Here is a 53717-nt window from a genome sequence, read left to right on the forward strand (position 1 = left end):
CCCGGTGTTGTCACCGGGCGCCCCCACCTCGTTCGTGCGTGCCGATCGGCCGTCGTCGTCGACCCGCCGCGCATCGGCTGCCGTACCGCGTTTCAGCCGCTGTGCTTCAGCCGCCGTGGTTCAGCTCGAACCACACCACCTTGCCGGTGCTCAGCCGGGTCGCGCCCCAGCGGCGGGCCAGGCGGTTGACCAGGTAGAGGCCGCGGCCGCCCTCGTCCGTGGCGCGTGCCTGGCGCAGCCGCGGGAGCTGGGGCACGTCGTCACCGACCTCGCAGCGCAGGACGTCCGTACGCAGCAGCCGCAGGGTGACCGGGCGGGAGGCGTACCGGACCGCGTTGGTGACCACCTCGCTGACCAGCAGCTCCACCGAGTCGCTCAGGTCCTCCATGCCCCACCGGGACAGCGCCCGGCGGGCCAGCCGGCGGGCCCGGCCGGGAGCGGCGTCCTCCGGCTCGAGGAACCAGTACGCCACATCGCTCGGCGCGATCCCGTCGAAACGGGCGGCGAGCAGCGCGATGTCGTCGTCCCGGTCGCCCGGACCGAGCATGTCGAGCACCTCGTCGCACAGTGCCTCCAGCGGCGGCGGATGGTCCGGGCCGGTCAGCTGCGCGGTCGCGGTGAGCTTGTCGCGCAACTGGTCGATGCCGGTCCACACGTCCCGCAGCCGGGACTCGACCAGGCCGTCCGTGTAGAGCAGCAGCGTCGCCCCGGCGGGCGCGTCCAGCTCGACCGCCTCGAAGTCCACGCCGCCGACGCCGATCGGGGCGCCCGCGGGCACCCGCAGCACCTCGGCCCGTCCGCCGAGGGGCAGCAGAATGGGCGGCGGATGACCGGCGTTGGCGATGGTGATGCGGTGCGCGACCGGGTCGTACACCGCGTACAGGCAGGTCGCCATGCGGTCCGCGCCGAGCCGCTGCGCCTGCTCGTCCAGGTGGTGCAGCACCTCCTGCGGAGGCAGGTCGAGCCCGGCCAGGGTCTGGGCGGTGGTGCGCAGCTGGCCCATGATCGCGGCGGAGGTCATGGAGTGCCCCATGACGTCGCCGACGACGAGGGCGACCCTGCTGCCGGGCAGCGGGATGGCGTCGTACCAGTCACCGCCCACGCGCGCGGTCTCGGCGGCGGGCAGATAACGGGAGGCCAGCCGTACGCCGGTGCAGCGCGGCAGGTTCTCCGGCAGCATGGTCCGCTGCAACTCGTCCGCGATGTACGCCTCCCGCCCGTACAGCACCGCCTTGTCGATGCCGAGGGCGCTGTGCGTGGCGAGCTGGGCGGCGACCAGCAGGTCGTCGGCGTCGAACGCGGGGCGCTCCGGGCCGCGCAGGAACAGGGCCGCGCCGATCACCCGGCGCCGGCCGCGCAGCGGTGCGAGAATCGCCCGCTGACCGTCGGGGACGGCGGACTCGGCTCCCTCGCCGAGGAGTTCGGGCAGGGCGGCGCGCGCGGCGGGCGCGTCCGTGAACACCGGCCGTACGCCGCGCAGCACTTCGGCGAGCGCGCTGCCGGGCCGCACCGTGCACCGCTCCGAGCCGATGGAGTCCAGCTCGGACGGCGTGGGCGCGACGGCCGGCACGAATCCGCCGTCGGTGTCGCGCTCGGCCGGGATCCGGTCGCTGCGCCGCAGCCGCAGCACCAGCGGGCCGGTGGGCCGCTCGTCACCGACCGGCAGGGGCTCGCGCAGATAGACCAGGATGGTGTCGGCGAAGGTGGGCACGGTGGCCCGGCACAGACCCATCACGATCTCTTCGAGATCGATGCCGCGGGCGATCCGCCGGGTGGCGGCGCCGACGAACCTCAGCCGGTCCCCGTCCCGACGCATCGGCGTGGGCTTCCCGGGCGGGGTCACCTGACCGGTGCGCCGCTCGGAGCCGTCGGGGGCGGGTACGGGGCGGTCCTGGGACGCCTGCTCCTGGGACGCACCGCCGGGTGCCGGAGGGGCCACTGCCGGGTGGTCCGCTGTCAGGTGGTCCGATGCCGGGTGGTCGTGCACGTCGGGTTTCTGTCCTCCGGCCGGCTGGAGCGGTATGCCCGCGGGCGCGGGCCGAGGTCGGTGGGTGTCGGGTTCGGATTCCTGCCCGGCGTGCGGCTGGGAGTGCTCGGCGCCGGGCCCGGCGGTACCCGGCTCCGCCGGAGGCGGCGACGATGACGACGATGTCGGGGCAGGCAGGAACGCCTCGCGGGCATCCGCGGGGGTGACGCCCGGTTCCGGGCGCTCGTAGGAGGTCGGCTGCTCCGTCACGCGTGTCGAGTCCATCCGTCCGGGGCCAGGGCCCGTTCCTCACGTTCCCGCCTGCCCCGCGAACGTGAGGCCGGGGACGCACGCCGTGCACACCGTACGTCCTGCCGGAACTCCGATACCCGGAATGCCTGCCCCAGGAACGGAATTCCCGCGTGGTGAGCGCCTGCTTCTGTGCCGCCTGCCGACCGTCCCCGGCCCGCACCGGTGGTGCCGTACCCCTCGCTCACGTCCTGCCGCCCCTCGGTGACGTTCGGTCAAACCCAGCGCGTGCTCCGGAAGTTGCTGACGCCCGGTGCCTTGCGGAGGACGATCCTACGTTTCCTGACCCGGGGTGCATCAAGAGTCTCATGACGACAGATGCGCGGGCGTGCTGTCCCAGTCCGGTGGAAGTGAAGGTACCGCCCACGACGGATCCGGGCGCCAGTTCTGCCAGCCGTCCGAGAACGGGGCTCCCCACCGGGAGATCACGGCCACCGCGTCCCGGCCCGCCTCCCGCACCCGGCCGGCCAGCGCGGCGTCCACCAGTCCGTCCCGCTGGGCCTGCGCGAACTCGTCTTCGTCCCGCCAGTGCCAACTGCGGTCCGGGTGCACGGAGATGTCCAGAAAGTGATCCTCGGAGTCCACCCCGCCCACCCAACGGGCCAGCGGCTCCTCCAGGTTCACGTACCAGTTCTTGAACCGCCAGTCCCGGTCCCAGAACAGCCACACCGACCAGGGCTCACCGGGCCGGGCCAGCTTCAGCACACCGGTCCCGGTCCAGCGGCCGCGCTGGACCGTACGGGGCTTGGTGTACCGGGTGCGAAGGGGCTCCTGGTGCACGGGGGTGCCGTCGGCGAGCACCGGCTTCACGCACTCGGTGCCGGGCGCCATCCACACGGCGAGCAGTTCGGGGTCGTCGCGTACGACCGTGACGGGGCGCGCGATGTGGAAGCGCGCGCCCCCGTTCTCCCGGTAGCGCCACAGGATCTGCGTCCCTGGTGCCCAGTGGCCGTCCCCGCGTCCTGCCGCTCCGCCCTGTGCCATGGGCAGATATTAGGTGCCCCAGGCACAGGTCGCTGCGGTCCCCGTCACGCTTCACCCGTGCGGAACACCGGAGACACGGCGTGGACACGGCGGAGACGTGACGGGGGTGCGGCGGAGACGCGGCGGAGGGGCCCGCCTCAGCCGCGCCGCTTCACGGACGCGTCATCCGCAGGACGTCCAGCGCCTCGTCGAGCTGCTCCACGGTGAGGTCGCCGCGCTCGACGTACCCGCTCTCCAGGACCACCCGGCGGATGGTCTTCCGCTGTGCCAGCGCCTTCTTGGCGACCTTCGCGGCCTCCTCGTAGCCGATGTACCTGTTGAGCGGGGTGACCACGGACGGCGAGGACTCGGCGTACTCCCGGGCCCGCTCGCGGTCGGCGACGATCCCGTCGACCGTACGGTCGGCGAGCAGCCGGGAGACGTTCGCGAGCAGCCGGATCGACTCCAGGACGTTCTTCGCGATGACGGGCAGCATCACGTTGAGCTCGAAGTTGCCGGCGGCCCCCGCGGCGGCGACGGTCGCGTCGTTGCCGAAGACCTGCGCGCTCACCATGAGCACGGCCTCCGGGATGACCGGGTTGACCTTGCCGGGCATGATCGAGGAGCCGGGCTGGAGGTCGGGCAGGGCGATCTCGGCGAGGCCGGTGCGGGGACCCGAGGCCATCCACCGCAGATCGTTGGCGATCTTCGTCAGGCCGACCGCGATCGTCCGCAGCTGGCCGCTGGTCTCCACGATGCCGTCCCGCGCGCCCTGCGCCTCGAAGTGGTCGCGGGCCTCGGTCAGCGGCAGCCCGGTGACCCGGGCGACCTCCTCGATGACGGCGGCCGGGAACCCGGGCGGGGTGTTGATGCCGGTGCCGACGGCGGTCCCGCCGAGGGGCAGCTCGGCCAGCCGGGGGAGGGAGGCGTGCAGCCGCTCGACCCCGTACCGCACCTGGGCCGCGTACCCGCCGAACTCCTGCCCGAGGGTGACGGGCGTGGCGTCCATCAGGTGCGTGCGCCCCGACTTCACCACGTCGGCGAACTCCTCGGCCTTGCGCTCCAGCGAGGCCGCTAGGTGCTCGAGAGCCGGTACGAGGTCCCGGGTGACGGCGGCGGTGGCGGCGATGTGGATCGAGGACGGGAAGACGTCGTTGGACGACTGGGAGGCGTTGACGTGGTCGTTGGGGTGCACGGGGCGCCCGAGCCGCTCGGTCGCCAGGGTGGCGATGACCTCGTTGGTGTTCATGTTGGACGAGGTGCCCGAACCCGTCTGGAACACGTCGACGGGGAAGTGCTCGTCCCACTTCCCCCCGGCGACCTCCCCGGCCGCCGCGCCGATCGCCTCGGCGATGTCCTCGTCCAGCACACCGAGGCGCGCGTTCACCTTCGCCGCGGCGCCCTTGATCCGGGCGAGGGCCTCGATGTGGGCACGTTCGATGCGCTGCCCCGAGACCGGGAAGTTCTCCACGGCCCGCTGCGTCTGCGCCCGCCACTTGGCGCCGGCCGGTACCTTCACCTCCCCCATGGAATCGTGCTCGATGCGGTAGCGCCGGTCGTCGTCCGTGGTCGTCATCGTCGTACCTCCGAAGGTCCACAGCAGTGGTGCGGGCCGGGTGTATTCCTGCCGGTCCCTCGCCGGCATTCCGTACGGGTACCCGGAACGGACTCCGCCCCGCCGCGAGGGCGCGGCGGGGCGGAGTCCCGCGTGGAGACCGGTGCCGGCCGGGCGCTGCGCCCACCGGCCGCACGCACCGGCTTCAGGCGACGGCCTGCTGCCAGAGGGTGTAGGCGATGCCGTCGGCCGCGCGGTTCAGACCGGTGGTGTTGATGTTGGTGAGGGTGTCGCAGGACCGGTGGTAGCAGGGGTCGTAGGCGGAACCGGCCGTGCCGCCCCATTTGGCGGCCTGTGCGGACGTCTTGCGGGCGCCGGCGCCCATCGCGTAGCCGGAGGTGGGGATGCCGGCCTGCTGGAAGGGGTAGTCGTCGCTGCGCCCGGCGCCCTCGGTGTTCTCCTCGGGTCGCAGGCCCAGCGAGTCCCAGTACGCCTTCATCGGCGCGGCGGCCGACGTGGTGATGCGGTTGATGAAGTAGCCGCCGTTGGTCGAGGCGATCATGTCGAAGTTGTAGTACGCCCGGATTCTGGAGCGCTGGGTGGAGGACAGCGAACGCACGTAGAACTCCGAGCCGTTGAGGCCCTGCTCCTCATCGGTCCACCAGGCGAAGCGGACCCGGTTGCGCATGGCCGGGTTCTGCTGGGCCAGGGTCAGCGCGTTCTCCAGGAGCGCGGCCGAGCCGGAGCCGTTGTCGTTCATGCCGGGGCCCGCCGACACGCCGTCGAGGTGGGCGCCGAACACGTACACGTTGTTCGCGTCGCCCTGCGGCCACTCGGCGATCAGGTTGGGGCCCGCTCCGCCGGTGCAGCCGGAGGTGCAGGGCTGCTCGGTGACGGTGTAACCGGCCGCCTGCAGCTTGCCCTTCACGTAGGCGACCGAGTCGCGGTACCCCTGGGTGGTGGAGCGGCGGTTGCCGCCGTTGCGGCCGGCGATGGCACTGAGCTCGCTCAGGTGCGCCCGCACCTTCGTCACGTCGACGTCGGGCGCGGCGAGCGCGTTCACGGCGGTGGCGGACCGGTCCGCCACCACGGGAGCGGCGGCCGCGGCGGGGAGGGTTCCGCAGCCGAGCACGACGGCGAGGGAGAAGCTCGCCACGGCGAATCGTCGTCTCACACTGTCTCCTTCGGGAGGTGGCCGTGGGGTGGGCCACGGGGAGTCCGACATGGTGTGTGCATGTCAGAATGGCGAGAAGGGTCACAGGCGAGAGCGGGGGGAGTCAACGGAAACGGGGGCCGCGCGGGCAGGTTGTCCAAAAAGAGAACACGGCGTCCGCTATCCGGGCGCACGGGGGCCCGTGGCGGCGCCCGCGGGCGTTTCCGGGGTCTGCCGCGAGGGCGTGTCGGTGTCGAGCCGGCCCGGTCGGCCGAGGGGAACCGCGGGCGGTGGGTCGCCCCCGGACCGTCCGGCGTTCGAGGACGATTCCTGTTCAGGGCCGGAGGGGGGTCGGGGCGCGGTCCCGGGGGCGGCCCCGGGGAGGGGAGGAGGGGAGCGGCGGCGGGGGCCGAAAGCCCCGGCCGCCGCCCCCGTGGGCACTACACCAGCCCCGGCCCCCGCACCGGAATCGACGTGAACGTGGGCTGCTGCGGCGAAGGGTCCTGGAAGAAGTCGTTGCCCTTGTCGTCGACGACGACGAACGCCGGGAAGTCCTCGACCTCGATCTTCCAGACCGCCTCCATGCCGAGTTCCTCGTACTCCAGGACCTCGACCTTCTTGATGCAGTCCTGGGCGAGCCGGGCGGCCGGCCCGCCGATCGAGCCGAGGTAGAAGCCGCCGTGCGCGTCGCACGCGTCGGTGACCTGCTTGCTGCGGTTGCCCTTGGCGAGCATCACCTTGGAGCCGCCCGCCGCCTGGAACTGCTCGACGTAGGAGTCCATGCGGCCGGCGGTCGTCGGGCCGAAGGAGCCGGACGCGTAGCCCTCGGGGGTCTTGGCCGGACCGGCGTAGTACACCGGGTGGTCCTTGAGGTACTGCGGCATCCCCTCGCCCGCGTCCAGCCGCTCCTTGATCTTGGCGTGCGCGATGTCGCGGGCGACGACCAGCGGGCCGGTGAGGGAGAGGCGGGTCTTCACCGGGTACTTGGTGAGTTCCGCGAGGATGGCGTCCATCGGCTGGTTCAGGTCGATCCGGACGACGTCACTCTCGGTCTCGAGGTGCTCGTCCGTCGTCTCGGGAAGGAACCGTGCGGGGTCCCGCTCCAGCTGCTCGAGGAAGACGCCCTCGGCGGTGATCTTCGCGACGGCCTGGCGGTCGGCGGAGCAGGAGACGGCGATGGCGACCGGGCAGGACGCGCCGTGCCGCGGCAGGCGGACCACGCGGACGTCGTGGCAGAAGTACTTGCCGCCGAACTGCGCGCCGATGCCGATCTTCTGGGTCAGCTCGAAGACCTTGTCCTCCAGTTCCTTGTCGCGGAAGCCGTGGCCCAGCGGGGAGCCCTCGGAGGGGATCTCGTCGAGGTAGTGCGCGGAGGCGTACTTCGCGGTCTTCAGCGCGTACTCGGCGGACGTGCCGCCGACGACGATCGCCAGGTGGTACGGCGGACAGGCGGCCGTGCCGAGCGAACGGATCTTCTCCTCCAGGAACTTCATCATGGAGGACTCGTTCAGGACGGCCTTGGTCTCCTGGTAGAGGAAGCTCTTGTTGGCGGAGCCGCCGCCCTTGGCCATGAACAGGAACTTGTAGGCGCCGCCGTCGGTGGCGTACAGCTCGATCTGGGCGGGGAGGTTGGAGCCGGTGTTCTTCTCCTCCCACATGGTCAGGGGCGCCATCTGGGAGTAGCGCAGGTTGAGGTTGTGGTACGCGTCGTAGATGCCCCGGGACAGGGCCTCTTCGTCGCCGCCCTCGGTGAGGACGTTCTGGCCGCGCTTGCCCATGACGATCGCGGTGCCGGTGTCCTGGCACATGGGGAGCACGCCGGCCGCCGCGATGTTGGCGTTCTTCAGCAGGTCCAGGGCGACGAACTTGTCGTTGGGCGAGGCCTCGGGGTCGTCGATGATGCGGCGCAGCTGGGTGAGGTGGGCGGGGCGGAGGTAGTGCTGGATGTCGCGGATGGCCTCTTCGGCGAGCTTGCGCAGCGCCTCCGGCTCCACCTTGAGGAAGGTCCGTCCGTCGGCCTCGAAGGTGGAGACACCTTCGGAGGTCACCAGCCGGTAGGGGGTGGTGTCCTCTCCCATGGGGAGCAGATCGGCGTACTCGAACTCAGGCATCTCGCCCATTCCTCACTCGACAGGTGGCCGCCCGCCGACGTCGGCGAGCGCCCACCAGCGTAGGACCTGCCGCGGCGGGGGAGCTTGTGAGGTTGTCCTCAGTTGCTGTCGGCCGGGGCTCGGGCCGCGGGCTCCCACGCTTCCCGTTCCGGTGGTTCCCGTGGCGTTCGCGAGTATTTCGCGACAGGGGGTAGTCGCGATCTATCGCGTTTGGGTACGCTGCTGCCGTGGACCTTCAGAAGCACGCCCAACCGCAGGACAGCGCGCCGCGGGCCGCCGAGCTGCGTGTCTCGGACGCCGACCGCGACCGTGTCGCCGACTTTCTGCGCGATGCCCTCGCCGAAGGCAGGCTGACCCCCGAGGAGCACTCCGAGCGCGTCGAGGGCGTGCTGGCCGCCAAGACCGCCGGGGAGCTCGAGGTGTTCGTCCGGGACCTGCCGGGCGAACACCAGCGGCGCGCGGCCCCTGCCGCGGCGCCCGGCCGGCCCACCGCGGGCGCCATCCCGATGGACCCCGACGACAACGTGGTGGCGGTCTTCAGCGCCGCCACCCGCAAGGGCCGCTGGCGGGCGGGCCGCCGCATCCATGTGTACGCGGTCTTCGGCAATGTCGAGATAGACCTCAGTGAGGCGATCTTCGACCACCAGCAGGTCGTGATCAAGGCCTTCTCGGTCTTCGGCAACGTCGAGGTCCGCGTCCCGGAGAACGTGTCGCTGCGCGGCATGGGCGGGGGCGTCCTCGGCAACTTCGAGGTGGCCTCGCTGGACGCGGAGGACCCCGAGGCGCCGGTGGTCTACGTGGACGGCTGGGCGGTGCTGGGCAATGTCGAGGCGCGGCCCAAGCGGGGCAAGCTGGTGGCGGACATCCTCGACCGGGTGCAGCGCTCGGTGGACAAGAGTGCGCGGTGGCGCCAGGACCGTTGACGCCCGTGAAGCGGGGTGGACGGAGACGCTGAAGCGAAGGCGTCCCGTCGATGCGCCGGGGGGACGGTGCGGCGGCGGCAGGTGCCGAATTCCGGTGCCGGAAGCGGCGGTTCGGGACTCAGTGCATAGGCGTGCGCACAGCGGGTAGGCCTTGCTGCATCGTCTCTCGCTCGCGAAGCCGTCGTCAGGAGTAGACCCGTGCCGCAACCGCCGCATTCGTCCCTGCAGGTAGCTGCCGTTCCGGCCCAGCGGGTGCCGACGCGAGACAGGGACCAGGACGCGCCCTGGCACACCGAGGCGGTGTGCCGGCGCGACGAGGCAGGACTGTTCTTCGCCCCGTCGAAGGAGCCCACGGCCGCCAGGCTCTCCCGCGAGGAGGCCGCGAAGCGGGTCTGCGCACGCTGTCCGGTGATGGTGGAGTGCCGGGAACACGCCCTGCTCCAGCCCGAGCCCTACGGCGTCTGGGGCGGCCTGACCGCCGCCGAGCGCCGCGTGGTCCTGGCCCGACGCCGCCGCCGAGACCTGGAGCTCCAGAAGACGACCCGCACCGGCGGCCCCATAGCAGCAGCAGGCTGACCAGCCCCCGAAGCCCCCCGACACCGCGCACTCGGCCCACCCGGGGCCGCGGGGACCCGCGCGCCCTGCGCCGCACGAGGGCCGCGTTCCCGGCACCGGGTGACCCACCGGGGGCGTGGGGAGCCGCGCGACCTGTGCCGCACGAGGGGTGCGATTCCAGCACCGGGTGACCCGCCGGGGGCGTGGGGAGCTGTGCGACGCCCACTGCACGGGGCGCCCTTCCCGTACCGGTGGCCAAAAGGGGCGCGGGGAACTGCGCGCCCGGCCACAGCGGACCCGCACCATTCGGGACGAGACCGCCGGACGGTGCGAGGCGGGGGACCCACGGACCGCACACCCGTGGGCCACCCGCACAACCTCCGGCGAACCCCGCGGAGCTACTTCGCCCGGTCGAAATCCACCGCACTGTACGCACGCAGCTTGCTCAGCCGGTGCTCGGAGTCGATCCGCCGCACCGTCCCCGACTTGGACCGCATCACGATGGAGTCGGTCGTGGCGGTCTCGGACCGGTAGCGCACCCCGCGCAGCAGTTCGCCGTCGGTGATGCCGGTGGCCACGAAGAACACGTTGTCGCCGGTGACGAGGTCCGCGTCGGTCAGCACCCGGTCGAGGTCGTGCCCCGCGTCGAGCGCGCGCTGCCGCTCCGCGTCGTCCTGCGGCCACAGCTTGCCCTGAAGGGTGCCGCCGAGGCACCTCACGGCACAGGCCGAGATGATGCCCTCGGGGGTGCCGCCGATGCCGAGCAGCAGGTCGATACCGGTTCCCTCGCGCAGGGCGAGGATCGAGCCGGCCACGTCACCGTCGGAGATCAGCTTGATGCGCGCCCCGGTCTCCCGGATCTCCTTGATGATGCCGTCGTGCCGGGGCCGGTCGAGGATCACCACCGTGACGTCCTCGGGGGTGGCCCGCTTGGCCCTGGCGACCCGGCGGATGTTCACGGCCACGGGCGCGTCGATGTCGACGAAGTCGGCGGCCTCGGGCCCGGTGACCAGCTTGTCCATGTAGAACACGGCCGAGGGGTCGAACATCGAGCCGCGCTCGGCGGCGGCCAGTACGGCGATCGCGTTGGTCATGCCCTTGGCGGTCAGCGTGGTGCCGTCGATCGGGTCGACGGCGATGTCGCACTCGGGCCCGGTCCCGTCGCCCACGCGCTCCCCGTTGAAGAGCATCGGGGCCTCGTCCTTCTCCCCCTCGCCGATGACGACGACGCCGTTCATCGAGACGGTGGAGACGAGGGTGCGCATGGCGCGGACCGCGGCACCGTCGGCGCCGTTCTTGTCGCCGCGCCCGACCCAGCGCCCGGCGGCCATCGCGGCGGCCTCGGTGACCCGGACGAGTTCCATGGCGAGGTTGCGGTCGGGAGCTTCGGAGGGCACATCGAGTTCGGACGGCAATTGATGATTCTCGGTCATCGGAGCGCACCTTTCTGTACGACGACGGCCGGATGAGGGTGTTGAGCTCGACTCTAGCGTCGGGTGGACAGAATGAGCAGGGGGCCCCACGGATGAGCGGACCGGGCACCTGCGACGATAGGGGCGTGGCAGGAACGAACAGCACGCAGAAGTCGGCCCGGGACATGATCCTTTCCCTGGGGCTCATCTTGCTCGCCGCGGGAGTGATCTGGCTGTTCATCCCGCACGACGACAGTGAGCCCGACCTCAAGCGGGTCGACTACCGCGTCGACCTGCTCACCGCGCGCCGTGCCGCCGCCTACGCGGTGGCCGCGCCCGAGGGTCTGCCCGAGGCGTGGAAGCCCACCTCCGTCCGTTTCCAGGGCGAGGAGTTCGACGCCTGGCACCTCGGCTACCGAGCCCCCGACGGGGAGTACGTGGCGGTCGAGCAGTCGACTCGCAAGCCGGTGGTCTTCATCGAGGAGGAGACCCAGGGCGCGGAGAAGACCGGGAGGACGCAGCAGATCGCCGGCAGGACCTGGACCCGGTACGAGGGCGGTCAGTACGACGCGCTGGTGTTCGAGGACGAGGACTCGACCACGGTGGTGACGGGCACGGCGTCCTTCGCCCGGCTGACGGAGATGGCCGAGGCCCTGCGCACCGAATCCGACTGACCGGCATGCGGCAGGGCCCCCGACGGTGTGTCGGGGGCCCTGCCGCATGCGTGTGCTGTGCGGGCCGCGGCCCGGGCGGCGGTCAGACGGTGGTGACGACCTGGTCGTACTCCAGGCGCGGGTTGCGCGGGAACCAGGCGTCCTGGCCGGGGTGGCCGATGTTGACGACCATCAGCGGGGTGTGGTCGTCGTCGAGGAACTCCTTGCGGATGCCCTCGAAGTCGCAGCCGGTCATCGGGCCGGCGGCCAGACCCGCGGCGCGCACGCCGACGATGAAGTACGCGGCCTGGAGGGCGGCGTTCAGCGCGGCGTTCTTCTCCCGCACCGAGCGGTCGGCGGCGAACGCGTCCTTGGCCCCCGGGAAGTGCGGGAAGAGGTGCGGCAGCTCCTCGTGGAACTCGTTGTCCGCGGAGAGGATCGCGACCAGCGGGGCGGTGGCCGTCTTGGGCTTGTTGCCCTCGGACATGTGCTGGACGAGGCGCTCGCGGGCCTCGGGGGAGCGGACCAGGGTGACGCGCAGCGGCGACTGGTTCATGGAGGTCGGGCCGTACTTGACCAGGTCGTAGACGGCCTGCACCTGCTCGTCGGTCACCGGCTCGTCGGTGAACGTGTTGGCGGTGCGCGCCTCACGGAAGAGCAGGTCCTGGGCAGCGGCGTCAAGAACGAGAGACATGCGTGATCCTTCTGGGGAGGAGGGCGTCGGCTCCGCGCGGTCGGCGTGAAGTCCTTGACGGGAAGACGTTACGCCAAAGAAGTTCAAAGTTCAATCAAAGTGGGGGCCGGTCGAAGCGGGGTGTGGTGACCCGCCTCACCCTCCGCCTGCCGAGTGATGCGGGTCACGTCGATTCCCGATCACTTCCTCGCGCGCCCGCAGTCCTAACCAGCAGTACGCCACCACTCGGAGCAGAGGGGACCCGCCCGATATGACCACCACCGCCAAGGGACCGGCCAGTTACTTTCCGTCGATCGAGAAGAAGTACGGCCGTCCGATCGCGGAGTGGAAGGAACTGATCCGCTCCTCGCCGCTCGTCAAGCACATGGAGCTGGTCGCCTGGCTCAAGGCCGAGCACACCCTGGGCCACGGCCACGCGAACGCCCTCGTCGCCCACACCCTGGCCGAGGACAACGCCAAGTAGCCCCGCCCGCCCACCGGGACGGACCGGGCGGGCCGCGCGCGGCCTACAGGTCCCCGGACCCGTCCTCCGCGCGCCCCGCGCCGGCGGTCTCCTCCGCGAGCGCCGCGTCCAGCCGGGCCCGTGCCCCGGCCAGCCGGCTCCGGCACACCTTGGCGAGCTCCTCGCCCCGCTCCCAGAGCGCGAGCGACTCCTCCAGCGTCGTACCGCCCGTCTCCAGACGGCGTACGACCTCGATCAGCTCGTCCCGTGCCTGCTCGTATCCGAGCGCCTCGGCCGCGGCCTCCGCCTGCCCGGAGGTCCCCGCCACCTGCTCCGCCTGCCCGGAGGTCCCCGCCACCTGCTCCGCCTGCCCGGTCTGCTCCGTCTTGCTGGTCATCCGCCCACCCTACGCATCGACTCGGACACTGAACTCGCCCTCGGACACCCGTGCCCGCAACGCCTCACCGGCCTCCACCTCGCCCGGATCACGCACCGCGTGCCCGTCGGCCCGCTGCAGCACGGCGTACCCGCGCTTCAGCGTCGCGGCGGGGGACAGGGCCACCACGCGCGCGTGCGTGTGCGTCAGCTCGGAGTCGGTCCGGTCCAGCTGGTGCCGCAGACAGCGCCGGGCCCGGTCGAGCAGCGCGGTGACCTCCTCGGCCCGCCCGTCGATCATCCGGTGCGGGTCCTCCATCGAGGGCCGGGCCAGCGCATGGGCCAGCCCCCGCTCCTCCCGGTCGACGAACGCCTGGACACAGCGCCGCGCACGGTCGCGCAGCAGCCGCACCCGCTCGTACTCCTCGCCCACGTCCGGGACCACCCTCTTGGCGGCGTCCGTCGGAGTGGAGGCCCGTACGTCGGCGACATGGTCCAGGAGCGGGTTGTCCGGCTCGTGCCCGATCGCGGAGACGACCGGCGTACGGCAGGCCGCCACCGCCCGCACCAGCTGCTCGTCGGAGAACGGCAGCAGGTCCTCCACACTGCCCCCGCCCCGTGCCACGACGATCACGTCCACCTCGTCGGCCGCGTCCAGCTCCTTCACGGCCTGGACGACCTGCGGCACCGCGTGCACGCCCTGCACGGCGACATTGCGCACCTCGAAGCGGACGGCGGGCCAGCGGTGCCGGGCGTTCTCCAGCACGTCCCGCTCGGCGGCCGAGGCGCGTCCGCAGACCAGCCCGATCAGCCGCGGCAGGAACGGCAGCGTCTTCTTGCGCTCCGGCGCGAAAAGGCCCTCCCGCGCGAGGGACTTCTTCAGCTGCTCGAGCCGCGCGAGCAGTTCCCCGACCCCGACCGGTCTGATCTCGGCGGCCCGCAGCGACAGCTGCCCGCGCGGGGCGTACCACTCGGGCTTGCAGTGCACCACGACCCGCGCGCCCTCGCCGACGACGTCGGCGACGGCGTCGAACACCTGCCGGTAGCAGGTCACGCCGACGGAGATGTCGTACGAGGCGTCCCGCAGCGTCATGAACACCACGCCGGCACCCGGCCGCCGCGACAGCTGGGTGATCTGCCCCTCGACCCACACCGCGCCGAGCCGGTCGATCCACCCCCCGATGAGCCGCGACACCTCACCGACCGGGATGGGCGCTTCCGCAGACGTGTTGACAGCCATGCCGCGAGCGTAGTGCGAGCCACCGACATCGCAGGCCACCACCGGGCGGCGGCCTCCACGCCGTACACCGCCCGCCCATACCCGTACACCGCCCGCCCATGCGCCCGGTGCGCCCGTACGCCCTGCTCACCGCCCCCGTGCACCCGGAACCCGGGCCGGTCCGGTGCCTCCCGCCGGACGCGATCACCGGGCGGTCGGACGCGGCCCTTACGATGGGACGCATGACCGCTTCGCCTGGCCGCCGTGTCCTGCTCGCCGCCCCCCGGGGCTACTGCGCGGGCGTGGACCGCGCCGTGATCGCCGTCGAGAAGGCCCTGGAGCAGTACGGGGCCCCCGTCTACGTCCGGCACGAGATCGTGCACAACAAGTACGTCGTGCAGACCCTGGAGAAGAAGGGCGCCGTCTTCGTCGAACGGACGGAGGAGGTGCCGCCGGGCAACATCGTCATGTTCTCCGCGCACGGCGTGGCCCCCGTCGTCCACGAGGAGGCCGAGCGCGGCCGGCTCGCCACCATCGACGCGACCTGCCCGCTGGTCACCAAGGTGCACAAGGAAGCGGTCCGGTTCGCGGGCGAGGACTACGACATCCTCCTGATCGGGCACGAGGGCCACGAGGAGGTCATCGGCACCTCCGGCGAGGCCCCCGACCACATCCAGCTCGTCGACGGCCCCGGGGACGTCGCCAAGGTCGAGGTCCGTGACCCGTCGAAGGTGGTCTGGCTCTCCCAGACCACCCTCTCGGTGGACGAGACCATGGAGACCGTCGACGCCCTCAAGGACAAGTTCCCGCAGCTGATCTCCCCGCCCAGCGACGACATCTGCTACGCCACGCAGAACCGCCAGCTCGCGGTCAAGCAGATGGGCGCCGAGGCGGACCTGGTGATCGTGGTCGGCTCGCGGAACTCCTCGAACTCCAAGCGTCTCGTCGAGGTCGCCAAGATCGCGGGCGCCCGCGACGCCCACCTGGTCGACTTCGCCGACGAGATCGACGAGTCCTGGCTGGAGGGTGTCTCCACGGTCGGCGTCACCTCGGGCGCCTCGGTACCGGAGGTACTGGTCGAGCAGGTCCTGGAATGGCTCGCGCAGCGCGGCTTCGAGGACGTCGAGATCGTCAAGGCCGCGGAGGAGTCCATCATCTTCTCGCTGCCCAAGGAGCTGCGCCGCGACCTGCGCGAGGAGGCGGCGACGCTGGTGGCGGAGCGCGGCGGCACGGGGTCGGCCGGGGCCTCGGCGTAGCGCGGTGGGTGCGGCGCGGCCGGTGCGGCGCGCCGACGTGTGAGGGCGTCCGGGGATGTGACGGCACGAGGTCATCACGTCCCCATTCCTCACCTCGTGTCCGATCGGTGACGGGGTTCGATTCGGTGACCGTTCACCGTCCGGCTTAACGTGGTTCCATGCAGATCTTCGGTGTGGACATCGGCGGGTCCGGGATCAAGGGTGCCCCGGTCGACCTGGACAAGGGGGACCTGGCGCAGGAGCGCTGCAAGGTCCTCACCCCGCAACCGTCCACGCCGGAGGCGGTGGCCGACGGGGTCAAGCAGGTCATCGACCACTTCGGCTGGACCGGCCCGGTCGGGGCCACCTTCCCGGGCGTGGTCACCGACGGCACCACGATCCGTTCGGCGGCCAACGTCGACAAGGGCTGGATCGACACCGACGCTCGTGTCCTGCTCGGCGACCGCCTCGGCGGCCTGCCCGTGACCGTCGTCAACGACGCGGACGCGGCGGGCATCGCCGAGATGCATTTCGGCGCCGGCAGGGGCCGCCGGGGCACGGTCATCATGCTGACGTTCGGCACGGGCGTCGGCAGCGCCGTGTTCGTGGACGGCGTCCTGGTCCCCAACACGGAGCTCGGCCACCTGGAGCTGCACGGCCACGAGGCGGAGAAGCAGGCGTCCAGCAAGGCCAGGGAGGACCACGAGCTGACGTGGGAGCAGTGGGCGCACCGGGTGCAGAAGTACCTGGCTCACCTGGAGATGCTGTTCTCGCCGGAGCTGTTCGTGATCGGTGGCGGTGTCAGCCGCAAGTCCGAGAAGTTCCTGCCCCACATCCAGGGCATCAAGGCCGGCATCGTCCCGGCGCAGTTGCAGAACAACGCGGGCATCGTGGGAGCGGCGATGCGGGCGGCCACGGGTATGTAGGGCACCGGGCGCATCCGGGCATCCGGGCATCCGGGCATCCGGATGCGCGGATGCCCGGATGTCAGGCCTGGGCCCGGCTCCGGGCGGCGGCGGTCCGCCGGTTGATCGTGCGGACCGTGCGCATCCGCCGGCCGAGCACGATCACGCCGGCGACCAGGGTCCCCCCGTACAACCAGCCGGCCTGGGTGGCCAGGCCGGTCACCATGCCCATGAGCCGGCCGCCGATTCCTCCGTCGCCCTCGTCGGCGACCGGGATCAGACCCAGGGCGAAGGCGATCGGGACGACGACGGGCGCGGTGAGCAGGTCCCCCTCGCGCACCCACAGCGCGGTCAGCACGCACGCCGGCAGGAACAGCACGCCGTACACGGTCTGGGACGCCCCGAACAGCAGCGCGACGAGGGACCCGAGCGTCAGCATCACGAGCCCGCAGAAGAGGCCGCCGCCGAGGCCGGTGAGCCGGGGGTTCGGCAGCCGCTGGGCCGCGGTGGAGGGAGCGGGCCGGCGGACCGGCGCGGGCTCGCGCCGTGCCGGGCGGACGGGCCGGGCGGACCGCGCGACACCACCCCCGGGGGCCCGCCCCGCCTGCGGAGGCAGCGGCGGCTTGGACGGCCGGGCCGGCCGGGCCGGCCGGTCGGGGCGCGGTCCGTACTGAGCAGGTCGCGTGCTGTGTTGCTCCACTGGACCAACCTAGGTCTGTTTATGTGCCGAATAGGCCGTCAGACACGCCGGGAAGCGGGGACTGTCCAAGCGTTCGATTTGTAGGCGGGGTGGAGGCGGGGACGCCGTAGACTGGTGGATCGGCCCGCGCGCCCAGTCGGCCGGCCCTCGTCCCCCATCCTCACGTACGGGAAGTCGCAACGTGTCGCTCACGATCGGAATCGTCGGTCTGCCGAATGTCGGCAAGTCGACCCTGTTCAACGCCCTGACCAAGAACGACGTGCTGGCGGCCAACTACCCGTTCGCCACCATCGAGCCGAACGTCGGCGTCGTCGGCGTCCCCGACGCCCGGCTGACGAAGCTCGCGGAGATCTTCGGCTCCCAGCGGATCCTCCCGGCCACGGTCGACTTCGTCGACATCGCGGGCATCGTGCGCGGCGCCAGCGAGGGTGAGGGCCTCGGCAACAAGTTCCTGGCGAACATCCGCGAGTCCGACGCGATCTGCCAGGTCATCCGGGCCTTCCAGGACGAGAACGTCGTCCATGTCGACGGCAAGGTCTCGCCGAAGGACGACATCGAGACGATCAACACCGAGCTGATCCTCGCCGACCTGCAGACCATCGAGAAGGTCCTGCCGCGCCTGCAGAAGGAGTCGCGGATCAAGAAGGACATCGCACCCAAGGTCAAGGCGGTCGAGGAGGCCAAGGAGATCCTGGAGAAGGGCGACACGCTCTTCACGCACGGCATCGTCCAGGGCGGCGAGCGCAACGAACTCCTGCACGACCTGCACCTGCTCACCACCAAGCCCTTCCTCTATGTCTTCAACGTCGACGAGGACGAGCTGACCGACGAGGACTTCAAGAACGAGCAGCGTGCCCTGGTCGCCCCCGCCGAGGCGATCTTCCTCAACGCCAAGCTGGAGGCGGACCTCGCCGAGCTGGACGAGGAGGACGCCATGGAGCTGCTGGAGTCGGTCGGCGCCGAGGAGCCCGGCCTCGCCACCCTCGCCCGCGTCGGCTTCAACACCCTCGGCCTGCAGACCTACCTGACCGCGGGCCCGAAGGAGTCCCGCGCCTGGACCATCAAGCGCGGCGCCACCGCCCCCGAGGCCGCCGGAGTCATCCACACCGACTTCCAGAAGGGCTTCATCAAGGCCGAGGTCATCTCCTTCGACGACCTCGTCGAAACCGGCTCGGTCACCGAGGCCCGGGCCAAGGGCAGGGCCCGCATGGAAGGCAAGGACTACGTCATGCGCGACGGCGACGTGGTGGAGTTCCGCTTCAACGTCTGACGTCTCATCGAATACGGTGCCCGGCCCGCTTGTTGGTGGGTCGGGCGTAGACGTCTGTCCGCGGGAGGTCCTCGTCTGCGAAGTGTTGTGGCTGAGGGTCGACCTGGTTGGAGTGGTTGTGGCCGACGCTTCAGACCTTGACGACCTCTACGGAGGGGCCGCACAGAAGCGTCAGGTCCTCGGGGTCGGAAGTAAGGATCGTGGCCGGCTGGGGCGCGTTGCGGGCGATGACGGCGAAGGCTGCGTCGATGGCGTACTTGTGGCCGTGGAGATGATGGGCGCGAAGGAGGGCGGCGGCTTCGTCGGTGACCTCTCTGGTGACATCGTGAACGTCGACGCGGGAGAGGACCCACTTGATGCGGGCCGGGTGGATCCGCTCGTAATCGGCCTCCAGAGTGGTCATGGCGCTGGTGATCACGCGGATGCCCTCCTCCGAGGCCGCCTGGACCAGAGCCACGACGGTGCGGTCCTTGCGGTAGAGCTTGGAGAGTCCTTCGCTGTCGAGCAGCAGGGTGCCGGGCATCAGGCGGCGGCACCGCCTACCTGTCGGTGGTCATGGCGCAGCAGCGCGCGCGCGGCCTCGACCTCCTCGCGGGTGAGTTCGTCATTGTCGGTCTCGAAGTCGGCGACGATCTCCCGAAGCTTGTCCATGGCGACCCGTTGTTCGAGGGCTTCGGCGACGTAGGCGGAGAAGCCACCGGGGCCGACATGGGCGCGTACGGCCTCGGCAAGGTCCTCGGGCAGGCTGATGGAGTACTTTCTGCTACTGCTCATGGTGCCGATCCTACCGGCGGTCGTAACTCTGTGGGTGTGAACAGTCATGGCGGCGCCGGAGGCGGCTCGGCGCGTCCGGCGCCGCCATGCGGGAGGCTGCCCGGTCCGCAGACGGTCACGCCGGGGCTCGACGCGATTCGCGCCGTGAGACGGAGCGAGGCCGTGTCCGCTGAACGGAATATCCGCACCCATTTCGCCCTTATCCGCCCCAGGGTGACTGCGGAGCTTGGCGTGCCACAGCCGAGTACCTGAAGAGGGCTCCGAGAGAGATTTTTCCCGAGCCCACCGTGGACTATCGGATCTCGGGAATCCACGACCTCCCCGTCCTCGATTCTGAGATCGAGCTGGCGCCTGGCGTATGGATCGACGGGACGGCGTCGATGCCTGTGCCCGCCCATGCCTGCATCACTCTGACCGACGTGACCGACGTGACCGACGGCGAAGCCGCTGTCCTCGTGCGATGGCTCCGGGACTCCTTCGTGCCCGCACCCCACCGCGTCTGGTTCGCGAACAGCCTTGTTGTGGCGAACGGCGAGCGGGACCCCTGGCCACTTCCGGCCGGGGGTGGCGACGAAGGGATCGCGACAGAGCTGCGCAGGCACCTCGGCTCCGTCGAGACCCTCGTGGGCCAGTCCGCAGCCAGTCCGCAGGGCGCCCGCAAACAGTCATCGGGAGCCAACGCACGCCAACGGATAAATGGCTGGTCAGAGCCCTGGATGTGGCTCCGCCGCAGGTCAGGATCGGGTCGCAGGCATTCCGCTTCAACGTCTGATCGCATAACCACAGGCGGCCTGACCTGCGAGAAAGCGGGTCGGGCCGTTGTGCTGTCCGCAACAGTCCGCAGAACCGGGAGCAGCTACGTGTCGTGGACCGGTGTCCGGCGTGTCCGGCGTGTACGACCCACACCGTCAGTTCCCCGTCGTCGATCGTGTAGAGGGCACGGTGGTCGCCGATCCGTAGGCGGCGGCGTTCGGGCCGGGATACGAGTGCGGTGGTGTCGAAGCCGAAGGGGTCGCTCTCCAACTCTGTCATTTTGGCCAGGATCCGAGGCGCGATGTCACGCGGGATCTTGCGCAGCTCGGCCTGGCCTCGGGCCGGAACACCATGCGGTAGTCACTCACTGCGTGCCGGCGTCTCCCTCATCACGTCCTCGATGGGGACGCCGGCGGCCGGGCTCGCCATGCGCTCGTCGATGATGCGGTTGATCTCGCGCTCTTCCCACTCCTGGTACTTGCGCAGCACCTCGATCGAGACCACGGCGGCGACCTGCTTGCCGCGACGGGTGATGACAGTGGGCACGTCGTCGCGGTCGGCCCGTTCGACGACTTCGGCCAAGTGGGCGCGTACGTCGCGGATGGACTCCATGGAGGAGACCGAGCGGGGGCGGGGCGATCTGACCCTGGCGCGCATCCGGGAGAACTGGACCAGCTGGCGCGGCCGAGCCGTCGAGCCCCTTGTCCGCGAGGCCCTGGCGCGGATACTGCCCGATGACAGGCTGCCCGCGGCCCCCGCAGTGGGCGGCTACTGGACCCGCACCAACGACGTCGAGATCGGCATTGTCGGGGCGGACCGCGCCCCCATCGCCAAGGAACCGCTCTTCGTCGGCTCCGTCAAGTGGCTGGAGCAGTCGCTCTTCGACCGGCACGGCCTGGCAGCTCTCCATCGACACCGGGCCGCCCTCACTGGCGAACCTGTTCCAGTCGTGGCGGTCTCGCGCGGCGGAGTCGGCTGTCCGGGGCTCGATGCCGCCTGCGGCCCTGGCGATTTGCTGACCGCCTGGCCGCTGTGAGTGGCGATGACCGGCGAGGCAAGGGAGTTGGGGAGTGCGATCAGGCCGGAGTGGATCTCCGGCATCGACTTCGTTGTGTCCGGCTGGGCGGACTTCGGCAGAGCGTTCGTGGCATTCCGGGTTTCGTGGACGCCGGTCGGCCCATGTTTCGCGACCAACTGTGCGTACTTCGCGGTGTGCGTTGGTCTGCAGCGGCAGCTACGCAGGTGGACGCCCTGGAGACGGAGCGGAATCACCTTCGTTTCTGCCGCGTGCGCGGTACGTACCGGTGCGGAACTCCGTCGGGGTTTTGAGGTCCCAAGGTAAATGACCTTGGAAACCCAAGATCCTCGACGGAGTCGCTCAGTAGGTCAGCAGCTCGGTGAGTGTCCGGTACGTGTGAAGTTCCTCCTTCGTGAACCACAGCTGTACTTCGTACTCGGCTTCCTGCCGGTTCGCGGACGCGTGCACGATGTTGGCCATGCCCTTGCCGGTGGCATTGCTCGCCTTGCTGCTGAAATGGGAGAAGTCGCCACGTATGGTGCCCGGCGCGGCCTCGTTGGGGCAGGAGGCGCCGATCAGTTTTCGGGCAGTGGCCACGGCGTCATAACCCTCCAGCACGAAGGCCACTATCGGGCTCTGCTTCATGAAGGCAGCAGACCGCGCATAAACGGTTGAACCAAGTCGTTCCTCCAAGTCGAAGTAATGCTTCCGGATAAACGCGTCATCCATGGTCTGCATCTTCATCCCCACGATCTTGAGGGAGGCCTCCTCGAAGCGCGTTAGCACGCGGCCGGCCAGGCCGCGCAGCAGCGCGTCCGGTTTGATCAGTACGAGGGTGCGCTCCACCGGAGCGGCAGTCTCCTCGGTCGGAATGTGGGTCACGCTGGGCTCCTGGTTCAGCTGGGATCTTGGCTTAAAGGACCCGGGCAAGTCCCCGTAGGGTCACGTAGGTTGATTAGATCGGTGATGATTTCCCGTACATCAGCGGGGTGACCTGGCAGGGGGGCACTGTGAGGACCGACGGGACGGCAGTCGTTCTGGAATACGATGGCGTATCAGGGTGTACGGGGCAGGCGGAGGACGGCGAGGGGGAGGGGCGCGCGGGGGCAAGTGTCCTGTGGCTTGCGCACGACGAGGTGTCCTTCCATGGGCTTCCCGTCCTCTTGGACCGACTCTCCCTCGCACGCAGCTACCGGCTCTGCCGGACCGTGGAAGCGTTCCACAGGCTGCTCCAGGAGGAGCAGTTCGACATATGCGTGGTGTCGTCGCAGTCGTACACGGCCTCCGTGGCTTCGTGTGTGGGGCAGGCCGGTGCACAGCTGGTCATCACCAGCCCGCATGCCCGGCGGCCGTCGTTCGGACAGCCGGCTGACGGGATGAGGGGACCGGATGCCTGGCTCCAGGAACAGCGCATCGACTCCCACGTGCTCCAGCGGGTCTTCGATCAGCTGACCGCTGCGCGCCTGCATCCGGCTACCGGAGAGCCGTCGCCGCACTTCCCCGGGACGGGGGTGGAACGGGGCCTCGACAGGGTGACCCAGCGGGAGCGTGCGGTGCTGTCGCTGCTGGCGCAAGGGCAGAGCAACCAGCAGATAGCGCGGGCGCTCGGCATCTCCATCCACGGAGTCAAGCGGCACGTCTCGAACCTGCTGATCAAGCTCGACAGCACGAACCGCACTGAGGTTGCCCTGAAGGTCACCCAGCTCGGCCTGCTTCCCACCTATCGGGCCTGACACCATCTCAGGGTCTCTCCGGTGAGTGGTCCTTCCCGGTCGCCGCGCGGAGGATGACTGTGTAGTCCTCCTCCGAGTACCCCGCGGCTTGAGCCTCGGCGATCCAGGAACGCGTGGCGGCGCCCAGGCGCAGTTCGACACCGTGATCCGCAGCTGCTCCACGGATGAGGTCGGCGTCCTTGGCGGCAAGCCTCAGCGAGAACCGGGTGGGGAATGCGTCCGTTTCCAGCGAAGTGCGCCGGCGCTCGGCCTGGGCCGCGAGCGGGGTGGACGCGAGCACGTCCAGTGCCGTACGCCGGTCCAGGCCGAGACCCTCGGCGAGTGCGACGGATTCCCCGAGCAGGGCCACGATGCCGAAGAGCGCCGAGTTGGCGACGAGCTTCGCCGCGGAGGCCGCCCCCAGCTCCCCGACGTGCGAGACCTGTCCGATGTCCCGCAACAGGGGGGTCCACTGTCGAACCAGTTCGTCGGATCCGCCGACGTACACCGTTCCCTTGCCGGCCGCGAGCTTTCCGGGGCCCGCCATGACGGGGGCGTCCAGCACCCCGGAGCCCTCCGGCAGGGTGTCGGCGACCCAGGCCAAGGTGTGGGGTGCCACTGTGGACATCTGGATCAGTGTCACGGGCGAGTCCTCGGCTCCGGCCGCGACACCGTCCGGTCCCGAGACCACATCCTTCACGGCAGTCTCGTCGGTGACCATCAGAACCACGGCCTCGGCGCGGCGAGCCGCCTCGGCCGGGGTCCGGACCGCGACGGCCTTCCCGGCCGGTAGACGCTCCCGGGCCGAGGGGGTGCGGTTCCATACCAGCACCTCGTGCCCGGCGAGCAGCAGCCGCGCGACCACGGCCCGGCCCATGTTGCCGAGGCCCAGCACCGCCACGCAGCTCACTCCGGCGCTCCTTCCGAGCTGAGTACCTTGTTCGAGTACCTACTGTCCTGCGTCACTTCGCGCCCGAACCAGTCCGGTGGGGTGAAGGCCAGAGCGGTGTCGATGTCGTCGAACTCCACCTCCACGGTGGCCAGTCCTTCAAGGTGCCCGTCGAAGACATCGACATGGGCGAGCCAGTTCCCCGGGAGCTTCACTTCACGGCGGGTCTTGACGATGCGACTTCCTTCTGTCGCAGGCCAGATCGCGTCGAATTGCGGAGCGCTGATCAGGATCTCGAACTCGGACCGCTGAAGTCCGGTGCCCTTCTTCACGGTGAGGGTGTGCTCGCCGCCGATCTGGCGGACCCGCGCTTCCTCGTCGGTGCCACGTGCCAGGTATCCCTGACGTACAGTCACAGCCGGAATCCGCAGAACTGCACTGAGATCTTCCACGACGAATTTTCGCTCGATCTCGGTTGCCACGTTGCGCGCCCCCTGCGTCGTCAGTGCGTTCGAACCGCCGGCGTCCTGCCTGATCGCCGTTCACGTGCGGACACGGCCGCGACTGGGTGAACGGGTGACCATCGGTGTTTTTCCCTCGTCAACCCTCCCTTGGCTTGGCGCGTCGAGACAGGTGCACATGGGTGCGGATCGATGGAGGTGCTCGATCGGCTACCTCGAAAGGGGCGCACTTTAGGGTACTTGCTCTGCTTGTGAGGGCTCGATTAAAAAAGGACGACGACAGCGTCCGAACTCGGGTGAGATCTGCTGGTAGAGATTCCAAGCGAGCCGAAAAGACCAAGAAATGGGGACTTATGACTGCTGTTGCTACGCCGAGTGACAGCCTGACGGGCCTTGGACCAAAGGACCTGATAACCCTGCTCAACGGCCTTCCGCATGACGTGAACGAACGCCAGAGTGACTACAACCTGAACCTGGTGAGGCGTCTCGGAGAAGGTCGTTGCATTTCCGGCCTCCTCGGCCGTTTCCTTGAGGACGAAGACCTCCTGGACGAAATCGCCGGGCGTTCGTACCGTCATGTCAACCACTTTGACAAGATTGTCCTGGTCGATACGGGAGCCCAGCTCGGTTACCGGCTGACACTGCACGCGTGGTGCCCGCCGTACTCCGAGAAGGAACTCAACGACGAGTTGATCCACGACCACCGGTTCAGCTTCTGGTCCACCATCCTCACCGGACGCCTGGTGTCGCAGAACTTCTCCCGGTCCGAGGATGCCGACGCACCCTCCGGCAACCCGCGTGTCGGCTTCCAGCAGTACCGGTACAGCCCGGAGAAGCAGGGCGTCTCCACCACCTCGAACTTCTACGAGTTCGTCGGTGAGACCGAGCTGGAGGTGACGGGCGACAGTGTCGAGGAGCAGGGCAACGCCTACCACCTCAAGTACCACCGCATCCACCGCGTCGTACTCCCGTTGGAGTCGATGACCTGCACCCTGGTGCTGCGCGGACCGCGGGAGCGCAACTTCTCCAATGTCTACAACACCGCCTATCCCAGCACCGACACCACGTCCGGCAACGTGATGTTCAGCAGGGAGGAACTCACCGGGAAGCTGAGCAGCATCCTGGCGAACATCAACGGTGCCTGACAGCGGATCGAACCGTCGGCCGTCGGTCCGGGTGCGGGCCTCCGAGACGCTGAGCGAAGGCTGGTACACGCTGCGCCAATACAGCCTCGACGTCACCCGGACCGACGGCGCGACGCAGCGACTGTCCCGGATCGACCTTCGCCGCGGCGACCGGGCAGCCGTCCTCCTGTGCTCGCCGGTCGCCGGCACCGTGGTCCTCACCAGTCAGTTTCGCCTTCCGGCTTTCCTGCACGGAGACCCGCACGGCCAACTGATCGAAGCCCCTGGAGGGCTGCTTGACGAGGCCGGCGCCGAGGAAGCGGTTCGTCGCGAGGTCGAGGAGGAGACCGGATTCCAGGTCGCCGAGTTGCGCAAGGCGTTCACGACCTACCTGTCCCCGCAGCTGAGCACCGAGCGGACCCACCTCTTCACCGGTGAGTACGACCCCGAGGTCCGCTCGGGTCCGGGTGGCGGCGTACCTGACGAAGGCGAGGACATCCAGGTCCTCGAATTTCCCCTGCGCGAGGCACTGGAGAGGGTCCTGCGCGAGGAGGCCGCCGATGCCAAGACCTTGCTCCTCCTCCTGCACGCCCAGAGCCAAGGGCTCTGCGCTCAGTGACCCCAGGGGAAGAAGCCGGCCGAACGATCCACGGCCCCCTGTAGAACATCACCACGAAAGGCGCTGTTAATGGAAGACTCATCGTCGGCGGACCGTGCCGCGACTCTCGCCCTGAGCGACGCGGAACTGCTCGCCGTCCGCGACGCGGGCACGCCGGACATCGAAGGGCGCAGCAAGCGCATCTGGCTGCTCCCCGGAGCCCTGTGCGTGGTGGAGATGATCCCCAGCCTGCGCAGTTACACCTACAGCCGTGACGAACTCGTCGAGGACACCGGCCCGCTGCGTCTCGACTTCTACGAGCGCGCCGCCGCGCGGCTGGCCAAGGACGGGATCCGGACCGGCTTCATCCGCAGGCTGGCCCCGACGGTCTACCTGTCCGAGTTCCACGAGGCACCGCCCTTCGAAGTGATCGTCAAGAACCGGGCGATCGGCTCCACGCTGGTGAAGTACCCCGGGCTCTTCGCGGCGAACTCCGAACTTCCCAAGCCCGTCGTGAAGTTCGACTACCGGGTCGATCCCGAGGACCAGCCGATCGGCGAGGACTACCTGCGCGCCCTGGGCCTCCCCGTCGAGGAGTTCCAGCGGATCGCCCTCGCAGTCAACGACACACTGGTCACCTGGCTTGCCCCCCTGGCCGTCTGGGACTTCTGCCTCATCCTCGGGCTCGACCCGCAGGGGGAGCCGGTCCTGATCTCCGAGGTGTCGCCCGACTGCATGCGGCTGCGCCACCCCGACGGCTCCTCCTTGGACAAGGACCTCTTCCGCCATGGCGCCTCCCCGGAGGAACTGGTCACCGCATGGCAGAGACTGCTCGATGAGATCGACTGACCCCACCGGTGCACCGGTCGTCCTGGTCAGCGGGGCGAACAGGGGAACAGGGCTGGCCATCGCCCGGGAACTGCACCACCGCGGCTACCAGGTAGCCGGGCTCAACCGCACTCTCCTCGGTGAGAACTGGCTGTACGAGTTCCCGTGCGACCTCGCCGACCCGGCCGCCGTGGACGCCGCAGTCAGCCAGGTGCTCACCCGCTTCGGACGGCTCGATGTCTGCGTCACCAACGCGGTGGACCGCACGTTCGCGCCCCTCGCCGAGATGGATCCGGCGGACTGGGACCGGGCCGTGGCGGTCAACCTCACCTCGGTCTTCCGCATCGTGCGGGCCTCGCTCGCGGCGATCCGCGCCGCACGGGGAAGCTACGTGATCATCGGGAGCCATGCCGGAACCCGCTTCTTCGAGGGCGGAGCCTCCTACAGCGCCACCAAGGGGGCCCTCAAGGCGCTGGTGGAGACGCTGCTCCTGGAGGAACGGGCCCACGGGGTGCGAGCCACTCTGGTCAGCCCCGGTGCGATTGCCAACGAGGACGGCGACGAAACGCCCTACAAGATGGCCACCGAGTCCGTCGCCCGCTGTGTCGGCGCCCTCGTGCAGGACCAGCCGTCCGACCTGGTCATCGGCGACATCGAGATTCGCCCCGCACTGCTGCCGGATCCCGAGATCTCCGGCATAGCCCGTCTCCAGCACGTGTGAGATCCGCGATGGCGAACCACGCGCCCGGGAAACTGGGTACAGGACGAAGGACACCACAGTGATTCAAGGTCCGGCCTCCCAAACAGCCCTCTACCTGGGACGACCCGCCACCCCTGGGAAGCCCTCGCAGATGGCCCGGGCCACCCCCGTCGGTACCCGCTCCCGCGCGAATCCCGGTATGGGTACGCGCCAGCCGCAACTTCCCGCCCTGCGCAAGGTCGTCGAGGCCTTCCCGGCCGACGGGACGTGCCTGGTCGTCACAGGCGAAGTGGGCCCCGGCACGGTGGCCTACCTCCGGGTGCTTGCCGACGTCCTCGACGTCAGCGCCGTGATCACTACCCCTGGCCACGGCCAGTCGACGGTTTCCACCGCGCACATGGGGGACGTTCTGGTGCTCACGCCCGACCACCCCCAGGACCTCGTGCGCACTGCCGCCGAATACACGGGCAGGCTGACGCGCCGGGCCGCGGCGCCCGTCGTGATCCAGGGGCCGGGCCACCTTCTCTCCGAGGAGGGTGCCGGACTGCTTGCCGAGCAGGGGGCACGCGGCGCGGTGTGGAGCGCGCAGTGCGGCATCAGCCGGCAGGCCAAGGAGCCGGTCCAGCTGCGCCTGCCGGTCTTCACCACCGCCGGCAGCGCGCTGGACTCCCTGGTCAACGCCCCTGCGGGGTATGCCATCGCGCAGACCCTGGAGACCAGGCTGCGCCGGGACCTGGCCCGCTCGCTGTCCGACTGCACGGCGGTGATCCTGGGGTTCGGGGAGCGGCACACGGCCGTGGCCGCCGCCCTGCGTGCGCTCGGCGCCGAAGTGAGCGTGCGCGATCCAGACCCCATTTCCAACTGCGCCGCCGTCCTGGCCGGCTACCGGGTCACGGACCGCGTCGAACTGCTCAGCAGTGCGGACGTGGTGATCGACCTGTGCGGGGACCTGCCGGCGGACCCGGCGGCCCTGCGCCTGCTCAAGCCCGAGACGGTGGTGCTCACTGAGGGCTTCCACCCGTCGGACCGGCACCCGGACGGTAGCTTCGGACTGCTCACCTGCGTGGAGCGGTACGAGGGCACGGTCGTCTGTCGGTTCGAAGACAAAACGCTGTACCTGATGACCGGACTCGCCCCGAGCCACGTCGACGAGCGGATCGTGGGCCGGCTGCACGACCTCCTCTGCTGCGAGCTGTACCTGTGCATCCGGGAACTGGCGCGCCGGCCGCACCCGTCGGGTGTCCGCCAGCTCTCCCCCGAACAGTGCGAGGAGATCGCCTGGATCTGGTGCGAGACGTACGGGCGGCCAGCATGACCAAGTCAGGCCATACCCGCGCGCCCAAGGTCGACTGGGACGCGGCGCGATGCCACCTGCTGGTCGACTACGGAGCCACCGCACACCCCCCACGCCACGAAGAGGTCGCCGTGCCCGCCATCGTGGTGCTGGACAGGCACGGCAGCGCCATCGACGTGGACATCATGGCGCTGCCCGACCGGGTGGCCGGCGCCCTGGCCACGTACGCCGTGTCGGTCAGGAAGCCGCCAAGGAACGGCATCGCCTTCGACGTTGACGCTGCGTGGCTGTGGCTCCATCTCGTGGAGGGCATCCCCGCACGACAATTCGGCGGGACGGCACACGTCCGTATCGCCTTCGACGGCACCGAAATCGCCGAGGTCGAACTCACCCTGCACTCCATCACCGCGTCTACTCCCGGAGACAGTCGTTGACCATGCTGACCGCCTACCGGGACTGCCTCAGTCCTCAGCACGCCAAGTACCTGCTCACCTCCAACCTCCTGGGCCGTCTTCCCAACGGCATGGCCCCCTTGGGCGTCGCGTTGTTCCTGCGCTCCCAGGGGCTGGGATTCGGCACGGTGGGAACCGTCACCGCGCTCTACGGCTTGTCCATGGCTGTGGGCGGCCCGCTGCTGGGACGGGGAGTGGACCGCTTCGGGCAGGTCGTCGTCCTGTCCGTCAGCGCGCTGGTCTCAGGTATGGGCTTCATGGCGCTGGTGCGGTTCGGTGACAGAAGTGTGAGCACGGCCGCGGCGGCCGTCGTCGTCGCCGGGCTTTTCTCACCCCCTCTGGAGCCCTGCCTGCGAACGCTGTGGCCCAGTGTCCTCAAGGACCAGCGGGCCATCGGCGCCGCCTACGCGCTCGACGCCTCGCTCCAGGAGGTCGTCTTCGTCACCGGGCCACTCCTGGTGGTCCTGCTGACCTCGATCGCCGACCCGTCCGTCGCGCTCGTCGTCACCAGCGTCGCGATGATGGCCGGCACTCTGGCCTACATCGTCCCCGAGCCCGTGCGGCGCTGGCGGGCCGAGCCTCGTACACCGGACTGGGCCGGCCCCTTGCGCTCCATCCGGCTGCGGCAACTGCTCGTGAGCATGGCCTTCGTCGGCGTGAGCCTCGGCGCGCTCAACATCACGACCGTCGCCTACCAGGAGCACGTCGGCAGCGAAGGCCTGTCCGGCATCCTGCTGGGAGTCAACGCGGCCGGCGCCCTCGTCGGTGGTCTCTACTACGGAGCCCGCAACTGGCGTGCCGACACCTCGCGGCAGTTGACCTTCCTGCTGCTCGGCATGTTCCTGTGCTATCTGCCACTGGTTCTGGTCCCGCATCCGATTATCGTCGGCGTGCTCGTCTTCTGCGCCGGCCTCTTCCTGGCGCCGGTGCTGACCTGCGGGTTCTCCATCATCGGCGAGGTCGCACCCCCGGGTACCGCCACCGAGGCGTTCGCCTGGATGGTGACCGCCGTCCTCACGGGCAACGCCTTGGGCACCTCGACCGCAGGCGCCGCCGAGCAGCACATCGGAATCTGGGCCTCCTTCCTCGTCCTCGGCGTGGCCGGAGCGGTCGCGTACGCCACGGCCGCGCTGTTCCGGAGTGGCGCGAGCCGCCCAGGTGACCGAGCGCCCCTCAGCAGGGGGGCGGCATCACTGTGAAACCCCTGATGATCGTGTCCGATCTCGACGGCACACTGCTCGACTCCGGGGGCGGGATCTCCGAGCGCACCCGGGCCGCGGTGCGGGCGGTGCAAAAGGCCGGCCACACCTTCGTGATGGCCAGCGCACGGCCCGTACGTGACGTGCGGCCCATCGCAGAGGCCCTCGGCCACGCGGCCATCGCGGTCTGCAGCAACGGGGCCATTTCCTACGACTACGCCCGCGAAGCCGTCGTCAACCACCATCCCATGCCACGAGGCGTCGCCGCCGAGGTGATCGCGGTGCTCCGGCATCGATTCCCCGGTGTACGGCTCGGCTGCGAGCGATGGCCGGACCTGCTCCTGGAACACGGATTCGACCTCGATCCCGCACTCAGCGGCCAGGCCCACCGGGTCCGGTCGCTGGAGGAGGAACTCGACGAGCGCGGCCTGGGCAAGCTCATCGTCCAGACCGGGGGATCGGCCCACGACTACTACCGGGCCGTGGCCGACGCCCTGCCCGGCCGGTGCACGGTGACGGTGTCCACCTCAGCGTTCTGCGAGATCACCCGCAGCGGCGTTACCAAGGCGATGGCCCTGAACCTGCTGGCCGGCCAGCTGGAGATGTCCGTCGAACAGGTGGTCGCCTTCGGCGACATGCCCAACGACCTGCCCATGCTCCGCTGGGCGGGCCGGTCCGTGGCTATGGCCAACGCACACCCGGACGTACTCGCCGCAGCAGACGAAACGACCCTCTCCAACGACGAGGACGGCGTGGCCCGCTGGCTGGAGGACCTGCTGGAGCGGCCGCGCCACACCTTGCCCGAGCGCATACACGCACCACAGCGAACAGCACGCCGAAATGAGGAACACCCGTGGACATAGCGATTGTCGGGACCGGACGAGGCAGCGTCCACGCGCGGTGGATCGCCCAATGCCCCGAGTTCTCCGTGACGGCGGTGGCCTGCGCCCAGGACACCGAAGCCGCCGCCGAAATGGTTCGGACGCACCATCTGCACGCCGAAGTGACCACCGACGCCCTGTCCCTGATACGACATGGCCGGATCGACGCCGTGGCCATCACCACTCCGACGCACAGCCGCCACGAACTCGTGTCCGAGGCACTGACCCGCGGGCTTCTCGTGATGTGCGAAGCCCCACTGGCCGCCAGCCGGCAGTCAGCACTGAAGCTGGCCGAACTGGCCCGCGCCCAGGACGCCCGTGCCATCGTGGCCTTCCAGCTGCGAGAGAACCCGGCACTGCGACACGCCCGGCAGGCCATAGCCGAAGGCGCCGTCGGCGAACTCCTGGCCATCGACCTCGGCCTCCACGACGATGCCCACACGCGTACCGCCGGCCCCGGCGGCCGACGGGAGCGGCGGGACGACGACGGCGCCCTCACCGAACTGGGCACGCACGCCTTCGACCTGGTGCCGTGGCTGACCGGTATGGGTCTCTGGGAGGTGTCGTCCGCCTGGACCCACTGCCTCCAGGACGGCCGGTCGGGCCACGACGCGGTGCCGAGGAATGTCGATGACATCGCCCAGGCCGAACTGCGCACCCTCGGATGTCCGACCAGGGCCCGAGTCATGGTGTCGCGGACGGGCACGCCCCAGTCGCAGCTCCTTGTCACCGCCCACGGAGACCGCGGCGTCATCCACGTCAGGGTGAACACCGCAGACGGTTCCGGGCTGTTCACCCTCTACACGGGGTCACGCGACGCGCAGCAACTCTTCGGACCGCACCCTATGAACCCGTATCGCCGCCTCGCCGACGATCTGGACAGCGGCGTCCGCCCGGTGTCCGGCTTCGACGACGGACTCGCCGCCCTGACGCTGGTGGACGCGGCACTGGGAGTCGGCGGAACGGAAAGGCGGGAAGGCCGTGTCCCTTAAAACGGCTGAGGTCGCCCACGTTCTCCTCGCGCTCATCGCCCTTCTTCTCGCAGCGCACTTGGGCGGATATCTGTTCGCGCGCATGCGTCAACCCCAGGTCATCGGGGAGATCCTGGGAGGACTCCTGCTCGGTCCGACCGTGCTGGGCGAGATCGCCCCGGACGCCCAGCGCTGGCTGCTCCCGTCCGACGGGGCCACCGGCCATGTGCTGGGTGCCTTCTACCAGATCGGTCTGCTGCTGCTCGTCTACCTGACGGGCACTGAGCTGAGGGCGAGCCGCCACAACAAGGGGCAACGCACCATCGGGTTTGTCACTGTCTCCGGACTCGTCCTGCCCTTCGGATTCGGTCTGGCCATCGCCTCTGTCGCGGACGCGGACGACCTCATCGGCCCGAACGGCTCGCCCACGACCCTCGCCCTCATCTTCGGCATGGCCGTGGCGGTCACCAGTGTGCCCGTCATCTCCCGCATCATGATGGACCTGGGCATCCTCCAGTCGCTGTTCGCGAGGATCGTGCTCGCCGTGGCCGTGATCGAGGACATCTTCCTCTACGTCATCCTGGCCATCATCCTGGGCGTGGCCCAGGCCGACGCCGGCGACGCCTTCGGACTGTGGGCGTGGCTCGCCGTGGATTCGCTGCTGCTGGCCGTCGTCTACTTCACCGTCGTACCGCTGGTCTTCCTCGGTCTGCTGCTGTGGCTGGGCCCGCGGTCCTTCAACGGACTGACCAGGTCCCGGGGCAACGTCCTGGAACAGCGCAGCCCGTTGGCGTTTCGGCTGGTCGTGGTGTTTCTGTTGTGCGCCGCCTGCACCGGACTGGGCATCGACCCGATCTTCGGCGCCCTGGTCGCCGGCATGTGCACCACAGGCGACACGGGGGCCCGGGCCATGGAGTCCCAGGAAACCCTGCGCCACGTCTCGATGGGCTTATTCGTCCCGATCTACTTTGCCATCGTCGGCGTCAAGCTCGATCTGGTCCAGCACTTCGATCCGCTGTTCTTCCTCTGGTTCTTCGTACTGGCCTGCCTCGTCAAGTCCTTCAGCGTATGGCTCGGAGCCCGGGCTGCAGGGGAGTCCCACCCAGCGGCGACCAACCTCGCCGTTGCGATGAACGCACGCGGTGGTCCCGGCATCGTGCTCGCGTCTGTCGCCTACGGCGCCCACATCATCAACGAGAACTTCTTCACCTCGCTGGTCCTGCTTTCGATCGTCTCCTCACAGATCGCCGGTTATTGGCTGGGCCGAGTCGTCGCGCACGACAAGCCGCTCATGCCTCCCGTCTCCGAGCAGCCGGCGGAGGAACAGGAACACGAGTCCCGCGAAGCACCACACACGACTGCTCGAAACACGAGCCCATAGCCAAGGAGAGGCACACCATGACCCAGCTGTCCGACATCGAGATCGGTGTGATCGGCGGATCAGGCTTCTACTCATTCCTCGACGACATCACCGAGGTGTCCGTCGACACCCCGTACGGAAAGCCCAGCGACTCCCTCATGATCGGAGAAGTCGCCGGACGGAAGGTGGCGTTCCTGCCGCGCCACGGCCGAGAGCACTCGATGCCGCCGCACCGGATCAACTACCGCGCCAACCTGTGGGCCCTGCGGGCGGTCGGCGCCCGCCAGATCATCGCCCCGTGCGCGGTCGGCAGCCTCCGCCGGGAGCTGGGCCCCGGCACGCTCGTCGTACCCGACCAGTTCGTGGACCGGACCTACGGCCGTGACCAGACCTTCTTCGACGGGTACCAGCGCTCGGACGGCCAGACCCCGCAGGTCGTGCACACCCCCACGGCCGACCCATACTGCCCGACGGGCCGCGCGGTCGTACTGGGCGCCGCCCGTGAGGGAGGCTGGGAGGAGGCTCAGGACGGAGGAACCCTGGTCGTCATCCAGGGCCCCCGGTTCTCGACCCGCGCCGAGTCCCGCTGGTACTCCGCCCAGGGATGGTCGGTCGTCGGCATGACCGGCTTCCCAGAGGCACCGCTCGCGAGGGAACTCGGCCTCTGTTACACCTCCGTCGCGCTCGTCACCGACCACGACGCAGGTGTCGAGGTCGGCGAGGGGGTCACCCACGAGGACGTCCTCAAGGTCTTCGGCCAGAACATCGACCGCCTGCGCCCCGTCCTGACCAACGCCCTCAAGGCACTGCCCGTCGAGCGGGACTGCCTGTGCAGCCGTGTCCTCGACGGCGTCGACACCGGTATCGAACTGCCTTGACGTCCGACACCCACGCCTGACCACCGATCCCCCGGCCGCAGCCGGCCGCTCGACCGACCGAAGGACGCACATTCACATGATCAGCCCCAAGATGCCCGAGAACGAGACCGTCTACAGCCGCAGCGGCGACTCCGTGGTCTTCAACCAGCTCGCCCTGAAGATAGAGATGGACGAGGTCAGCAACGAGGACTACTACCGGTGGCTCGACGACATGATCGCCACCATCGGCGACCGCGTCCCCGGCGCGCAGATCGTGGAGAAGGAGAATGCCCGCCAGGGGCCTCCCCTGAACACCGCGATCTACTACGACACGGAGGACTACCGGATCCTGCACACCGGCGCGCTGCTGCGTACTTCCTGCAACAAGATCACGCATGCCTTCTGCGCCTTCAAAGCAGCCCAGGACGAGAACCACGTACGGCGTGACCACCGCTACGTCTTCGACGGCGAGGAGAAGGCCACCATCCAGGCCGCCCCGGACTCCCCGGAAGCGGTTGCGGTCGTCCAGCGGCTGCTCGCGCGCACGGACATCCAGCACCCGGGTCTGCACCTCGAGGAGACGTACGGGATTCCGCGTACCGAACTCATCCCGACCGTCAAGCTCGATGACCTCCGCTACACCTTCTTCGTCTGGCTGGACAAGCGGGACGCGCTGCGGTGCAGCATCGACCGGGCCACCGTGTCCAACCTGCGGCTGCCCGAAGCGGAGCGGGTGGAACGGCCCGTCTCGGAGGTCGAACTGGCCATCTACCCGCGCATCGAGCCGGAGATCGCCCAGGACCCCCGTGTGGTCGAGCTGTTCAAGGTGCTCTCCGAGGACCTGTGCGCACGCTTCGACACCAAGGTCACCTCCGACATCAAGTACCAGCGCTCAGCGACGGCCCTGGGCATGGGCGGCCGCTGAACCTGCGGGGATCGCAGAGGTAACGCGGGGATCGCAGAGGTAAAGCGGGGATCGCAGAGGTAACGCGGGGAGGGCATTTTGTGAAGATCTACCTTGTGCGCCACGGCCAGTCGCAGTGGCAAGTCAGTCCCAACAGGGACTGGGACACCAGCCTCAGCCCGTTGGGGCACAATCAGGCCAATCATCTGGGGCAGTGGCTTGCCGACGGGGCCCGCATCGACGGCAACACCTCGCTGTCCGTAGGCAGCGTGGTGACCAGCCCGCTGAAGCGGGCCCGCGAGACGGCCGAGTACCTCTGTGATCCCCTCGGGCTGACCGCACACGTGCAGCACACGCTTACCGAGGCCACCTTTCACGTCGTTTCCGAACTCCCCAAAGCGGCTTCACCGTTCGCGAAATGGCGCGGGCAACTGCTCTCCGACCGTTACCTCGACTTCCGTGCCCAGGCGCGGACCGCTCTCGAGGAACTCGCCCGGCGAGCCGAGGAGACCGGGCAGCCGGTGCTCGCGGTGACACACGGCGGGCTGATCAAAACAGTCATCCGCACTGTCGCGGAATCCGATAAGTTCTGCCTCAAGCTCTACAACTGCGGTATCAACGCGATCGAGTGGACCGATGGACGATGGCGGGTGGTGCACATCAATCTCTGGGACCATCTGCCGCCGGCGCTGCGCACCACATGACGACCACACCCACCCCCCAACACCCGGAAAGAGAGCTATGCCCGCACCCAGGCCTACGGTCGAGGACCTGATCACTCTCTACGGTCTCGACCCCATGCCGCTGGAGGGGGGCCTGTTCAGGCGCACCTGGGCCGGTCCGGCCCGCTCCGACGGGCGCCCCGTCGGCTCGGCGATCATCGTCCTGCTGTCTCCCGAGGGCGACCAGTTCTCGGCCATGCACCGGCTCCCCACCGACGAGGTCTGGCACTTCTACCTGGGTGACCCGATCGAACTGCTGCTGCTGGAGCCGGACGGCCGCAGCCGCGTCGCCGTGCTGGGCCAAGACGTGCTGGGCGGCCAGCACGTCCAGTTCACGGTCCACGCCGGCACGTGGATGGGCGGCCGGGTCGTCCCCGGCGGCCAGTGGGCGCTCTTCGGTTGCACCATGGCGCCGGGTTTCAGCTCCGAGGACTACGAGGGAGGGTGTGCGCGAGAGCTGAGCGCCCAGTACCCCGAGGCCGCCGATCTGATCAAGACGCTCTGTCGATCCGGAGTTCCGTTGCGTCATCCGGCCGGGTCGGAGGGTGCGATGCACCCGTCCGCCCACGCGGCCGCCACCTCGTGTATGGAGACCTGACATGGACCGATCCGGCCTGCCCGACCTGACCGGACACACCATCTTGGTCACCGGCGCCAGCGGTGGCATCGGCAGTGCCGTGGCCCGGCGTTTCGCACACGCCGGCGCGACCGTGGTCGCCCACGGCCACGGCGGCAAGGCCCGAGTCGACCAGCTCGCCACCGAGCTGACGGCCGCGGGACACCGGGCACTGGCCCTGACAGCCGATCTCACCGACGAGTCCGCCTGCCGACGTCTTGTGGCGGACAGCGCCGAGTGGTCGGGGAAACTCACCGGGCTCGTCAACTGCGCCGGCGTCCAGCCGGTGCGGCAGCTCGCCGAGATGACCGCCACCGAGTGGCGTCAGGTGCTCGACACCAATCTGGCGAGCGCTTTCGCCTGCACCCAGGCGGTGGTCCCGATCCTGGCCGCTGCCGGGGGCGGCGCCATCACCCACATCGCCTCGATCGAGGGCCGCCACCCGGCGGTCGGCCATGCGCACTACTGCTCCTCCAAGGCAGCCCTCATCATGCACGCGCGTACTGCGGCGCTCGAGTACGGGCGTCAGGGGATTCGCGTGAACACCGTCTCTCCCGGACTGATCGATCGGCCGGGGCTCCACGAAGAGTGGCCCGAGGGGGTCGGCCGCTGGCAGAAGGCCGCACCACTGGGCCGGCTGGGCCATGCCGAGGACGTGGGAAACGCCTGTGTCTTCCTCGCTTCCCCGATGGCGTCGTGGATCAGCGGTCATGATCTTGTTGTGGACGGTGGAGTCTCATCCGCACCCACGTGGTAGCTCCCCTTCACCCCGGGCCACGACAGGCCCGTCCGCAGACAAAGTCGAAAAGGAGGCATATCCATGAATGATTCTGTGGGCGATGTCGAGTCCTTTTCTGCACATGGGCAGGGGATCGAGTCGGTGCCCGAGGCGTTGGCCGGCATGGCGGGGCTGTCGAAGCTCGACCTCTCCTTCAACCACCTCGACGACCTGCCCGCGGAATTGGGAGAGCAGCTCCAACGGCTCACAGAGTTACGGCTGGACGGCAACGCGTTCCGGCATGTTCCGGGCGTTGTCTTCGAGTTCGCCGAGCTGAGTGTGCTGAGCCTCTACAAGAACAGCCTCTCGTCCGTGCCGTCCAGCCTCGGACGGCTCCGTGAGCTCCGCGTTCTCAATCTCGCCGACAACCGTCTGACGTCGGTCCCGTCCGACATCAGCGAGCTCAGCCACCTGCACACCCTCGACCTGGGGCACAACGAGCTGACGGAACTCCCCGAGTCGATCGGAGAGTTGGCAAGTCTCTCCAAATATCTTTATCTGAGCAACAACAAGCTCACGTCGGTGCCCGACTCGTTGTGCCGGCTGAGCGGCCTGCGCTATCTGAACATCACCGACAACCAGCTGATCGCGATTCCACAACGGTTCGGGAACCTCGTCTCCTTGCGTGAGCTGCGCCTCTACAACAACCGCCTGGCTGCACTGCCCCGGTCGGTCGGCGGACTTCGCGATCTGCGCGAAGCCCATTTCATGGGCAACGAACTGACAGGGCTCCCGGAGGAGATCGGCGCTCTCGGCGATCTGCGCGAGCTCCGGCTGATGAACAACCACGTGGCCGCGCTGCCCGAGTCGATCGGCCAGTTGTCCCGGCTGCGAGTCCTCGACCTGCGGAACAACGAGCTGCGCAGACTGCCCGACTCGATCGGAGAACTCGCCCGGCTGACCCACCTCGACCTTCGGAACAACGGTCTCGATGAGCTTCCGCCCTCCCTGGCCCGACTTCCCCACCTGGAGAAGCTCGACCTGCGGTGGAACAGTATCGATCCGCTGCCCGACTGGATCCCGAGTCTCGAACAGAGGGGTTGCGTTGTCTTGACCTGACAGGCGCGCGCCTCATTTGCGTTGATCACCCAGAAAGGAAGGCTCAGTCCTTGAACACCCTCGGCATGGCGGCTGATGAGAACCTCTCCCTGCGGGAGCGGCTCCTCAGCCGCATACGCGATGTGCCCGACTACCCCGAGCAGGGCGTGATGTTCAAGGACATCACCCCGCTGCTGGCCGATCCCATGGCCTTCTCGGACCTCGTCGACACGCTCTCGGACTTCGTGACACGGCACAAGGCCACCAAGGTCGTCGGTCTGGAGGCCCGCGGCTTCATCCTGGCCGCGCCGGTCGCCGTGAAGGCCGGAGTCGGTTTCATCCCCGTCCGCAAGTCCGGAAAGTTGCCGGGCCCGACGTTGGCGCGGTCGTACGATCTCGAATACGGCAGTGCCGAGATCGAGGTGCAGCGCGACGCCTTTGCCACCGCTGATCGCGTCCTGGTCATCGACGACGTCCTGGCGACGGGCGGCACAATGGAGGCGTCGATCCGGCTGATCCGCGACGTCGGTGCCGACGTCGTCGCGGTCGGCGTGCTGATGGAACTGGGCTTCCTGGGCGGCCGTGAACGTCTCGACGCCCTGCTCGGCGGAGCGCCGCTCGAGGCGGTGATCACGGTCTGACGGCAGACCGGCGTCGTAAGATCAAGATCGGGACTTGCGCAGGACATCGATCGGGACGACGGCGGCGACTTCGGCAAGGTGCGCGTGGACGTCACGGACGGACTCCATGGGCATCTGTGTCATGCGCTCGAAGGTGCCGGGTGTTCCACGTGGACACAATGGCGGTGGGGTGTTCCCTTCCCGGGCCGATGGTGCGGCGCAGTGGTGAGGTCACGTGTCCCATGCCCGGCGGGCGGGAGCTTCGGCTTCCCGGGTGGCGGCCCAGGAGGCGAGCAGGCGCAGACCCTCTTCGGAGGGCGAGCCGGGGCCGGCGGTGATCGCGTCGAGCCGGAGGGCGCGTGCGACGGCCTCGAGGACGGCGGGGGAGACGCCGGTGAGGTTGCCGCGTTCGAGTCTGGCGTAGTACTCCACGCTCATGTCGGCCGGCGCCGCGACCTCGCTGCGGCGCAGGCCGGGGACGCGGCGCCGGGTCCCGGAGGGCAGTCCGGCCTGCTCGGGGGTGATCTTGGCTCGCCGCGAGGTGAGGAACTCGCGGACCTCTTGCTGGTTGTCCACCCTTCGGCCGTGCGTGCGGCGGGCCGCGGGAGGGATGTACTGCCGGTACACCCATCGATGGTGACTGGCTGCCCGGAGCGAACAGCGGTTACCTGGAAGACGTGGCGCTCTTTCCGGCCGTCCGGCCGCGGGGAAGGGGCCGCCCCGGCTCCGGGCGCTCGGACTGTGGCACGGCTCCGTCCCCGGCCGGGTTGCACGCGGACCGTCCGAAGCGGCCCGACCTCCAGTACGTAAGGAACCCCTCATGCGCGGCGCAGTGATCCATGCCCCCGGCGATGTCCGCTTCGAGACGCTGGACGACCCGAAGATCCTCCACCCGACCGACGCGATCATCCGTACTGCCGTCTCCTGCGTGTGCGGCTCCGACCTGTGGCCCTGGCGCGGTCTGGAGCCGATCGGCGATCCGCACCCGATGGGGCACGAGTACGTGGGCTTCGTCGAGGAGGTCGGCAGCGAGGTCACCTCGGTCAGGCCGGGGCAGTTCGTGGTCGGCTCGTTCGCGACCTCGGACAACACCTGTGCGAACTGCCGCAACGGTTTTCAGTCGAACTGCCTGCACCGGGAGTTCATGAGCACCTGCCAGGCCGACTACGTACGCATCCCCAACGCCCAGGGCACCCTGGTCGCCACTGAGCAGGTACCGGCTGAGGAACTGTGGCCCGGCCTGCTGGCCGTCTCCGACGTCATGGGCACCGGCTGGTGGGCCGCCGACGCCGCCGAGGTGAAGCCCGGCTCGACCGCGGTCGTGGTCGGGGACGGCGCGGTCGGCCTGTCCGCCGTGATCGCGGCGAAGGAGATGGGCGCGGAGCGGATCATCGCGATGAGCCGTCACGAGTCCCGCCAGAAGCTTGCCCGTGAGTTCGGCGCCACCGACCTCGTCACCGAGCGCGGCGAGGAGGGCATCGCACGGGTCAAGGACCTCACCGGCGGTATCGGCGCCGACAGCGTGCTGGAGTGCGTGGGCACCGCGCAGTCCATGCAGCAGGCCCTGCATTCCGCGCGGCCCGGCGGCAATGTCGGTTTCGTCGGGGTTCCGCACGAGGTTTCCCTCGCCGGTGAGGAGCTGTTCCTCTCCCACGTCGGCCTGCGCGGTGGTCCGGCCCCGGTGCGCCGCTACCTGCCCGATCTCATCGACCGCGTCGTGACCGGCCGGATCGACCCGGGCAAGGTCTTCGACCTCACCCTGCCCCTGGACCAGGTCGCCGAGGGCTACAAGGCGATGGACGAGCGCCGCGCCATCAAGGCCCTGCTCAAGCCCTGACTCCGCACGTTCCCGTTTCCCGGGGCCGCACGCCCGCCGTCCGGTCCCGGCCCCTCATGGGAAGGATTCACCGTGACCACGTTCGCCCTCATCGGAGCCGGGCCCGGCCTGGGGTCGGCCACGGCTCGTCGTTTCGGCGCCGCTGCCGGGACGGCCCCGCACAGCGGGTGAACCTCACCATGCGCCACCCCCGCCTGCGCGCACGCCCGGGAACCCCGGCCGCGAGCGCCTGTGCCGCCGCACCCGACCACACCTTCGAGTTCGGGTTCCAGGCCCTTCTGGACGGTCTGGCGCAGCGCACCACCGCATGAACCCGCACACCCGTCCCGGACGAGTGCCGGCGGGCGGGCTTCGTAAGGATCCGCCGGCAGGCCGGCGTCAAGGCCCGCGGGACGGATTGCCGCACGGCCTCCGTGCCCCCGTGCCCCCGTGCCAAGGGCGTGGTGCCTACCGCCTCGACCTGCGGACACCCCTTCGAGAAGGCGCCGGTCGGCCGGGCTCGCCGGCGCGGCGGCCGGTGGGCGAGCTGATCGCGAAGCTGTACCGGGCGCGGCCGACCCGGCCCGAGGTGGGCAAGTGTCCGAAGCGGTGAGGGCTGTCCTTCCGGCGGCCGGACAGGCGGGCTGTCGAGCAGGGGTCGTGCCCTCGGCGCCGTCCGCCGGCCGGTTCGGGCCTCCAGTAGTGGACAGGCAGGTATTACGCCTGACGTCGAGGGGTACTCCTGTGCGGACAAAACGCCCACGACGCATCGGGAAGCGAGAAACACATGAAGGTGGGTTACAAGCTGGCCGCCGAGGCGTTCGGCCCGGCGGAGCTGGTACGGCAGGCGGTTCTCGCGGAGAAGGCGGGCTTCGACTTCGTCGAGATCAGCGACCACTACCACCCCTGGCTGGACAACCAGGGGCATTCCCCGTTCGCCTGGAGCGTCCTCGGAAGCATCGCGGCCAAGACCTCACGGATCGAGCTGGCGACGGGCGTGACGTGCCCCACCGTGCGTTACCACCCCGCGATCATCGCTCAGGCCGCGGCGACCCTCGCCCTCCTCTCGGAGGGACGTTTCGTCCTCGGCGTCGGCTCGGGCGAGCGGCTCAACGAGCACGTCGTCGGCCACGGCTTCCCCGACGCGGTCCGCACCCGGCACGACATGCTCAGGGAGGCTCTGGAGATCATCCGGCTGCTGTGGAGCGGGGGCTACCGGTCCTACGAGGGAAAGCACCTGCGGCTGGAGGACGCCCGGGTCTTCGACCTCCCCGAGGAACTCCCCCTGATCGCGGTGGCCGCCAGCGGCCAGGTGTCGACGCGCATCGCCGCCGAACTGGGCGACGGCCTGTTCGCCACCGAGGACAAGCCGGAGATCGTCCAGCACTACCGTGACGCCGGCGGCACCGGCCCGCGCTACGCGGAGGTTCCCATGGCCTGGGCACCCGACGCGCACACCGCGGCGAAAGCCGCCCTGGAGACCTCGCGATGGGCCGTGACCGGGTGGAAGGTCATGAGCGAGCTGCCCAATCCGGTCAACTTCGACGCGGCGACCGCCACCGTGCGCGAGGAGGACATCCTGGAGAAGTTCGCCTGCGGCGCGGACCCCGCCCGGTACCTCGAGGCGGCGCAGCGGTTCGTCGACGCGGGCTTCGACAGGCTGGTCATGCAGAACGCCGGCCCCGATCCCGACGGCTTCATCGACTTCTACCAGAGCGAACTCGACGGGCCCATGCGGCAGCTGAAGCCGAAGGGCACGCAAGCCTGAACCGTGTCGTGAACCAGACAGCACGTGGCGGACCCGCTTCCGCAGTGTCTTTGGACGGATGGCCCGGGCCCTGAGCGATGTCCGTGGGAGGGGGGCGGTCCTTCGAGGAATGCGGAACGGTCCTCCGAGGAACGCGCCGGATCCACCGGATTCTGTTCGAGCCCTTTTCCGGCTGAACCCTTATCGCTCCGCGAACGGGTAAAGTGGGAGTAAACCTTGAGGTCATTGCCTGCGGCAGGTGTCGCGTATGCCTTCGCCGCGTTCGGCAGAGTCCAGGGGGTATCGGGGCCGCCCTCTTTTGGGGTCCAATGGTGAGGTCCGGCCCTCCGCACCCGCGCCGTTCGGAAGAGGTGCGCAATGGATCCATGGCTGATGTGGTTGATCGTCGCAGCCGTGCTGGCAGTGGTGGAGATCTTCACCCTCACCGCCGCGCTCGGAATGCTGAGTGCCGCCGCGTTGGTCACGGCGGGGTCCGCCGCGATCGGGCTGCCGGTCCCTTTCCAGTTCCTGGTGTTCGCCGTCGTCGCCATCGCCACCGTGCTCTTCGTGCGACCCGTCGCGCTGCGCCGCGTGCGGCGGCCACAAGTGGCGCGATTCGGTGTGGACGCACTGGTCGGCAAGGCCGCCTCGGCTGTCACGGAGGTGACGGGCCTGGACGGCAGGGTGCGCATCGACGGTGAGGAGTGGACGGCCCGCGCATACGACGAGACTCTGGTGATTCCTCCCGGGGCGACCGTCGACGTCATTGAGATCAGTGGTGCCACCGCGTACGTCTACCCCCGGGACTGAAATCATGGAAACCTCGGCGTTTCTCATCGCAGGACTGATCATCGCGCTTTTCGCGATCTTCACCGTGATGCGGACGGTGCGTATCGTTCCCCAGGCGCGCGCCCGTAACGTCGAGCGGCTCGGCCGTTACCATCGCACCTTGAATCCCGGCCTCAATTTCGTCATTCCCTACATCGACCGCGTGCACCCGGTGATCGATCTGCGGGAGCAGGTCGTCTCCTTCAAGCCGCAGCCGGTCATCACCGAGGACAACCTGGTCGTCGAGATCGACACCGTCCTGTACTTCCAGGTCACCGACCCGCGGGCGGCCTTCTACGAGATCGCGAGTTTCCTCCAGGCCGTCGAGCAGTTGACCGTCACCACCTTGCGCAACGTCGTGGGCTCCATGGATCTGGAGAAGACGCTCACCTCACGGGACACCATCAACAGCCAGCTCCGTGGCGTGCTGGACGAGGCCACCGGTAAGTGGGGGCTGCGGGTCAACCGGGTGGAGATCAAGGCCATCGACCCGCCCCAGACCATCAAGGACGCGATGCAGAAGCAGATGCGGGCCGAGCGGGACAAGCGGGCCGCGATCCTCGGGGCCGAGGGACAGCGCCAGTCGCAGATCCTCACCGCCGAGGGCGACAAGCAGGCCGCCGTCCTGCGGGCGGAGGGCAACCGTACCGCTGCGATCCTCCAGGCGGAGGGCCAGTCCCGGGCCATCGACGAGGTGTTCCAGGCCGTGCACCGCAACGATCCCGACCCCAAGCTGCTCGCCTACCAGTACCTCCAGACGCTGCCGCAACTGGCCCAGGGCTCGGGCAACAACTTCTGGGTCATCCCCAGCGAGATCACCTCCGCGCTCCAAGGCGTGTCCCGAGCCTTCAGCGAGGAACTGCCCAAGTCGCCGGCCACCCGGGAGAGGCCGGTCGACGACATGGCCGCCCAGGCCGCCAACGACACGGCGCAGGCGGCAGAGGCGGCCGCCGAGGCCGTCGCCGACGCCGCCAAGGCCGACGGCACCGCCCCTGCCGCCCTGCCGTCCGATCCGCCTCCCCGGCCGTGAGGGGCCGGTGACGACAGCTCCTCGGCCGCCGCCTCGGAGGCGGCCGGCGGGGTCCGCCCGCTTGGGGTGAGTGGGGCCCGGCGCGCGCTCGGCGACGAGCCGGACCGGTCGCGGGCCGACGACGGACGCCGTGCCGTTCGGCACGGCGTCCGTGATGACGCGCTGATCCGTGGCGGGGGCGAGGGAGGGGAAGTCCACGATCCGTGCCGTCCGGCGTCGTCGTGTCCTGCCCGGCGGCGCGGTCCCGGGCCGGCGCCGCTGAATATGTCGGCTGCATGGCGGTGGTGTTTCGTTCGTGCGGGCCCTCTTGTGCAATTCCTGTGGAACCCTCAATCTTTCGGCTGACGCCCGCAGTTGCTCCGGCAGTGATCATTGACATGCTCACGCCACTAATGACTGGCTATGCCCCACCCGCGGCACGTGCGTCACCGGCACCACCCCCCACAGCAACGCACCCCGACTGAGGAGGAACCCTCACATGGCGTTGATGCGTCACCCCCACCGAAGACTGGCCACTCTCGGCGTCGCGACCAGCGCGGCACTCATGGCAGGCCTCGTCTCCGCGCTCCCCGCCGGCGCGGCCCCGGTCGCCGCCGAAGGCCCCATCCAGTACGAGGGCGCTGCGAACGCCGTCAGCGACAGCTTCATCGTGACCCTGAAGGCGGACGAGGCGAAGTCCGGCTCCGCCGAGGGCCGTGCGGTGGCCAAGAAGTACGGCGCCGAGATCGAGCGGACCTACACCAAGGCGATCAACGGCTACGAGGTCGAGGCCTCCGAGGCAGAGGCGAAACGTCTCGCCGCCGACCCGGCCGTCGCCTCGGTGGTCCAGAACCGCACGTTCCACACCACCGCCACCCAGACCAACCCGCCCTCCTGGGGACTGGACCGCATCGACCAGGCGAACCTGCCGCTGAACAACTCGTACACCTACCCGGACTCGGCCGGCGAGGGTGTGACGGCGTACATCATCGACACCGGTGTCCGCATCTCGCACAGCGACTTCGGCGGCCGCGCCTACAACGGCTACGACGCCGTCGACAACGACAACGTCGCCCAGGACGGCAACGGCCACGGCACCCACGTCGCGGGCACCGTCGCGGGCAACGCCCACGGTGTGGCCAAGAAGGCCGACATCGTCGGCGTCCGCGTGCTGAACAACGCGGGCTCCGGCACCACCGCCGGGGTCGTCGCCGGCATCGACTGGGTGGCGCAGAACGCGGTCAAGCCGGCCGTCGCCAACATGTCCCTCGGCGGCGGCGCCGACAGCGTCCTCGACGCGGCCGTGCGCAACGCGGTCAACGCCGGCATCACCTTCGTCGTCGCGGCGGGCAACGAGTCCACCAACGCCTCCACCAAGTCCCCGGCCCGGGTGACCGAGGCGATCACCGTCGGCGCCACCACCTCCACCGACGCCCGCGCCAGCTACTCCAACTACGGCTCGGTCCTGGACATCTTCGCCCCGGGCTCCTCCATCACCTCCAGCTGGCACACCGGTGACTCGGCCACCAACACCATCTCCGGTACGTCCATGGCGAGCCCGCACGTCGCCGGAGCGGCCGCCCTCCACCTGGCCGACAACCCCTCGGCCACCCCCGCCCAGGTCTCCTCCGCGCTGACCTCCGCCGCCACCAGCGGTGTCGTCGGCAACCCGGGCACCGGTTCGCCCAACCGCCTGCTGAACGTCGGGGACGGCACCACCACCCCGCCGCCCACCGGTGACCGCTTCGAGAACACCCAGGGCGTCAACATCGCCGACAACTCCACCGTCGAGACCTCGGTGACCGTCTCCGGCGTCTCCGGCAACGCGCCCTCCGACCTGGCCGTCGAGGTGGACATCACCCACACCTACATCGGCGACCTCCGGGTCCAGCTGATCGCCCCCGACGGCACGGCGTACACGCTGAAGGCGTACGGCACCGGCGGCAGCGCGGACAACATCGACACCACGTACACGGTCAACGCCTCCTCGGAGACCGCGAACGGCACCTGGAAGCTGCGCGTCAGCGACAACTACACGTACGACACGGGCCGGCTGAACGGCTGGGCCCTGCAGTTCTGAGCCGGCTCGGAGCCGGCTCGGAGCCGGATCCGACGCGGTTCTGATCCGACGCGGTTCTGATCTGACGGGACCGGGTCCGCGGGCAGGTGCCCGCGACGCCGCCCCTCGTCCTCGTCCCCGTGAGCGGGCTCCGGATCGCCGATCCGGTCGTCCGCCACGGGGACGAGGCGTGTGGACGGGGCACGGGGCGCTGTGCCCGGCGCGGGCGGCTCGCACAGGGCCACTCTCGACGGCCCTGTCCGACGGCACGCTTACGATGCGCGGAGCCATGTGCCCCGGGCGGTGGTCCGCGCCGGCGCACGCACCACTTCTCCGCAGCAGCACGGCAGAACCAGGAGCACGGCCTCGTGTCCATATCCCCGCCCTCCGGGCCCCAGCAGCCCGAGGGTGCCCCAGGGCAGCACCCGCAGGGGCGGTACCCCACTCCGCAGCCCCAAGGGCCGTACGCGCCAGCGCCGTTCCCCCGGAACCCGTACGGGCTCCGGCCTCCGCCCCGCTTCAACGGGCTCGCCATCGCCTCGCTCGTCCTCGGTCTGCTGTGGTTCGTGCCGGTCGTCGGGCTCGTGCTGGGGATCGTCGCGCTGGGGCAGATCCGGCGGCGGGGGGAGCAGGGCCGGGGCATGGCGATCGGCGGGATCGTGATGTCCGCCGTGTCGCTGGTGACGTGGGTCCTGCTCGCCGCGTTCCTCGCCGTCTTCTGGGACGAGCTCGACGAGGTCTCCGTGACGGACGGCACCGGGGTCCACGCCCTCGCCGACGGCGACTGCTTCGACTCGCCCGGAGGGCTGGTGGGCTGGGCGACCGAGGCCGACCGGGTGCCGTGCGAGGGGGAGCACGACGGGGAGGTCTTCGGCACCGTCCGTCTGCCCGACGGTCCCTACCCGGGCGACGACAGCCTCTTCGGCACCGCCGACGAACGGTGCTACGGCCTCGAGGACTCCTACGCCATGGACGGGTGGGCCCTGCCGGCCGACGTGGACGTGTACCACCTCACCCCCTCCAGGGACAGCTGGGACTACGGCGACCGCGTCATCACCTGCGTGTTCGGCAACCGGGACGAGAACGGCACCCTCACCGGTTCGCTGCGCCGGGACGGGACCACGCTCGACGCGGACCAGGTGATCTACCTGAAGAGCACGCACGTCATCAACGCGGCGCTGGATCGGGCCCCCGAGTCGGAGTTCGTCGAGGACGACCTGCCCGGCCACCGGGAATGGGCCCGGGAGGTCTCCGAGGCGCTCGCCGTGCAGAGCGGGATGCTGCGGGACCACGCGTGGCCGGCCGCCGCCGAACAGCCCGTGACGGATCTCGTCGGTGTCCTCGGGAAGGCCGGGGACACATGGGCGAAGGCCGCCGGGGCCGACGACGTGGACACCTTCTACGAGCACTACGACAAGGGCTGGGAGCTCATCGACCCCGAGCAGTCGGTCCCCGCGCGCGAAGCCCTGGACCTGGCCACCACCCCGCCCACGTTCGACGAGGACGACGGCGAGGACGACGGCGAGGGCGGGACCGGGGGCGGCGGGGCCGACGAGGACCGCATCGAGGTGTGAGGGCCGCCATAGCGGAGAGAAAGTGCCTGCGTAAAGACCCCCACCGGGGTACGTCATCACATCGAGTGATTCTTTGGCCTTCGCTTGCCTGGCGCAACATACGGTTGCCACGCTGTCGCCGTCTGTACAAGCTGATGGGAGCGGCCAGTGACAATCGGTGAGCAGCCGGCGTATCTGCGCGTCGCGGGTGATCTCCGTAAGAAGATCGTCGACGGTCGGCTGCCCCCGCACACCCGCCTCCCGTCCCAGGCGCGGATCCGCGAGGAGTACGGCGTCTCCGACACGGTCGCGCTGGAGGCGCGCAAGGTGCTCATGGCGGAGGGCCTCGTCGAGGGCCGCTCCGGTTCGGGGACGTACGTCCGTGAGCGGCCCGTGCCCCGGCGCGTGGCCCGTTCCGGGTTCCGTCCGGAGCGTGGCGCCACCCCGTTCCGGCAGGAGCAGGCGGACGAGGGCATGCGCGGCACCTGGGAGTCGAGCAGCGAGCAGGCCGATGCCTGCGAGGACGTCGCCGAGCGGCTCGAGGTCGAGCCGGGGGACCGGGTGATGCGCACCCGGTACCTCTTCCGGGAGGGCGGCGAGCCGATGATGCTCTCCACCTCCTGGGAGCCGCTCGCCCTGACCGGCCGGACACCCGTGATGCTGCCCGAGGAGGGCCCCCTCGGCGGCATGGGCGTGGTCGAGCGCATGCGTGCCATCGACGTGATCGTGGACAACGTGACCGAGGAGGTCGGAGCCCGCCCCGGCCTCGCCGAGGAGCTGGTGCCGCTCGGCGGTGTCCCCGGCCATGTCGTCCTGGTCGTCCGGCGCACGTACTACGCCTCGGGCCGTCCGGTCGAGACGGCCGACGTGGTGATCCCCGCCGACCGGTACCGGGTCGCGTACCACCTCCCGGTGAAGTAGCCGGACCGGCGGCCGTCACGGACCGCGACCCCGAGCCGTCGCCACCCCCGGAACACTCCCTCTGCGCCCCCGTCCGGGCACGCACTCGCCTCGAAGGGCAGCGGCGTGACCGTTCGGGCGCCGTACGAATCTGGCCGTTCTCGCAGGTGACCCCCGAGCGGCGGGCGTCGGGGCGGCATGCCGCTGACCGGATACATCGAACGCGCCTACGGCGCATTCGTCGCGATGCGCCCCCCGCGTACTGGCCGGTTGCGTACCTCTTTGTGCAAACCCATGTTCGCTGCGTGAAGGTAAGGCGTAGGGTCGGGCATATGCGGACTGGGGATTCCTTACCGGGCGGGGCGCGGCACGGGCCGCGGACGGGAAGCGGAGGGGCGCGATGAACGACAGCACGGCCACGCTTCCCTGGCTCGTGGTGCGACAGGACGACAACGGCAACCGCTATCGCGTGGGCCGGTACGCGACCCGCGCCGAGGCGCAGAAGATCGCGGACAGTCTCGACGGCCGCGGGCACAAGCAGCTGTACTGGGTCGAGCGCGTAGGGCGGACCGCGACGCCCTCCGACTGATCTCCCGCGGGCCCCACCGCATCGTGGCCCGGCACCGTCCGTTCCGTCCCGTCATGTTCAGGGCAGGCTCCTGAGTCTCCCGTAGGCTCCGACGCATGAGTGAGCGGATCGTGGTGGTCGGTGCGGCCCTGTGGCACGAGGGCAGGCTGCTCGCCGCCCGCCGCAGCGCCCCCGCCGACCTGGCCGGGCGTTGGGAGCTCCCGGGTGGCAAGGTCGAGCCGGGTGAGACCGAAGGTGCTGCCGTCGTACGGGAGTTGCGAGAGGAACTCGGCGTGGACGCCGAGGCCGAAGAGCGCGTCCCGGGGGAGTGGGTGCTGAGGACGCCGTATGTGATGCGGGTGTGGACCGCCCGCCTGCGCCCCGGATCCGCCGCTCCCGAGCCCCTCGAGGACCATGACCGGCTGCGCTGGCTGACTCCCGCGCAGATCTGGGACGTCGACTGGCTCGACCACGACGTGCCGGCCGTCCGCGACATGCTCGCCCATCTGGACCGCGCCGCGCGGGGCGTGTGACGTACGCGCCGCGGCGGGCGGGGGTGCGCGCCGCACTCCGCATCACCGTCCCGCGCGTCATGACGTGGTGTCGCGGACGGTATTCGACCACCAATGCGGGGTATGTGCCTATTGGTCCCGTGAGGTCGAGGGGCCGTGGAACGGAGCGCGGCCGGTGGACCGGCCGCCGGTGAGGGACGGAGGTGCTTCCGTGGCCGACACCGAGAGCGACCGCGTCACGTGGACCTTCCCGGCGGTCCCGGGCGCCGTGGGCGCCGCGCGCTCCACGGTCCGGGCCCAGTTGCACGGCTGGGGCCTCGACAGCGTCGACGACCAAGCGGCCCTGCTGGTCAGTGAACTGGTCACCAACGCCCTCCGGCACGCCACCGGCCCCATCGACGTCTGCCTGCTGCGGCCCTCCGGCCTCGACCGGGTCCTGCGGGTGGAGGTCTCCGACCCGCTGCCGGACCTTCCGCACGAGCGGGTCACCCGGCCCGAGGACGAGGGCGGGCGCGGACTGCAGCTCCTCGCCCGTACCGCCCGCCGCTGGGGCACCCGGCCCGGCGACGTCGGCAAGACCGTGTGGTTCGAACTCACCGTGCCGAAATGAGCGTTCGCCCCCGGCTGAAAAGAGGCGCTGTACCGCTCCTCGCCGGTGTACGCACGGGCCCCTCCTGTCGAGCGACCGGTCCGGGCCCTTGATGGTTGTCGAAGAAGGGGGTTCGATGACGTGTCCGCTGGTTAGAAGACTGGGAGTGTTCTCACAGACCGGACCGAAAAGCATCGGGACCGTGCTGTGATCGTGAACACCGTGTTGTGCGGCGCCGTAGTGCTGGATACTGCGGGCAGCCGCCCCCGGCGACCGGTGCCGGACGCGGTGAGCTGGAGGGGACGGTTCGCGTGAGCGAGATACCAGCGAAGGCCACGGAGTCCGAGGACCCGTCGGGCGGCGCAAGGGCCGAGGCCAAGGACGGCCTCTCCTCCGGCGATGCCTCCTCCGCCGCCGCTCCTCTCGGAGATCTCCTGCCCGCCGGCGACGTCCCGTCCGCGGACGGGACATGGCAGGTCAGCCCTCCCGGCTCCATGTACGACTACATCAAGGTCGCGTCCTTCTCCATCGGCCCCGACGGACTGGTCGACCAGTGGAGCCTGCGCGCCGAGCAGATCTTCGGCATCCCGGCACGGCGGGCGGTCGGGATGGACCCCATCGCGGCCTTCATCGACCCGGACCGGCGCGAGCGGGGCCAGCGCAAGATGGCCGAGATCCTCGACGGCCGGGAGTGGACCGGGGTCGTGCCCTTCCGGCTCCCCGACACGGGGGCGGACGGCGAGCCCGGCGGGGAGGCCCTCGCCGAGGTCTATGTCATGCCGACGCGCACGGAGGAGGGTGAGAAGGCGGCCGTCTGCATCGTCGTCGACGTGCGCACTCTGCGCAGGATCGAAACCGATCTCGCCGCTTCGCAGGCCATTTTCGGCCAATCCCCCTTCGGGTTCCTGCTGATCGATCCCGACCTGCGGGTTCGCCGCGCCAACGAGCGGTTCGCGTCCATCTTCGGCGGTACGCCCGACGACCACCGGGGCAGGGACGTCCACAGCTATCTGCCGCGCGGTGAGGCCGAGCGGGTCGACGCGACCATGCGCAGGGTGCTGGACACCGGCCAGTCCATCACGGACATGCACGTCACGGGCTTCGTACCGGGCTCCGCCGGGCGCCGTCACTGGTCCATCAACCTGTACCGCGTGCACAGCGGCAGCGGCCGCCCCATCGGCATCGCATGGCTGGGAACGGACATCACCGCCCGCCGCGCCGCCGCCCGCGAGGCCGCCGCCGCACGGCGCAACCTCGCCCTGCTCAACGAGGCAGGCGCCCGGATCGGCAACTCCCTCGACCTGGAGACCACGGCCCGCGAACTCCTCGACGTCGTCGTCCCCGGCTTCTGCGACCTGGCCACCGTCGACCTCTACCAGGGGCTGCTGGCCGGTGACGAAACCCCGCCGGGTCTCGCCGACGGCAGCGCGGAGGTGCGCCGCGTCGCCTTCGCCAGCGCTGTCTCCGACGCGCCGTTCAGCGTCACCGGCGAGCCCGTCAAACTCGGCGCCGTCCACCACTACGCGTTCAACTCGCCGTGCGCGGACGCCCTGCGCACCGCCCGCCCGCGGACCGTGCCGGGCGAGGACGGCGGGCTGGTGCGGTCCACGCTCGCCGTGCCGATGGTCGCCCACGACACGGTGGTCGGTCTCGCCCAGTTCGCCCGGACCAAGGGCAGTGAGCCGTTCGGGGACCGCGACCGGGACCTCGCCGTGGAGCTGGCCGCGCGCGCCGCAGTCTGCATCGACAACGCCCGCCTCTACCGGCGCGAGCACGAACGCGCTCTGATACTGCAGCGGTCCCTGCTCCCGCCCGGCGACCCGGAGGCGTCCGGTCTCGACATCGCCTGTCGGTACCTGCCCGGCAGTCCGGCCACCAGCCGTCCCAGCGAGGTCGGCGGCGACTGGTTCGACGTCATCGAACTGCCCGGCCACCGCACCGCGCTGGTCGTCGGGGACGTGATGGGGCGGGGCCTGCGCGCCGCGGTGGCGATGGGTGAACTGCGCACCGCCGTCCGTACCCTGGCCCAGCTCGACCTCGAACCCGCAGAAGTTCTCGGCCAGTTGGACGAGATCGCCCGGGGCCTGGGCGCCCCCGGAGGCGTCCGGCAGGCGACCCGGGCCGCCCGCCGCCCCCAGGAGGCCGACCTCTCCGAGGTCTACCTGGCGACCTGTGTCTACGCCGTGTACGACTCGGTGACCAGGAGGTGCACCTTCGCCAACGCGGGCCACCTGCCGCCCGTCCTGGTCGAGCCCGGCGAGCCCGCGCTGATGCTGGACGTGCCGCCGGGCCTGCCGCTCGGCGTCGGAGGGGAACCCTTCGAGGAGGTCGAGGTCGAACTGCCCGAGGGCGCCCTGCTCGCGCTCTACACGGACGGGCTGGTCGAGAGCCGCGACCATCCCCTCGACGAGGGGCTCCAGGCCTTCGTGGGCGCGCTCACCGACCCCGACCGGCCGTCGGGCGACGACCGGCACGACGGCTCGGCGCCGCCGCGCGCCGACACCCGGAACCTGGAGGACGTCTGCGACCACGTCCTCAACACCCTCGACACCCACCACGGCGAGGACGACATCGCGCTGCTGATGGCACGTGTCCAGGGACTGCCCGCCGACTCCGTGGGCGACTGGGCGCTGCCGCGCGAGCCCCGCAGCGTGGGCCGGGCCCGCGAGTACGCCCGTACCCAACTGCTCGCCTGGGACCTGGAACCCCTCGTCGACACCACGGAACTCCTGGTCAGCGAGCTGGTCACCAACGCCCTGCGGTACGGCGAGGGCGAGATCAGGCTCCGTCTCCTCCTCGACCGCACCCTGGTCTGCGAGGTCTGGGACGCCGGTCTGGTCCAGCCGCGCCGCCGCCGTGCCCGCGACACCGACGAGGGCGGCCGCGGCCTCCAGCTCGTCGGCCTGCTCAGCGCGGCCTGGGGCTCCCGCCGCACCCCCCGCGGCAAGACCGTCTGGTTCGAACTCCCCCTCCCCGGCGCCGGCACCACCCTCACCGACCCCGCAGAGGCGCTCCTGAGCCTCTTCTGACACCCGGCCGGCCTTTCTCGGCCGGTGGGCACTCCGGCTCTCCGCGGACGGCGTGACCCCGTGCCCCCGTGCCCGGCGCCTCCGGGCCTCCGGGCCTCCGGGCCTCCGGGCCCCCGGC

General features: G+C 69.9%; 53 protein-coding genes and 3 pseudogenes. 38 read left to right on the forward strand and 18 right to left on the reverse strand.

The annotated features are described in order from the left end of the window. Positions 1-106: 106 nt before the first annotated feature. From ACFWVE_RS21330 to ACFWVE_RS21350, 5 genes are all read right to left on the reverse strand, one after another. Entirely contained in the window at positions 107-2251 is a 2145-nt protein-coding gene (locus ACFWVE_RS21330; RefSeq protein WP_384016204.1) for a SpoIIE family protein phosphatase, read from the reverse strand. A 330-nt stretch (positions 2252-2581) separates the two neighbouring features. Further along, a complete protein-coding gene (locus tag ACFWVE_RS21335) occupies positions 2582-3259 on the reverse strand; it encodes a DUF402 domain-containing protein (RefSeq protein ID WP_384016206.1) in 678 nt (225 codons plus the stop codon). Between the two features lie 151 nt (positions 3260-3410). Further along, positions 3411-4814 carry a class II fumarate hydratase gene (locus ACFWVE_RS21340; protein ID WP_384016208.1) on the reverse strand — a complete coding sequence of 468 codons (1404 nt, stop codon included), beginning with the start codon at positions 4812-4814 and terminating at the stop codon, positions 3411-3413. A 184-nt stretch (positions 4815-4998) separates the two neighbouring features. Continuing rightward, positions 4999-5967, reverse strand: coding sequence for a M28 family metallopeptidase (locus ACFWVE_RS21345; protein WP_384016210.1), 969 nt, complete (start codon positions 5965-5967; stop codon positions 4999-5001). A 419-nt stretch (positions 5968-6386) separates the two neighbouring features. Next, positions 6387-8066, reverse strand: a complete 1680-nt coding sequence (locus tag ACFWVE_RS21350; protein ID WP_384016211.1) for a fumarate hydratase — start codon at positions 8064-8066, stop codon at positions 6387-6389. Positions 8067-8284: 218 nt separating this feature from the next. Here ACFWVE_RS21350 and ACFWVE_RS21355 point away from each other — a divergent pair, with 218 nt between their 5' ends. Next, positions 8285-8980 (forward strand): DUF1707 domain-containing protein, encoded by a 696-nt coding sequence (locus ACFWVE_RS21355; protein WP_384016213.1) that lies wholly within the window; start codon positions 8285-8287, stop codon positions 8978-8980. Between the two features lie 198 nt (positions 8981-9178). Beyond that, positions 9179-9556, forward strand: a complete 378-nt coding sequence (locus ACFWVE_RS21360) for a WhiB family transcriptional regulator (protein ID WP_384016215.1) — start codon at positions 9179-9181, stop codon at positions 9554-9556. Positions 9557-9933: 377 nt separating this feature from the next. Here ACFWVE_RS21360 and glpX read toward each other — a convergent pair whose 3' ends face one another. Continuing rightward, entirely contained in the window at positions 9934-10968 is a 1035-nt protein-coding gene (glpX, locus tag ACFWVE_RS21365; protein ID WP_384016217.1) for a class II fructose-bisphosphatase, read from the reverse strand. Between the two features lie 125 nt (positions 10969-11093). Between glpX and ACFWVE_RS21370 the strand changes: the two genes are divergently transcribed. Then, positions 11094-11621 carry a DUF4245 domain-containing protein gene (locus ACFWVE_RS21370; RefSeq protein WP_384016219.1) on the forward strand — a complete coding sequence of 176 codons (528 nt, stop codon included), beginning with the start codon at positions 11094-11096 and terminating at the stop codon, positions 11619-11621. 82 nt (positions 11622-11703) lie between these two features. On the opposite strand, the gene ACFWVE_RS21375 is transcribed toward ACFWVE_RS21370, so the two are convergent. Then, the gene (locus ACFWVE_RS21375) at positions 11704-12294 is read right to left on the reverse strand and encodes a malonic semialdehyde reductase (protein WP_384016221.1); all 591 of its coding nucleotides are present in this window, start codon (positions 12292-12294) and stop codon (positions 11704-11706) included. Between the two features lie 250 nt (positions 12295-12544). Here ACFWVE_RS21375 and ACFWVE_RS21380 point away from each other — a divergent pair, with 250 nt between their 5' ends. After that, entirely contained in the window at positions 12545-12757 is a 213-nt protein-coding gene (locus ACFWVE_RS21380; RefSeq protein WP_384016222.1) for a DUF4287 domain-containing protein, read from the forward strand. A gap of 43 nt (positions 12758-12800) precedes the next feature. On the opposite strand, the gene ACFWVE_RS21385 is transcribed toward ACFWVE_RS21380, so the two are convergent. Together ACFWVE_RS21385 and xseA are read right to left on the reverse strand one after the other, a co-directional pair. Next, positions 12801-13133 carry an exodeoxyribonuclease VII small subunit gene (locus tag ACFWVE_RS21385; RefSeq protein WP_384016224.1) on the reverse strand — a complete coding sequence of 111 codons (333 nt, stop codon included), beginning with the start codon at positions 13131-13133 and terminating at the stop codon, positions 12801-12803. Between the two features lie 9 nt (positions 13134-13142). Further along, complete coding sequence (xseA, locus tag ACFWVE_RS21390) at positions 13143-14351, reverse strand: exodeoxyribonuclease VII large subunit (protein WP_384016226.1); 1209 nt, start codon at positions 14349-14351, stop codon at positions 13143-13145. Between the two features lie 212 nt (positions 14352-14563). Between xseA and ACFWVE_RS21395 the strand changes: the two genes are divergently transcribed. Both ACFWVE_RS21395 and ppgK read left to right on the forward strand, forming a co-directional pair. Further along, positions 14564-15586 carry a 4-hydroxy-3-methylbut-2-enyl diphosphate reductase gene (locus tag ACFWVE_RS21395; protein ID WP_384016228.1) on the forward strand — a complete coding sequence of 341 codons (1023 nt, stop codon included), beginning with the start codon at positions 14564-14566 and terminating at the stop codon, positions 15584-15586. 158 nt (positions 15587-15744) lie between these two features. Further along, complete coding sequence (ppgK, locus tag ACFWVE_RS21400; protein ID WP_384016230.1) at positions 15745-16491, forward strand: polyphosphate--glucose phosphotransferase; 747 nt, start codon at positions 15745-15747, stop codon at positions 16489-16491. Between the two features lie 61 nt (positions 16492-16552). On the opposite strand, the gene ACFWVE_RS21405 is transcribed toward ppgK, so the two are convergent. Further along, positions 16553-17170, reverse strand: coding sequence for a DUF6542 domain-containing protein (locus ACFWVE_RS21405; protein WP_384016232.1), 618 nt, complete (start codon positions 17168-17170; stop codon positions 16553-16555). A gap of 181 nt (positions 17171-17351) precedes the next feature. Here ACFWVE_RS21405 and ychF point away from each other — a divergent pair, with 181 nt between their 5' ends. Beyond that, complete coding sequence (gene ychF / locus ACFWVE_RS21410; RefSeq protein WP_384016234.1) at positions 17352-18440, forward strand: redox-regulated ATPase YchF; 1089 nt, start codon at positions 17352-17354, stop codon at positions 18438-18440. Positions 18441-18570: 130 nt separating this feature from the next. Here the strand turns inward: ychF and ACFWVE_RS21415 are convergent, their stop codons facing one another. The 4 genes and pseudogenes from ACFWVE_RS21415 to ACFWVE_RS21430 all read right to left on the reverse strand — a co-directional run bounded on the left by ACFWVE_RS21415 (position 18571) and on the right by ACFWVE_RS21430 (position 20579). Then, positions 18571-18963 (reverse strand): DNA-binding protein, encoded by a 393-nt coding sequence (locus tag ACFWVE_RS21415; protein WP_384016235.1) that lies wholly within the window; start codon positions 18961-18963, stop codon positions 18571-18573. Then, entirely contained in the window at positions 18963-19214 is a 252-nt protein-coding gene (locus ACFWVE_RS21420) for a hypothetical protein (protein WP_073946283.1), read from the reverse strand. Before ACFWVE_RS21420 ends, ACFWVE_RS21415 begins: the two co-directional genes overlap by 1 nt. A gap of 856 nt (positions 19215-20070) precedes the next feature. Then, positions 20071-20335: pseudogene (locus tag ACFWVE_RS21425) on the reverse strand (type II toxin-antitoxin system RelE/ParE family toxin). Beyond that, positions 20328-20579, reverse strand: coding sequence for a type II toxin-antitoxin system Phd/YefM family antitoxin (locus ACFWVE_RS21430; RefSeq protein ID WP_384016238.1), 252 nt, complete (start codon positions 20577-20579; stop codon positions 20328-20330). The pseudogene ACFWVE_RS21425 and the gene ACFWVE_RS21430 overlap by 8 nt, the downstream one beginning before the upstream one ends. Here ACFWVE_RS21430 and ACFWVE_RS21435 point away from each other — a divergent pair. After that, positions 20575-21003 (forward strand): annotated as a pseudogene (locus ACFWVE_RS21435) (DUF234 domain-containing protein); the annotation flags it as partial. The gene ACFWVE_RS21430 and the pseudogene ACFWVE_RS21435 sit on opposite strands and share 5 nt — an antisense overlap. Before the next feature lie 342 nt (positions 21004-21345). Here the strand turns inward: ACFWVE_RS21435 and ACFWVE_RS21440 are convergent. After that, positions 21346-21867, reverse strand: a complete 522-nt coding sequence (locus ACFWVE_RS21440) for a nucleoside-diphosphate kinase (protein WP_384016240.1) — start codon at positions 21865-21867, stop codon at positions 21346-21348. A 281-nt stretch (positions 21868-22148) separates the two neighbouring features. Here ACFWVE_RS21440 and ACFWVE_RS21445 point away from each other — a divergent pair, with 281 nt between their 5' ends. Further along, positions 22149-22718: a response regulator transcription factor gene (locus ACFWVE_RS21445; protein ID WP_384016241.1), complete on the forward strand. Its 570-nt coding sequence runs from the start codon at positions 22149-22151 to the stop codon at positions 22716-22718. A 7-nt stretch (positions 22719-22725) separates the two neighbouring features. On the opposite strand, the gene ACFWVE_RS21450 is transcribed toward ACFWVE_RS21445, so the two are convergent. Continuing rightward, the gene (locus tag ACFWVE_RS21450) at positions 22726-23607 is read right to left on the reverse strand and encodes an NAD(P)-dependent oxidoreductase (protein WP_384016242.1); all 882 of its coding nucleotides are present in this window, start codon (positions 23605-23607) and stop codon (positions 22726-22728) included. Next, on the reverse strand, positions 23604-24068 hold the full coding sequence (locus tag ACFWVE_RS21455) for a CYTH domain-containing protein (RefSeq protein ID WP_384016244.1): 465 nt from the start codon (positions 24066-24068) through the stop codon (positions 23604-23606). Before ACFWVE_RS21455 ends, ACFWVE_RS21450 begins: the two co-directional genes overlap by 4 nt. Positions 24069-24487: 419 nt before the next feature. On the opposite strand from ACFWVE_RS21455, the gene ACFWVE_RS21460 reads away from it, so the two are divergent. The 17 genes from ACFWVE_RS21460 to ACFWVE_RS21540 all read left to right on the forward strand — a co-directional run bounded on the left by ACFWVE_RS21460 (position 24488) and on the right by ACFWVE_RS21540 (position 39010). Further along, on the forward strand, positions 24488-25192 hold the full coding sequence (locus ACFWVE_RS21460; RefSeq protein WP_384016246.1) for a hypothetical protein: 705 nt from the start codon (positions 24488-24490) through the stop codon (positions 25190-25192). Further along, positions 25185-25790 (forward strand): NUDIX domain-containing protein, encoded by a 606-nt coding sequence (locus tag ACFWVE_RS21465; protein WP_384016248.1) that lies wholly within the window; start codon positions 25185-25187, stop codon positions 25788-25790. Before ACFWVE_RS21460 ends, ACFWVE_RS21465 begins: the two co-directional genes overlap by 8 nt. Before the next feature lie 69 nt (positions 25791-25859). After that, positions 25860-26618 (forward strand): phosphoribosylaminoimidazolesuccinocarboxamide synthase, encoded by a 759-nt coding sequence (locus ACFWVE_RS21470; protein WP_384016250.1) that lies wholly within the window; start codon positions 25860-25862, stop codon positions 26616-26618. Beyond that, positions 26605-27318: an SDR family oxidoreductase gene (locus ACFWVE_RS21475; protein ID WP_384016252.1), complete on the forward strand. Its 714-nt coding sequence runs from the start codon at positions 26605-26607 to the stop codon at positions 27316-27318. The genes ACFWVE_RS21470 and ACFWVE_RS21475 overlap by 14 nt, the downstream gene beginning before the upstream one ends. Before the next feature lie 178 nt (positions 27319-27496). After that, positions 27497-28612 carry a hypothetical protein gene (locus ACFWVE_RS21480; protein WP_384016254.1) on the forward strand — a complete coding sequence of 372 codons (1116 nt, stop codon included), beginning with the start codon at positions 27497-27499 and terminating at the stop codon, positions 28610-28612. Further along, entirely contained in the window at positions 28609-29025 is a 417-nt protein-coding gene (locus ACFWVE_RS21485) for a hypothetical protein (RefSeq protein ID WP_384016256.1), read from the forward strand. The genes ACFWVE_RS21480 and ACFWVE_RS21485 overlap by 4 nt, the downstream gene beginning before the upstream one ends. Before the next feature lie 2 nt (positions 29026-29027). After that, the gene (locus ACFWVE_RS21490) at positions 29028-30242 is read left to right on the forward strand and encodes an MFS transporter (protein ID WP_384016300.1); all 1215 of its coding nucleotides are present in this window, start codon (positions 29028-29030) and stop codon (positions 30240-30242) included. An 8-nt stretch (positions 30243-30250) separates the two neighbouring features. Next, positions 30251-31105: an HAD family hydrolase gene (locus tag ACFWVE_RS21495; protein ID WP_384016258.1), complete on the forward strand. Its 855-nt coding sequence runs from the start codon at positions 30251-30253 to the stop codon at positions 31103-31105. Next, positions 31096-32115 carry a Gfo/Idh/MocA family protein gene (locus ACFWVE_RS21500; protein ID WP_384016260.1) on the forward strand — a complete coding sequence of 340 codons (1020 nt, stop codon included), beginning with the start codon at positions 31096-31098 and terminating at the stop codon, positions 32113-32115. Before ACFWVE_RS21495 ends, ACFWVE_RS21500 begins: the two co-directional genes overlap by 10 nt. Before the next feature lie 82 nt (positions 32116-32197). Beyond that, positions 32198-33475, forward strand: coding sequence for a cation:proton antiporter (locus ACFWVE_RS21505; RefSeq protein ID WP_384016262.1), 1278 nt, complete (start codon positions 32198-32200; stop codon positions 33473-33475). Between the two features lie 17 nt (positions 33476-33492). Next, a complete protein-coding gene (locus ACFWVE_RS21510; RefSeq protein WP_384016264.1) occupies positions 33493-34332 on the forward strand; it encodes an S-methyl-5'-thioadenosine phosphorylase in 840 nt (279 codons plus the stop codon). A 76-nt stretch (positions 34333-34408) separates the two neighbouring features. Further along, positions 34409-35236 carry a hypothetical protein gene (locus ACFWVE_RS21515; RefSeq protein ID WP_384016266.1) on the forward strand — a complete coding sequence of 276 codons (828 nt, stop codon included), beginning with the start codon at positions 34409-34411 and terminating at the stop codon, positions 35234-35236. A gap of 80 nt (positions 35237-35316) precedes the next feature. Continuing rightward, on the forward strand, positions 35317-35919 hold the full coding sequence (locus ACFWVE_RS21520) for a histidine phosphatase family protein (RefSeq protein ID WP_384016268.1): 603 nt from the start codon (positions 35317-35319) through the stop codon (positions 35917-35919). Between the two features lie 37 nt (positions 35920-35956). Beyond that, complete coding sequence (locus ACFWVE_RS21525; protein WP_384016270.1) at positions 35957-36535, forward strand: cupin domain-containing protein; 579 nt, start codon at positions 35957-35959, stop codon at positions 36533-36535. Position 36536: 1 nt separating this feature from the next. After that, the gene (locus tag ACFWVE_RS21530) at positions 36537-37310 is read left to right on the forward strand and encodes an SDR family NAD(P)-dependent oxidoreductase (protein WP_384016272.1); all 774 of its coding nucleotides are present in this window, start codon (positions 36537-36539) and stop codon (positions 37308-37310) included. A 63-nt stretch (positions 37311-37373) separates the two neighbouring features. Further along, entirely contained in the window at positions 37374-38390 is a 1017-nt protein-coding gene (locus tag ACFWVE_RS21535; RefSeq protein ID WP_384016274.1) for a leucine-rich repeat domain-containing protein, read from the forward strand. A gap of 65 nt (positions 38391-38455) precedes the next feature. After that, positions 38456-39010 (forward strand): adenine phosphoribosyltransferase, encoded by a 555-nt coding sequence (locus ACFWVE_RS21540; RefSeq protein WP_384016302.1) that lies wholly within the window; start codon positions 38456-38458, stop codon positions 39008-39010. A 321-nt stretch (positions 39011-39331) separates the two neighbouring features. Here ACFWVE_RS21540 and ACFWVE_RS21545 read toward each other — a convergent pair. Continuing rightward, positions 39332-39565: pseudogene (locus ACFWVE_RS21545) on the reverse strand (helix-turn-helix domain-containing protein); the annotation flags it as partial. Between the two features lie 244 nt (positions 39566-39809). On the opposite strand from ACFWVE_RS21545, the gene ACFWVE_RS21550 reads away from it, so the two are divergent. The 12 genes from ACFWVE_RS21550 (at position 39810) to ACFWVE_RS21605 (ending at position 53599) form a co-directional block, all read left to right on the forward strand. Further along, positions 39810-40826: a zinc-dependent alcohol dehydrogenase family protein gene (locus ACFWVE_RS21550; protein ID WP_384016276.1), complete on the forward strand. Its 1017-nt coding sequence runs from the start codon at positions 39810-39812 to the stop codon at positions 40824-40826. 179 nt (positions 40827-41005) lie between these two features. After that, complete coding sequence (locus tag ACFWVE_RS21555) at positions 41006-41137, forward strand: hypothetical protein (RefSeq protein WP_384016278.1); 132 nt, start codon at positions 41006-41008, stop codon at positions 41135-41137. Between the two features lie 455 nt (positions 41138-41592). Further along, positions 41593-42573, forward strand: coding sequence for a TIGR03557 family F420-dependent LLM class oxidoreductase (locus ACFWVE_RS21560; protein WP_384016280.1), 981 nt, complete (start codon positions 41593-41595; stop codon positions 42571-42573). Between the two features lie 357 nt (positions 42574-42930). Beyond that, complete coding sequence (locus ACFWVE_RS21565) at positions 42931-43362, forward strand: NfeD family protein (RefSeq protein WP_384016282.1); 432 nt, start codon at positions 42931-42933, stop codon at positions 43360-43362. A 4-nt stretch (positions 43363-43366) separates the two neighbouring features. Continuing rightward, the gene (locus ACFWVE_RS21570; RefSeq protein WP_384016284.1) at positions 43367-44410 is read left to right on the forward strand and encodes an SPFH domain-containing protein; all 1044 of its coding nucleotides are present in this window, start codon (positions 43367-43369) and stop codon (positions 44408-44410) included. A 478-nt stretch (positions 44411-44888) separates the two neighbouring features. Beyond that, the gene (locus tag ACFWVE_RS21575; protein WP_384016286.1) at positions 44889-46469 is read left to right on the forward strand and encodes a S8 family serine peptidase; all 1581 of its coding nucleotides are present in this window, start codon (positions 44889-44891) and stop codon (positions 46467-46469) included. A gap of 347 nt (positions 46470-46816) precedes the next feature. Continuing rightward, positions 46817-48022, forward strand: coding sequence for a DUF4190 domain-containing protein (locus ACFWVE_RS21580; RefSeq protein WP_384016288.1), 1206 nt, complete (start codon positions 46817-46819; stop codon positions 48020-48022). 147 nt (positions 48023-48169) lie between these two features. Next, positions 48170-48922, forward strand: a complete 753-nt coding sequence (locus ACFWVE_RS21585) for a GntR family transcriptional regulator (protein WP_384016290.1) — start codon at positions 48170-48172, stop codon at positions 48920-48922. Between the two features lie 379 nt (positions 48923-49301). Beyond that, the gene (locus tag ACFWVE_RS21590; RefSeq protein ID WP_384016292.1) at positions 49302-49490 is read left to right on the forward strand and encodes an SPOR domain-containing protein; all 189 of its coding nucleotides are present in this window, start codon (positions 49302-49304) and stop codon (positions 49488-49490) included. A gap of 95 nt (positions 49491-49585) precedes the next feature. Further along, positions 49586-50002 (forward strand): (deoxy)nucleoside triphosphate pyrophosphohydrolase, encoded by a 417-nt coding sequence (locus ACFWVE_RS21595; protein ID WP_384016294.1) that lies wholly within the window; start codon positions 49586-49588, stop codon positions 50000-50002. A gap of 190 nt (positions 50003-50192) precedes the next feature. Then, entirely contained in the window at positions 50193-50591 is a 399-nt protein-coding gene (locus ACFWVE_RS21600) for an ATP-binding protein (RefSeq protein WP_384016296.1), read from the forward strand. 290 nt (positions 50592-50881) lie between these two features. After that, positions 50882-53599: a SpoIIE family protein phosphatase gene (locus ACFWVE_RS21605; RefSeq protein WP_384016298.1), complete on the forward strand. Its 2718-nt coding sequence runs from the start codon at positions 50882-50884 to the stop codon at positions 53597-53599. Positions 53600-53717: the final 118 nt, after the last annotated feature.

Origin of the sequence: Streptomyces sp. NPDC058632 (assembly GCF_042717095.1) — a bacterium.
GTDB lineage: Bacteria > Actinomycetota > Actinomycetes > Streptomycetales > Streptomycetaceae > Streptomyces.

Bases quoted from the DNA above. Each gene is read 5' to 3' on its own strand.
- ACFWVE_RS21330 (WP_384016204.1), bottom strand. From the start codon at position 2,251: ATGGACTCGACACGCGTGACGGAGCAGCCGACCTCCTACGAGCGCCCG.
- ACFWVE_RS21335 (WP_384016206.1), bottom strand. From the start codon at position 3,259: ATGGCACAGGGCGGAGCGGCAGGACGCGGGGACGGCCACTGGGCACCA.
- ACFWVE_RS21340 (WP_384016208.1), bottom strand. From the start codon at position 4,814: ATGACGACCACGGACGACGACCGGCGCTACCGCATCGAGCACGATTCC.
- ACFWVE_RS21350 (WP_384016211.1), bottom strand. From the start codon at position 8,066: ATGGGCGAGATGCCTGAGTTCGAGTACGCCGATCTGCTCCCCATGGGA.
- glpX (WP_384016217.1), bottom strand. From the start codon at position 10,968: ATGACCGAGAATCATCAATTGCCGTCCGAACTCGATGTGCCCTCCGAA.
- ACFWVE_RS21375 (WP_384016221.1), bottom strand. From the start codon at position 12,294: ATGTCTCTCGTTCTTGACGCCGCTGCCCAGGACCTGCTCTTCCGTGAG.
- ACFWVE_RS21380 (WP_384016222.1), top strand. From the start codon at position 12,545: ATGACCACCACCGCCAAGGGACCGGCCAGTTACTTTCCGTCGATCGAG.
- ACFWVE_RS21385 (WP_384016224.1), bottom strand. From the start codon at position 13,133: ATGACCAGCAAGACGGAGCAGACCGGGCAGGCGGAGCAGGTGGCGGGG.
- xseA (WP_384016226.1), bottom strand. From the start codon at position 14,351: ATGGCTGTCAACACGTCTGCGGAAGCGCCCATCCCGGTCGGTGAGGTG.
- ACFWVE_RS21395 (WP_384016228.1), top strand. From the start codon at position 14,564: ATGGGACGCATGACCGCTTCGCCTGGCCGCCGTGTCCTGCTCGCCGCC.
- ppgK (WP_384016230.1), top strand. From the start codon at position 15,745: ATGCAGATCTTCGGTGTGGACATCGGCGGGTCCGGGATCAAGGGTGCC.
- ACFWVE_RS21415 (WP_384016235.1), bottom strand. From the start codon at position 18,963: ATGCCCGGCACCCTGCTGCTCGACAGCGAAGGACTCTCCAAGCTCTAC.
- ACFWVE_RS21420 (WP_073946283.1), bottom strand. From the start codon at position 19,214: ATGAGCAGTAGCAGAAAGTACTCCATCAGCCTGCCCGAGGACCTTGCC.
- ACFWVE_RS21430 (WP_384016238.1), bottom strand. From the start codon at position 20,579: ATGGAGTCCATCCGCGACGTACGCGCCCACTTGGCCGAAGTCGTCGAA.
- ACFWVE_RS21470 (WP_384016250.1), top strand. From the start codon at position 25,860: ATGGAAGACTCATCGTCGGCGGACCGTGCCGCGACTCTCGCCCTGAGC.
- ACFWVE_RS21475 (WP_384016252.1), top strand. From the start codon at position 26,605: ATGAGATCGACTGACCCCACCGGTGCACCGGTCGTCCTGGTCAGCGGG.
- ACFWVE_RS21480 (WP_384016254.1), top strand. From the start codon at position 27,497: ATGGGTACGCGCCAGCCGCAACTTCCCGCCCTGCGCAAGGTCGTCGAG.
- ACFWVE_RS21485 (WP_384016256.1), top strand. From the start codon at position 28,609: ATGACCAAGTCAGGCCATACCCGCGCGCCCAAGGTCGACTGGGACGCG.
- ACFWVE_RS21490 (WP_384016300.1), top strand. From the start codon at position 29,028: ATGCTGACCGCCTACCGGGACTGCCTCAGTCCTCAGCACGCCAAGTAC.
- ACFWVE_RS21495 (WP_384016258.1), top strand. From the start codon at position 30,251: ATGATCGTGTCCGATCTCGACGGCACACTGCTCGACTCCGGGGGCGGG.
- ACFWVE_RS21505 (WP_384016262.1), top strand. From the start codon at position 32,198: ATGCGTCAACCCCAGGTCATCGGGGAGATCCTGGGAGGACTCCTGCTC.
- ACFWVE_RS21510 (WP_384016264.1), top strand. From the start codon at position 33,493: ATGACCCAGCTGTCCGACATCGAGATCGGTGTGATCGGCGGATCAGGC.
- ACFWVE_RS21515 (WP_384016266.1), top strand. From the start codon at position 34,409: ATGATCAGCCCCAAGATGCCCGAGAACGAGACCGTCTACAGCCGCAGC.
- ACFWVE_RS21525 (WP_384016270.1), top strand. From the start codon at position 35,957: ATGCCCGCACCCAGGCCTACGGTCGAGGACCTGATCACTCTCTACGGT.
- ACFWVE_RS21530 (WP_384016272.1), top strand. From the start codon at position 36,537: ATGGACCGATCCGGCCTGCCCGACCTGACCGGACACACCATCTTGGTC.
- ACFWVE_RS21535 (WP_384016274.1), top strand. From the start codon at position 37,374: ATGAATGATTCTGTGGGCGATGTCGAGTCCTTTTCTGCACATGGGCAG.
- ACFWVE_RS21540 (WP_384016302.1), top strand. From the start codon at position 38,456: ATGGCGGCTGATGAGAACCTCTCCCTGCGGGAGCGGCTCCTCAGCCGC.
- ACFWVE_RS21550 (WP_384016276.1), top strand. From the start codon at position 39,810: ATGCGCGGCGCAGTGATCCATGCCCCCGGCGATGTCCGCTTCGAGACG.
- ACFWVE_RS21555 (WP_384016278.1), top strand. From the start codon at position 41,006: ATGCGCCACCCCCGCCTGCGCGCACGCCCGGGAACCCCGGCCGCGAGC.
- ACFWVE_RS21560 (WP_384016280.1), top strand. From the start codon at position 41,593: ATGAAGGTGGGTTACAAGCTGGCCGCCGAGGCGTTCGGCCCGGCGGAG.
- ACFWVE_RS21565 (WP_384016282.1), top strand. From the start codon at position 42,931: ATGGATCCATGGCTGATGTGGTTGATCGTCGCAGCCGTGCTGGCAGTG.
- ACFWVE_RS21570 (WP_384016284.1), top strand. From the start codon at position 43,367: ATGGAAACCTCGGCGTTTCTCATCGCAGGACTGATCATCGCGCTTTTC.
- ACFWVE_RS21575 (WP_384016286.1), top strand. From the start codon at position 44,889: ATGGCGTTGATGCGTCACCCCCACCGAAGACTGGCCACTCTCGGCGTC.
- ACFWVE_RS21590 (WP_384016292.1), top strand. From the start codon at position 49,302: ATGAACGACAGCACGGCCACGCTTCCCTGGCTCGTGGTGCGACAGGAC.
- ACFWVE_RS21595 (WP_384016294.1), top strand. From the start codon at position 49,586: ATGAGTGAGCGGATCGTGGTGGTCGGTGCGGCCCTGTGGCACGAGGGC.